Source organism: Enterobacter sp. BWH64, assembly GCF_001037645.1.
Taxonomy (GTDB): Bacteria; Pseudomonadota; Gammaproteobacteria; order Enterobacterales; family Enterobacteriaceae; genus Enterobacter; species Enterobacter hormaechei_C.
Window position 1 is genome coordinate 1047260 of record NZ_KQ089922.1, and the last position, 57671, is coordinate 1104930.

Annotated in this window: 47 protein-coding genes, 1 tRNA gene and 2 pseudogenes (1 of these 50 cut by a window edge); 25 read left to right on the forward strand and 25 right to left on the reverse strand. The window is 57.0% G+C overall.

Translation table 11 applies throughout. From position 1 onward, the window contains the following. Nucleotides 1-246: 246 nt before the first annotated feature. The 10 genes from SK50_RS05025 to SK50_RS05070 all read left to right on the forward strand — a co-directional run bounded on the left by SK50_RS05025 (nt 247) and on the right by SK50_RS05070 (nt 8911). Nucleotides 247-585: a PRD domain-containing protein gene (locus SK50_RS05025; RefSeq protein WP_026080657.1), complete on the forward strand. Its 339-nt coding sequence runs from the start codon at nt 247-249 to the stop codon at nt 583-585. A 10-nt stretch (nt 586-595) separates the two neighbouring features. Continuing rightward, complete coding sequence (locus SK50_RS05030; protein ID WP_006810339.1) at nt 596-958, forward strand: SFCGS family glycine-rich protein; 363 nt, start codon at nt 596-598, stop codon at nt 956-958. A gap of 2 nt (nt 959-960) precedes the next feature. Beyond that, nucleotides 961-1260: a DUF4312 family protein gene (locus SK50_RS05035; protein WP_006810338.1), complete on the forward strand. Its 300-nt coding sequence runs from the start codon at nt 961-963 to the stop codon at nt 1258-1260. A 22-nt stretch (nt 1261-1282) separates the two neighbouring features. After that, on the forward strand, nt 1283-2059 hold the full coding sequence (locus SK50_RS05040) for a DUF4311 domain-containing protein (RefSeq protein ID WP_006810337.1): 777 nt from the start codon (nt 1283-1285) through the stop codon (nt 2057-2059). 13 nt (nt 2060-2072) lie between these two features. Beyond that, nucleotides 2073-2714 (forward strand): DUF4310 family protein, encoded by a 642-nt coding sequence (locus SK50_RS05045; protein WP_015572508.1) that lies wholly within the window; start codon nt 2073-2075, stop codon nt 2712-2714. A 42-nt stretch (nt 2715-2756) separates the two neighbouring features. Then, nucleotides 2757-3890, forward strand: a complete 1134-nt coding sequence (locus SK50_RS05050; RefSeq protein WP_017383915.1) for an amidohydrolase/deacetylase family metallohydrolase — start codon at nt 2757-2759, stop codon at nt 3888-3890. Next, entirely contained in the window at nt 3874-4992 is a 1119-nt protein-coding gene (locus SK50_RS05055) for a DgaE family pyridoxal phosphate-dependent ammonia lyase (protein WP_045344391.1), read from the forward strand. Before SK50_RS05050 ends, SK50_RS05055 begins: the two co-directional genes overlap by 17 nt. Then, nucleotides 4989-5729 (forward strand): 2-dehydro-3-deoxy-phosphogluconate aldolase, encoded by a 741-nt coding sequence (locus tag SK50_RS05060; RefSeq protein WP_015572511.1) that lies wholly within the window; start codon nt 4989-4991, stop codon nt 5727-5729. The genes SK50_RS05055 and SK50_RS05060 overlap by 4 nt, the downstream gene beginning before the upstream one ends. A gap of 115 nt (nt 5730-5844) precedes the next feature. Continuing rightward, nucleotides 5845-6981 carry a lactonase family protein gene (locus tag SK50_RS05065; protein WP_032671490.1) on the forward strand — a complete coding sequence of 379 codons (1137 nt, stop codon included), beginning with the start codon at nt 5845-5847 and terminating at the stop codon, nt 6979-6981. 19 nt (nt 6982-7000) lie between these two features. Further along, complete coding sequence (locus SK50_RS05070) at nt 7001-8911, forward strand: BglG family transcription antiterminator (RefSeq protein ID WP_017383912.1); 1911 nt, start codon at nt 7001-7003, stop codon at nt 8909-8911. A 32-nt stretch (nt 8912-8943) separates the two neighbouring features. On the opposite strand, the gene nrdG is transcribed toward SK50_RS05070, so the two are convergent. From nrdG to SK50_RS05095, 5 genes are all read right to left on the reverse strand, one after another. Further along, a complete protein-coding gene (nrdG, locus tag SK50_RS05075) occupies nt 8944-9408 on the reverse strand; it encodes an anaerobic ribonucleoside-triphosphate reductase-activating protein (protein ID WP_048229139.1) in 465 nt (154 codons plus the stop codon). 105 nt (nt 9409-9513) lie between these two features. Next, nucleotides 9514-11652 (reverse strand): anaerobic ribonucleoside-triphosphate reductase, encoded by a 2139-nt coding sequence (nrdD, locus tag SK50_RS05080; protein ID WP_045344394.1) that lies wholly within the window; start codon nt 11650-11652, stop codon nt 9514-9516. 368 nt (nt 11653-12020) lie between these two features. Continuing rightward, a complete protein-coding gene (locus SK50_RS05085; protein ID WP_015572515.1) occupies nt 12021-12593 on the reverse strand; it encodes a PTS sugar transporter subunit IIA in 573 nt (190 codons plus the stop codon). Between the two features lies 1 nt (nt 12594). Further along, a complete protein-coding gene (locus SK50_RS05090; RefSeq protein WP_045344395.1) occupies nt 12595-15192 on the reverse strand; it encodes a glycoside hydrolase family 38 N-terminal domain-containing protein in 2598 nt (865 codons plus the stop codon). Between the two features lie 10 nt (nt 15193-15202). Beyond that, on the reverse strand, nt 15203-16600 hold the full coding sequence (locus SK50_RS05095; RefSeq protein WP_071842881.1) for a PTS fructose transporter subunit IIC: 1398 nt from the start codon (nt 16598-16600) through the stop codon (nt 15203-15205). A gap of 179 nt (nt 16601-16779) precedes the next feature. On the opposite strand from SK50_RS05095, the gene SK50_RS05100 reads away from it, so the two are divergent. Further along, the gene (locus SK50_RS05100; protein WP_015572516.1) at nt 16780-17439 is read left to right on the forward strand and encodes a MurR/RpiR family transcriptional regulator; all 660 of its coding nucleotides are present in this window, start codon (nt 16780-16782) and stop codon (nt 17437-17439) included. An 8-nt stretch (nt 17440-17447) separates the two neighbouring features. On the opposite strand, the gene SK50_RS05105 is transcribed toward SK50_RS05100, so the two are convergent. From SK50_RS05105 to treR, 4 genes are all read right to left on the reverse strand, one after another. Next, nucleotides 17448-18194 (reverse strand): oligogalacturonate-specific porin KdgM family protein, encoded by a 747-nt coding sequence (locus SK50_RS05105; protein ID WP_017694639.1) that lies wholly within the window; start codon nt 18192-18194, stop codon nt 17448-17450. 134 nt (nt 18195-18328) lie between these two features. Further along, on the reverse strand, nt 18329-19984 hold the full coding sequence (treC, locus tag SK50_RS05110; protein ID WP_048229141.1) for an alpha,alpha-phosphotrehalase: 1656 nt from the start codon (nt 19982-19984) through the stop codon (nt 18329-18331). Nucleotides 19985-20035: 51 nt separating this feature from the next. Next, nucleotides 20036-21454, reverse strand: coding sequence for a PTS trehalose transporter subunit IIBC (gene treB, locus SK50_RS05115; protein ID WP_020480548.1), 1419 nt, complete (start codon nt 21452-21454; stop codon nt 20036-20038). Nucleotides 21455-21581: 127 nt separating this feature from the next. Next, on the reverse strand, nt 21582-22529 hold the full coding sequence (treR, locus tag SK50_RS05120) for a trehalose operon repressor TreR (protein WP_017383908.1): 948 nt from the start codon (nt 22527-22529) through the stop codon (nt 21582-21584). A gap of 386 nt (nt 22530-22915) precedes the next feature. Here treR and mgtA point away from each other — a divergent pair, with 386 nt between their 5' ends. Both mgtA and SK50_RS05130 read left to right on the forward strand, forming a co-directional pair. Next, nucleotides 22916-25624: a magnesium-translocating P-type ATPase gene (mgtA, locus tag SK50_RS05125; RefSeq protein WP_048229142.1), complete on the forward strand. Its 2709-nt coding sequence runs from the start codon at nt 22916-22918 to the stop codon at nt 25622-25624. A 202-nt stretch (nt 25625-25826) separates the two neighbouring features. Further along, a complete protein-coding gene (locus SK50_RS05130; protein ID WP_045344397.1) occupies nt 25827-28211 on the forward strand; it encodes a beta-N-acetylhexosaminidase in 2385 nt (794 codons plus the stop codon). A gap of 80 nt (nt 28212-28291) precedes the next feature. Here the strand turns inward: SK50_RS05130 and gbpA are convergent. From gbpA to SK50_RS23065, 5 genes and pseudogenes are all read right to left on the reverse strand, one after another. Then, nucleotides 28292-29745: pseudogene (gene gbpA / locus SK50_RS05135) on the reverse strand (N-acetylglucosamine-binding protein GbpA). A 137-nt stretch (nt 29746-29882) separates the two neighbouring features. Beyond that, nucleotides 29883-30269: a 2-iminobutanoate/2-iminopropanoate deaminase gene (gene ridA / locus SK50_RS05140; RefSeq protein WP_003863373.1), complete on the reverse strand. Its 387-nt coding sequence runs from the start codon at nt 30267-30269 to the stop codon at nt 29883-29885. A 73-nt stretch (nt 30270-30342) separates the two neighbouring features. After that, on the reverse strand, nt 30343-30804 hold the full coding sequence (gene pyrI / locus SK50_RS05145; RefSeq protein WP_003863370.1) for an aspartate carbamoyltransferase regulatory subunit: 462 nt from the start codon (nt 30802-30804) through the stop codon (nt 30343-30345). Between the two features lie 12 nt (nt 30805-30816). Beyond that, nucleotides 30817-31749 (reverse strand): aspartate carbamoyltransferase, encoded by a 933-nt coding sequence (gene pyrB / locus SK50_RS05150; protein WP_048229143.1) that lies wholly within the window; start codon nt 31747-31749, stop codon nt 30817-30819. A 34-nt stretch (nt 31750-31783) separates the two neighbouring features. Beyond that, on the reverse strand, nt 31784-31888 hold the full coding sequence (locus SK50_RS23065) for a pyrBI operon leader peptide (RefSeq protein ID WP_071524139.1): 105 nt from the start codon (nt 31886-31888) through the stop codon (nt 31784-31786). Between SK50_RS23065 and SK50_RS23785 the strand changes: the two are divergent. After that, a pseudogene (locus SK50_RS23785) lies at nt 31868-31985 on the forward strand (hypothetical protein). The gene SK50_RS23065 and the pseudogene SK50_RS23785 overlap by 21 nt on opposite strands. Before the next feature lie 3 nt (nt 31986-31988). On the opposite strand, the gene SK50_RS05155 reads toward SK50_RS23785, so the two are convergent. From SK50_RS05155 to arcA, 5 genes are all read right to left on the reverse strand, one after another. Continuing rightward, nucleotides 31989-32468: an arginine repressor gene (locus tag SK50_RS05155; protein ID WP_003863366.1), complete on the reverse strand. Its 480-nt coding sequence runs from the start codon at nt 32466-32468 to the stop codon at nt 31989-31991. A gap of 80 nt (nt 32469-32548) precedes the next feature. Then, the gene (locus SK50_RS05160; RefSeq protein WP_045344399.1) at nt 32549-33952 is read right to left on the reverse strand and encodes a YfcC family protein; all 1404 of its coding nucleotides are present in this window, start codon (nt 33950-33952) and stop codon (nt 32549-32551) included. Between the two features lie 46 nt (nt 33953-33998). Beyond that, nucleotides 33999-35003: an ornithine carbamoyltransferase gene (gene argF / locus SK50_RS05165; protein ID WP_003863360.1), complete on the reverse strand. Its 1005-nt coding sequence runs from the start codon at nt 35001-35003 to the stop codon at nt 33999-34001. Nucleotides 35004-35122: 119 nt separating this feature from the next. After that, entirely contained in the window at nt 35123-36034 is a 912-nt protein-coding gene (arcC, locus tag SK50_RS05170; RefSeq protein WP_045344400.1) for a carbamate kinase, read from the reverse strand. 10 nt (nt 36035-36044) lie between these two features. Beyond that, nucleotides 36045-37265 (reverse strand): arginine deiminase, encoded by a 1221-nt coding sequence (arcA, locus tag SK50_RS05175; protein ID WP_048229144.1) that lies wholly within the window; start codon nt 37263-37265, stop codon nt 36045-36047. A 675-nt stretch (nt 37266-37940) separates the two neighbouring features. On the opposite strand from arcA, the gene SK50_RS05180 reads away from it, so the two are divergent. From SK50_RS05180 to SK50_RS05200, 5 genes are all read left to right on the forward strand, one after another. After that, complete coding sequence (locus SK50_RS05180) at nt 37941-38393, forward strand: YhcH/YjgK/YiaL family protein (protein WP_023295826.1); 453 nt, start codon at nt 37941-37943, stop codon at nt 38391-38393. 236 nt (nt 38394-38629) lie between these two features. Continuing rightward, nucleotides 38630-39538 carry a 2-keto-3-deoxygluconate aldolase gene (yagE, locus tag SK50_RS05185; protein ID WP_048229147.1) on the forward strand — a complete coding sequence of 303 codons (909 nt, stop codon included), beginning with the start codon at nt 38630-38632 and terminating at the stop codon, nt 39536-39538. A 14-nt stretch (nt 39539-39552) separates the two neighbouring features. Beyond that, a complete protein-coding gene (yagF, locus tag SK50_RS05190) occupies nt 39553-41520 on the forward strand; it encodes a xylonate dehydratase YagF (RefSeq protein ID WP_045344401.1) in 1968 nt (655 codons plus the stop codon). Nucleotides 41521-41746: 226 nt separating this feature from the next. After that, nucleotides 41747-43129: an MFS transporter gene (locus SK50_RS05195; protein WP_045344402.1), complete on the forward strand. Its 1383-nt coding sequence runs from the start codon at nt 41747-41749 to the stop codon at nt 43127-43129. Between the two features lie 11 nt (nt 43130-43140). Beyond that, nucleotides 43141-44751, forward strand: coding sequence for a glycoside hydrolase family 43 protein (locus SK50_RS05200; protein WP_045344404.1), 1611 nt, complete (start codon nt 43141-43143; stop codon nt 44749-44751). 4 nt (nt 44752-44755) lie between these two features. Here SK50_RS05200 and xynR read toward each other — a convergent pair whose 3' ends face one another. The 3 genes from xynR to SK50_RS24095 form a co-directional block, all read right to left on the reverse strand. After that, complete coding sequence (gene xynR, locus SK50_RS05205) at nt 44756-45514, reverse strand: DNA-binding transcriptional repressor XynR (RefSeq protein WP_032670692.1); 759 nt, start codon at nt 45512-45514, stop codon at nt 44756-44758. A gap of 213 nt (nt 45515-45727) precedes the next feature. Further along, complete coding sequence (gene argF, locus SK50_RS05210) at nt 45728-46732, reverse strand: ornithine carbamoyltransferase (RefSeq protein WP_045344406.1); 1005 nt, start codon at nt 46730-46732, stop codon at nt 45728-45730. Further along, entirely contained in the window at nt 46702-46797 is a 96-nt protein-coding gene (locus SK50_RS24095; protein WP_213083700.1) for a putative translational regulatory protein ArgL, read from the reverse strand. Before SK50_RS24095 ends, argF (SK50_RS05210) begins: the two co-directional genes overlap by 31 nt. Before the next feature lie 99 nt (nt 46798-46896). Between SK50_RS24095 and rraB the strand changes: the two genes are divergently transcribed. The 5 genes from rraB to SK50_RS05235 all read left to right on the forward strand — a co-directional run bounded on the left by rraB (nt 46897) and on the right by SK50_RS05235 (nt 50511). Next, complete coding sequence (gene rraB / locus SK50_RS05215) at nt 46897-47322, forward strand: ribonuclease E inhibitor RraB (RefSeq protein ID WP_045344408.1); 426 nt, start codon at nt 46897-46899, stop codon at nt 47320-47322. Between the two features lie 46 nt (nt 47323-47368). Then, complete coding sequence (gene miaE, locus SK50_RS05220) at nt 47369-48127, forward strand: tRNA isopentenyl-2-thiomethyl-A-37 hydroxylase MiaE (RefSeq protein ID WP_023295833.1); 759 nt, start codon at nt 47369-47371, stop codon at nt 48125-48127. 30 nt (nt 48128-48157) lie between these two features. Continuing rightward, on the forward strand, nt 48158-48880 hold the full coding sequence (locus SK50_RS05225) for a hypothetical protein (protein WP_045344410.1): 723 nt from the start codon (nt 48158-48160) through the stop codon (nt 48878-48880). Nucleotides 48881-48985: 105 nt separating this feature from the next. After that, nucleotides 48986-49070 (forward strand) — tRNA-Leu (locus SK50_RS05230). Between the two features lie 163 nt (nt 49071-49233). After that, nucleotides 49234-50511, forward strand: coding sequence for a tyrosine-type recombinase/integrase (locus tag SK50_RS05235; protein ID WP_048229148.1), 1278 nt, complete (start codon nt 49234-49236; stop codon nt 50509-50511). Between the two features lie 13 nt (nt 50512-50524). Here SK50_RS05235 and SK50_RS05240 read toward each other — a convergent pair whose 3' ends face one another. The 3 genes from SK50_RS05240 to SK50_RS05255 form a co-directional block, all read right to left on the reverse strand. Beyond that, on the reverse strand, nt 50525-52246 hold the full coding sequence (locus SK50_RS05240; RefSeq protein WP_048229150.1) for an ATP-binding protein: 1722 nt from the start codon (nt 52244-52246) through the stop codon (nt 50525-50527). Nucleotides 52247-52560: 314 nt separating this feature from the next. Continuing rightward, complete coding sequence (locus tag SK50_RS05245; RefSeq protein ID WP_255353944.1) at nt 52561-53535, reverse strand: SIR2 family protein; 975 nt, start codon at nt 53533-53535, stop codon at nt 52561-52563. Nucleotides 53536-53834: 299 nt separating this feature from the next. After that, the gene (locus tag SK50_RS05255) at nt 53835-54398 is read right to left on the reverse strand and encodes a phage polarity suppression protein (protein ID WP_048229153.1); all 564 of its coding nucleotides are present in this window, start codon (nt 54396-54398) and stop codon (nt 53835-53837) included. On the opposite strand from SK50_RS05255, the gene SK50_RS05260 reads away from it, so the two are divergent. Next, nucleotides 54391-57671, forward strand: the 5' portion of a protein-coding gene (locus tag SK50_RS05260; RefSeq protein ID WP_255353945.1) for a trifunctional serine/threonine-protein kinase/ATP-binding protein/sensor histidine kinase. The gene runs 2206 nt beyond the window's last position; only the first 3281 of its 5487 coding nucleotides appear in the window; it begins with the start codon at nt 54391-54393; the stop codon falls past the right edge of the window. The genes SK50_RS05255 and SK50_RS05260 overlap by 8 nt on opposite strands.

Genomic DNA, 57671 nt, shown 5'->3' on the forward strand with positions numbered 1-57671 from the left:
ACCTTATCCACGTCACATTTCTACGAGCCTGCTCGTAATCTTTTCCACTCCGCTTACCAGTCTAATGCCGCGTAATAGCGTGATATTCATCACGTAAATCCAGCGATTTATACAGATTCACCGCATTTATGTGGCACAGATCACTGCCGCTGCTCGCCTTTCCACTTCGAAGTGGAAAACAACTCGCTACAAACAATTCCCCCTCGACGTTAGTTTTATTCCAGAGCCATTAACGGGGTAAGACGAGTGATTAACGGAGCGGTAATGAACGACGTTGGGGAACAGGCGGTGCAAACAGAACAGCTCGCGAACACCATGCTTCAGCAGGTCTACGCCCTGCTGGCCCGGCACAACATCATTCCCAACGCGGTACAGGAGCAGATGCTGACCTCCCACGTACGCGCAATGGCGCACCGGTCCGTGACCGGCGAGCCGCTGCCAGAGGTTGAAGCAGAGCTGTTTGACGAAATTTCACCAGATTCAATGCAACTCGCCCGTGAAGTGGTAGCGCAGTTCGGCAACCTTCCTGATGAAGAGGCCTGGCTGCTCTCCGTTCACTTCGAAGTCGCGAAAGACAACCTTTAAGGAGCAACACATGGAACAGATTACAGTCGTGATTGGCGATCGCCTGGGTAAAGGTCAGAAAGTGGCTGCGGGTGTGGAAAAAGCCGGCGGACGCGCGGTTGTCGTACCGGGCATGGCAGCGGATATGAAGCTCGGTGACGTGATGAAAGCAGAAAACGCCACCTTCGGGATCTCCTTCTGCGGCAGCGGCGGCGCGGGCGCCATCACCGCTCAGACCAAATATGGCTACAAGGCCAAATACGGCATGCGCTCCGTGGATGAGGGGGTGACCGCCATCAACGAAGGCTGCAACGTGCTGGGCTTTGGCTTTATGGATAAAGAAGAGCTGGGCGAGCGTCTGGTACAGGCGTGGCAGAAGAAATACGGCGCGTAAGCATGAAAGAACAGTTCACAACCACGGTGAGAGTGAAGGGGAAGGGCGACGCCAAAGCGCGCGCCTTTGCCGACGCCCTCAACCACGTTCAGGCTGCGGTGATGAAAGCCTCACCGCATATCTTACTGCGTATTGAGCCACAGGATGTGCAGGTTGTTCAGGCGCAAGAAGCGGTGCGAAAAGAAGCGTTTCTGTTCTTCTTTTTGCGCCGGGAAAGACGCACCTACAGCGTGGAGCTGGATGTGACCGTCAACGTGACCGCCATCAATCTCGACCAGGTGGATTTCGTCACGCAACGCTGATTATTCATAAAAGGGCAGACTGATGTTCTTAATTATATTAATAAAATCGCTCATCATTGGCGGCCTGGTTGGCGTCGGTGTTGGCGCCGGGGCTGCACGCATGTTTCATGCGCCTACCACTCAGGGTATGGGCGCGTTTCGTACGTTGGGGGAACTGAACTCCTGCGAAGGGGATCCGGCGTCCCACTTCTCCTTTGGGTTAGGTTTCTTCTTTAACGCCTGGGCCTCTTCCGTGGCCGCAGGTGCCTTCACACAGGACGTTGACCACCGCATCATCCCCAACTGGGGTGCTGCTGCACTGATGATTAAAAACCGTAACGTCGGTGAAACGCTGCATGACCCGCGCAAAATGGCGATTGCCTGCGGCATCATCGGCATGATTGTCGTGACCTTCCTTAACCTGACCGCCTCCTCCGTTCCGGCAGCGCTTCAGGTGACCGCCGTGAAGGTGCTGGTACCGGCGGCGAACCTGCTGGTCAACACCGTGATGCCGGTGATCTTCTGGCTGGCGGCCATCGACGCGGGTAAAAAATCGGGCTTCTGGGCCACCATCTTTGGCGGCGCGGCACAGCTGATCATGGGTAACGCCGTACCGGGTCTGGTACTGGGTATTCTGATTGGTAAAGGTGTTGAAGAGAGTGGCTGGAACCACGTCACCAAAGTGATGATGGCGGCGATCGTTCTGCTCTTCGTGCTGAGCGGCTTCTTCCGCGGCTTCGACATGAAGATGATCGAATCCTTCCATCTGACCGTGCCGAACTGGCTCGACATGATCCACAACTCGCTCAGCGGTAAATAACAGGAGCCTCTAAATGGAACAGAATAAAGGTTTTTGGTATGCCGACTGGTCGTTCCCGATCTTCGTTGGCCTGCTCTCCTCCGGCGTCTTTGCCGGGACGCACATGTACTACCTCTACGGCATCGGCGCGTTTAACGAAGTGGCCTTCGTGGCGATGCTGAAAGCGGGAATCGATACCGGCGTCTACGGCGCGGTGGCGGCGTTCGGTGCTAGCTTCCTGTTCGCCCGTATTATCGAAGGCTCGCTGGTGGGTATTCTCGATATCGGCGGTGCGATCCAGACCGGCGTGGGCCTTGGCGTTCCGGCGCTGCTGCTGGGCGCGGGGATCATGTTCCCGGTGACCAACTTCATTGCCGCGCTGATTACCGGCCTGGTGATTGGCCTGGCGATTGGCTACGTCATCATCCTGGCGCGTAAGTTCACCATCAATCAGAGCAACTCCACCTACGGCGCAGACGTGATGATGGGCGCGGGTAACGCCTCCGGCCGCTTCCTCGGGCCGTTGATTATCCTCAGCGCCATGACCGCCTCCATTCCAATCGGCGTCGGTTCCCTGGTAGGCGCACTGCTGTTCTACATCTGGCAGAAGCCGATTACCGGTGGCGCCATCCTCGGCGCAATGATTTTGGGCTGGCTGTTCCCGGTCGCCCTTTAATACCCGCGGGCGCTTCGGTGCCCGCTTTATCAGGAGATCCTCATGTTTGATTTACTCCTGCGCCGTGCGCGCCTCGCCGACGATACCCTGACCGATATCGCCATCCAGGACGGGAAGATTGCCGCGACAGGCGACATTGACGCTCCCGCCCGCAAAACGGTTGAGCTGAACGGCGACGTGTTCGTCAGCGCGGGCTGGATTGACTCCCACGTCCACTGCTACCCGAACTCCCCGATTTACCACGACGAGCCGGACAGCGTGGGCATTGCCACCGGCGTCACCACCGTGGTGGACGCGGGCAGTACCGGCGCCGACGACGTGGACGATTTTTACGCCATCACTCGCAAAGCCTCCACCGAGGTGTTTGCCCTGCTGAACATCTCCCGCGTGGGGCTGATCGCCCAGAACGAGCTGGCCAACATGGCGAACATTGACGCCGATGCGGTGAAGCAGGCGGTGACGCGCCACCCGGATTTTATCGTTGGCCTGAAGGCGCGCATGAGCAGCAGCGTGGTCGGTGAAAACGGCATCACCCCGCTGGAGCGCGCGAAAGCGATTCAGAAAGAGAACGGCGACCTGCCGCTGATGGTGCACATCGGCAACAACCCGCCGAACCTCGATGAGATTGCCGAACTGCTGAGCTCCGGCGACATCATCACCCACTGCTACAACGGCAAGCCTAACCGCATTCTGACGCCCTCCGGCGAGCTACGCGCCTCCATTACGTCTGCGCTGAAGCGCGGCGTGCGCCTGGACGTCGGTCACGGCACGGCGAGCTTCAGCTTTGAAGTGGCGAAGCGCGCCATTGCGATGGGCATTCTGCCGCATACCATCAGCTCGGATATTTACTGCCGCAACCGCATCAACGGCCCGGTCGGCTCGCTGGCGAGCGTGATGTCGAAATTCCTCGCCATCGGCATGTCATTGCCGCAGGTGATTGACTGTGTCACGGCCAACGCCGCCGACGGCCTGCGCCTGACGCGCAAAGGCCGCATTCAGCCTGGCCTCGACGCCGATCTGACGCTGTTTACGCTCAAGCGCCAGCCGACGGTGCTGACGGATGCCGAAAACGACAGCCTACAGGCTGAACACATTCTGATGCCGCTTGCCGCGATCCGCGCGGGCAAGGGCTACATGACCGAACAAGGGAGCACGGAACATGCCTTCGATTTATGAGAAGTACAACTTAAAGCAGGTTATCAACACCTCTGGCCGCATGACGGCGCTGGGTGTCTCCACGCCGCGCCCGGAAGTGGTGCAGGCGGCGATGGACGGCATGAATCACTATTTCGAGATGAAGGATCTGGTCAATAAAACCGGGGAATACATCGCGAAGCTGCTGGAGGTGGAAGGGGCGACGGTGGTCTCCTGCGCGTCGGCGGGCATTGCCCAGTCCGTGGCGGCGGTGCTGGTGAAAGACAGCGACTGGCTGCTGGAAAACCTGCACGTCACACCGATTGAAAACAACGAAATCGTCCTGCCGAAAGGCCACAACGTGAACTTTGGCGCGCCGGTGGGCACCATGGTGGCGCTGGGCGGCGGCAAGCAGGTGGAGGCGGGCTACGCCAACGAATGCTCTGCCGATCAGCTGGCGGCGGCGATCACTCCGCGCACGGCGGCGATCCTCTACATCAAATCGCACCACTGCGTGCAGAAAAGCATGCTCAGCGTCGAGCAGGCGGCGGTCGTGGCGCGCAAGCACGATCTCCCGCTGATCGTCGATGCGGCGGCGGAAGAAGATCTGCACGCCTACTACCGCTCCGGTGCCGATCTGGTGATCTACAGCGGCGCGAAGGCGATCGAAGGGCCAACCAGCGGGCTGGTGATCGGCAAAACCCAGTACGTTGAGTGGGTGAAGCGCCAGACGGCGGGCATTGGTCGCGCGATGAAAGTGGGCAAAGAGGGTATCCTGGGCCTGACCTGCGCCATCGAACACTACCTGACGGCGACCAAAGAGAGCGGGGCCGAGATGGTGGCGAAGATGACGCCGTTTATCGACGCGTTGAACACCCTGAACGGCGTGACCGCGCGCGTGGTCTGGGACAGCGCCGGTCGCGATATCGCCCGTACCGAGATTAAGTTCGACGAAGCCGCTACGGGCGTCGGCACGGGCGATCTGGTGGCGAAGCTGAAACAGGGCGAATACGCCATTTACTTCCGTGGTTATAAGGCCAACGAAGGGATTATCGAGGCGGACGTGCGCAGCGTGAATGCTGACCAGCTGAACATCGTGTACCGCCGCATTAGCGAAGTATTAGGACAGGAGAAAAAAGCATGAAACTGACCCCCAACTTTTACCGTGACCGCGTCTGCCTGAACGTGCTGGCAGGCTCAAAGGCCAACGCCAGCGCCATTTACGAGGCGGCGGAAGGTCACGTGCTGGTGGGCGTGCTCTCCAAAAATTACCCGGACGTGGCGAGCGCGGTTGCGGACATGCGCGAATACGCCGCGCTGATTGATAATGCGCTCTCCGTGGGGCTGGGCGCGGGCGACCCGAACCAGTCGGCGATGGTGAGTGAAATCTCCCGCCAGGTGCAGCCGCAGCACGTTAACCAGGTCTTTACCGGCGTGGCCACCAGCCGCGCGCTGCTGGGGCAGAATGAGTCGGTGGTCAACGGTCTGGTCTCCCCGACCGGCACCGTCGGCATGGTGAAAATCTCCACCGGCCCGCTGAGCAGCGCAGCTATGGACGGCATAGTGCCGGTTGAAACCGCTATCGCCCTGCTGAAAGATTTCGGCGGCAGCTCCATCAAGTACTTCCCGATGGGCGGCCTGAAATGCCGTGACGAATACCAGGCGGTGGCGGAAGCCTGCGCCCGTCACGACTTCTGGCTGGAGCCGACCGGGGGAATCGATCTGGAGAACTTCGAGGCGATCTTGCAGATCGCCCTGGATGCGGGCGTGAGCAAAATCATCCCGCATATCTACAGCTCGATTATCGATAAAGCCAGCGGTGATACGCGTCCGGAAGATGTGCGTACGCTGCTGGCGATGACGAAGAAGCTGGTTAAGTAGAACCTGCCCCTCACCCTAACCCTCTCCCACCGGGAGAGGGAACCTTTACCCCCTCTCCCTTTGGGAGAGGGCTGGGGTGAGGGGAAACAAACCGCACACACCCGAAGGAGCCACCATGCACACCCGTACCCTGCTTGTCGCTTCACTCTCTTTACTTGCTACCTCTGCAATCGCTCAAACCCAGTACGCCTGGGTGGGTACCTATAATCCGAACGGTGAAGGGCTGTACCGCTTTACCGTCGATCCGCAAACCGGTGCGCTGAACGATAAAACACTGGTGAGCAAACTGCCGAACGCCGCGCAGTTAATCGTCTCACACGACGGCAAAACGCTGTATCTGGCAAGCGAAGTGGAGCAGGGCGTGGTGCAGGCGCTGCGCATCGGTGATAACGGCGCGCTGAGCGAGCTGAATCAGGTGTCCTCCGGCGGCGCGGGGCCGGTGTATCTTTCCCTGACGCCGAACGGCAAACATCTGCTGGTGGCAAACTACGTCAGCGGAACTGTCGCGGTGCTGCCCGTTAACGCAGACGGCAGCCTGGGCGATGCTACGGACACCCATCAGGACAAAGGCGAACCGGGCGCGGCGAAGCCGGAAGCTGCCGTCGAGGGCAGTTTCGCCATCAGCGATCATAACGGCCCACATGCGCACATGATCGCCGCCGATCCGGACGGGAAATACGTTTTTTCCACCGATCTGGGGCTGGATCGCATCTATCAGTACCGTTTTGACGATCAAACCGGGAAGCTGACTCCTAACGATCCGCCATTTATCAGCGCCTCCTCAAAAGGGGCCGGGCCGCGCCACTTCGTCTTTACGCCGAAAGGCGATGCCCTGTGGCTGATTAACGAAGAGGCGTCTACGCTCACCCATTATGCGCTGGACAGTAATGGCAGGCTGAAAGAGGGTAAAACGGTTTCAGCCCTGCCGGACGGTTATAAAGGCACCAGTTTTGCTGCCGGGCTGGCGCTAAGCGCCGACGGGAAACAGCTGTATGTCGCTAACCGTTTGCATAACAGCATCGGGCACTTTACCGTAACGGCGGAGGGTACGCTGACGCATCAGGATGATGTCTGGACGCGCGGCGACTATCCGCGCACCCTGACGCTCGATAAGCAGGGTCGCTGGCTGTACGTCATGAACCAGCGCAGCGACAACATTACCCGTTTCCGCGTGGCGCCGGACGGCAAGCTGAGCGCCGAGCCAGACTATACCCCGGTCGGCAGCCCATCCCAGATGGTCATTTCACCCTGAGCAGTAAGAGGACAACGACGTGCGATTTCCGAACCAACGTTTAGCGCAACTTTTCGATCTGTTGCAAAACGAGACGCTGCCACAGGACGAGCTGGCGCAGCGGCTGTCGGTCTCCACGCGAACCGTCCGGGCGGATATCACCGCCCTGAACGCGCTGCTGGCCAGCCACGGCGCGCAGTTCATTTTGAGCCGGGGCAACGGCTATCAGCTCAAAATTAATGATGTCGTGCGCTATCAACAATTGCAGGCGTCCCACCCGCGCGCGCTGCGTATTCCGCGAACCGGACCGGAGCGCGTGCACTATCTGGTGGTGCGTTTTCTGACGTCAGCCTTTTCCCTCAAGCTGGAGGATCTGGCCGATGAGTGGTTCGTCAGCCGGGCTACGTTGCAGAGCGACATGGTGGAAGTGCGCGAGTGGTTTCACCGTTATAACCTGACGCTGGAAACCCGCCCGCGCCACGGGATGAAGCTGTTTGGCAGCGAGATGGCGATCCGCGCCTGCCTGACCGACCTCCTGTGGGAGCTGGCGCAGCAGGACAGCCTGAACCCGCTGGTGACCGACGTGGCGCTGAATGCGGGGGTGGCGGAAAAGATGGTGCCGGTGCTGCACGATGCGCTGACGCGCCATCACATTCGCCTGACCGATGAAGGCGAGCTGTTCCTGCGCCTGTACTGCGCGGTGTCGGTGCGGCGCATCAGCGAGGGGTATCCGCTGCCGGAATTCCACGCGGAGGACGTGGAAGAGAACGTGCGTGAGGCGGCGAAAGATATCGCGGTGGCTATCCAGGAGCTGGCGGGCAAAGCGCTTTCGCCGTCAGAAGAGAGCTGGCTGTGTGTGCACATTGCGGCGCGGCAGATCCAGGAGATCGCCCCCAGCGCGATTAACGCCGACGACGACGAAGCCCTAGTCAACTACATTCTGCGCTACATCAACACCCACTATAACTACAACCTGCTGAGCGATGAGCAACTGCATGCAGATCTGCTCACGCACATCAAAACCATGATTACCCGCGTGCGGTATCAAATCATGATCCCCAATCCGCTGCTGGATAACATCAAGCAGCACTACCCGATGGCGTGGGATATGACCCTCGCGGCGGTGTCGAGCTGGGGCAAATACACCCCGTATGTGATCAGCGAAAACGAAATTGGTTTTCTGGTGCTGCATATCGGCGTCGGGCTGGAGCGCCATTACAATATCGGCTACCAGCGCCAGCCGCGGGTGCTGCTGGTGTGCGACGCCGGTAACGCGATGGTGCGCATGATCGAGGCGGTACTTCAGCGTAAATATCCGCAGATTGAGGTGACGCGCACGCTCACCCTTCGTGAGTACGAGCTTGCCGATGCCATTGGCGAAGACTTCGTGATCTCCACCGCCCGCGTGAGCGAAAAATCCAAACCGGTGGTGATGATCGCCCCGTTCCCGACCGATTATCAGTTAGAGCAGATCGGCAAGCTGGTGCTGGTGGATCGCACCCGCCCGTGGATGCTGGAAAAATACTTCGACGCGGCCCATTTCCGCATTCTCGACAAGCCTGTCGACCAGCAAACGCTGTTCCGCGAACTGTGCGGGCAGCTTGAAGGGGAAGGTTTTGTCGGCGCGGAGTTTCTGGAATCGGTTATCGAGCGTGAAGCCATCGTCAGCACCATGCTCGGCGACGGCATCGCGCTGCCGCACTCCCTCGGGCTGCTGGCGCAAAAAACGGTGGTCTACACCGTGCTGGCGCCGCAGGGCATTCAGTGGGGAGATGAAACCGCTCATGTCATCTTCCTGCTCGCCATCAGCAAAAGCGAGTACGAAGAGGCAATGGCGATTTACGACATCTTTGTCACCTTCCTGCGTGAACGCGCGATGGCGCGCCTGTGCCAGTGCGAGAATTTTGCGGCGTTTAAGGCTGAGGCGATGGAGAGTTTGAGTCGGTTTTGACGTTCAGGCGGACAGAGGATATCCGCCTTCATTCAACGCAGATGATGCACAACCTGGTTGCTGCTGCCGCGCCAGATAAGCATAGGATCTTTTAGATCCTGCACGAACTTGCCGTCGACCAGGACGTTAATCAGATCCACCACTTCCATCTGCTGCGCATTCAGTTCATCCAGCTTATAGCCCGTCCAGACCCAGATGTCTTTTCCTGCGCACTCGCGGCGGATGCGTTTTACCAGCTTCAGGATCTCCGGCACGTTTTGCGGATGGAGCGGGTCGCCGCCGGAGAGCGAGATCCCCTGGCGTTTGATGCGCATGTCGTTCAGGTCGTTGATGATGCGGTCTTCCATCTCAGCGGTAAACGGCATACCCGAGTTCAGGCGCCAGGTGCTTTTGTTGTAGCAGCCGGGGCACTCGTGAACGCAGCCTGATACAAACAGGGTACAGCGGGTGCCGGGGCCGTTGACGATGTCGACGGGGTAGTACTGGTGATAGTTCATCGCGAATAACCACGCCGGGTGGCGCTGCGCTTACCCGGCCTACAAAAGAGAGCGGTCCGTAGGCCCGGTAAGCGCAGCGCCACCGGGCATTAACGTGGCAGCGGATTACCCGATCTGCCCATTCCCCAGATGTTTCACCCTGCGCTTCACCTCTTCCTGCTTACCGGCGTTAAACGGACGGGCGTCCGGGCTGCCGAGGTAGCCGCACACGCGGCGGGTCACGGAAACGCGGGCTGCATCGTGGTTACCGCATTTCGGGCAGGTGAAGCCTTTGCTGGTGCATTCGAACTCACCGGTAAAGCCGCACTCGTAGCACTCGTCAATTGGCGTGTTGGTTCCGTAGTACGGCACGTGCTGATAGCTGTAATCCCACACGTCTTCCAGCGCCTTCAGGTTGTGCTGAATGTTCGGGTACTCGCCGTAGCAGATAAAACCGCCGTTCGCGATGGGCGGATAGGCCGCTTCAAAGTCGATCTTGTCGTACGGGTTCACCTTCTTCTCCACATCGAGGTGGAAGCTGTTGGTGTAGTAACCTTTGTCGGTCACGCCTTCCACTATGCCGAACTCGGCGGTGTCCAGACGGCAGAAGCGATCGCAGAGGTTTTCGCTCGGCGTGCTGTACAGGCTGAAACCGTAGCCAGTTTCCTCTTTCCACTGGTCTACCGCATCGCGCAGGCGCTGCACAATCGCGATACCTTTCTCACGCAGGGCGTCGTTGTCATAGATGTGCTTGTCGCCAAACAGCGCGTTAATCGTTTCGTGAACGCCGATATAGCCAAGAGAGATCGACGCGCGACCGTTTTTGAAGATCTCCGACACATCATCGTCCGCCTTCAGGCGAACGCCGCAGGCTCCTTCCATATAGAGAATTGGCGCGACGCGGGCTTTCACCCCTTCAAGACGGGCGATGCGGGTCATCAGCGCCTTACGTGCCAGCTGTAAACGTTCATCCAGCAGCGTCCAGAAGGCCGCTTCATTCCCTTTAGCTTCCAGCGCGATGCGCGGCAGGTTCAGGCTGATGACGCCCAGGTTGTTGCGCCCGTCGTGGATCTGCTCGCCGTTCTCATCTTCGTACACGCCGAGGAAGCTGCGGCAGCCCATTGGCGTTTTAAACGAACCGGTGACTTTCACAACCTGATCGTAGTTGAGGATGTCCGGGTACATACGCTTGCTCGCGCACTCCAGCGCCAGCTGCTTGATGTCATAGTTCGGATCGCCAAACTTGTGGTTCAGGCCGTCGCGAATGGCGAACACCAGTTTCGGGAACACCGCCGTTTTACGGTTTTTACCGAGGCCGGAGATGCGGTTGCGCAGAATAGACTGCTGGATGAGGCGTGATTCCCAGCTGGTGCCGAGGCCAAACCCGAAGGTCACAAACGGCGTCTGGCCGTTGGCGGTGTGCAGCGTATTTACCTCATATTCCAGCGACTGGAACGCGTCGTAGCACTCTTTCTCGGTGCGGGAACGGGCGTAACCGTCGGCATCCGGGATCTGCCACTCTTCCGCCGTTTTACGGTGTTTGTTGAAGCTCTCGGCCACGAACGGGGCCAGTACTTCATCGATGCGGTTAATGGTGGTGCCGCCATAGATGTGGCTCGCCACCTGGGCGATGATCTGCGCCGTGACCGCCGTCGCGGTGGAGATGGATTTCGGCGGCTCAATCTCGGCGTTACCCATTTTAAAACCGTGGGTCAGCATGCCTTTCAGGTCGATCAGCATGCAGTTAAACATCGGGAAGAACGGCGAGTAGTCGAGATCGTGATAGTGGATCTCACCGCGCTCGTGCGCAGACACCACGTCGCGCGGCAGCAGGTGCTGGCGGGCATAGTGCTTGGCGACGATACCGGCCAGCAGGTCGCGCTGGGTTGGGATCACTTTGCTGTCTTTGTTGGCATTTTCATTGAGCAGCGACGAGTTGGTTTGCTCTACCAGGCCGCGGATCTCCTGGTTCAGGCGACCGCGTTTCTCACGTTGGACGTCACGGTCGTGACGATACTCAATGTAGGCGCGCGCCAGCTGCTTGTACGGACCAGACATCAGCTGGTTTTCAACCGCGGTCTGGATCTCGTTGATATCCACCTGGCTGCGTTCATGCATCTGGCTGCTAACGACTTCTGCGACGGTGGCGCAGTAATCTGCGTCATCGACTCCCGCTGCTTTAGCTGCACGCAGAATGGCTTCTTTGATGCGCTCTGATTTAAACGGCACTTTACAGCCATCACGTTTCATCACATGCGGTGTCATGATCACTCCATTTTAAAAACAGGTTATCCACAAAGGTGGAGAAGTATTCACCGGACGTATTCCTCGCCGCGGCAAAGACTTCCCGCGTGCCCAGCTCGTGTTATCCACAATTCCGGCCAGCGTTCGCGCCGTCTTGTTGTTGGAATAGTAGACGATAAATACAAGATGTTGGGTCGGCGTGCATTTTAAGTGCTACATATAGTGATTTGCATCAAACAAGTTTGCGATTTTTTTGATGCAGAACAAAGTAAAAAGACGAGAGTACAAACGGCGGGCGCTGGGGCAATTGTAAAGACTCGAAGGAAAAATCTGATTAATTATTCAACAAAAACAAGCGCTCAGCAGAGCCTGTGCTGAGCGCTGCTCGATTAACTCACCCCGCAGGCCCAGCTCAACCCTGCCTGCAAAAAGGCTACGGTAACGATGCAGCCCAGTACCAACGGGATGAGAAGAGAGCTTTCGGGGGCATCGTCCTGTTTTTGAGAACCTTCATTACTCAGCGCAGACATCGCCTCTTCCCGCGTACGCGCCGCCAGCAATTGCTCACGCACCCGCTCATCCGTGAGTCTGCTGGTCAGCGTCGTCAGCAGGTGCATATGCGTACTGCCTGCTTCCGCTGGCGGAATGGCGAGCAGGAAAACCATCCTCACCTCTTCATCACCCTCCAGCCCCGGCCAGCATATCGGATCGTCAAAGAGCGCCAGACAAAATGCCGCCTGTTGCACCGCCTCGGTTTTACCGTGCGGGACAGCGAGCGCTTCACCCAGCGCGGTAGGGCCTTCACTTTCACGTTGTAAAACGCTTTCGATAAATGCCTCTCGATCGTTGATGACCTTCCGCCTGGCGAGCGGCTCGGTGAGCCAACGGATCACTGCTTCCGGCGTACGTTGGGGCGGGTTGATAAACACCAGATCGGGATGCGTCAATGCCAGCAAGTTCATATTAAGCCTCAATCAAAAAATCGCAGGTTGCGGAGGGGAGGATCGCCGTTACCGGTTGCATCGGCTCTTCCAGATAGTTGATCTGCCGTAACACTGCCAGACTTTCCGGGACGAGAGCCGGTTGTGTCCCGGCGTTAAATACGCGTAAGACGGTGCCATGCAGCAGCTGCGCATGGGGCAGAGCGGAAAGGATGAGCGGCTCCGGCACGGTCAGTAGCGAGAACTCTGCCGGAAGCCTGCGCTCGGGCAGACGCAACGAAAAGCGCTCAAGACGGTGATCGAGCGTGTGTAGCGTTTGCCGTTGGTAGGTGAAGGGCTGTCCAGCCGCCTGATTTTCCAGCTGGCGCAGCGTGAGGTGGTCGGCGTTGTCGGCCAGCGCGACGGTGAATGAAAAGCGCAACGGTTTCAGCAACTGGGCATCAGGAGTCTCAACCACCGTATTATTGATGCCGGAGGCCCGACCCGGTCGCCATTCGAGATCGCTGCGTCCGAGCACGCCCGTCGATTTAAACATCGTCAGGGCAATAGCAGCGGGTTCGCTGCCGATAATCTGAAATTCTTTCATGCCACGGCTAGTCACAACCAGCGCTTTACCCGGTTCCGTGACAGCGATAATGCCCTCGCTGGTTTCGATATCCACGGGCTTCTCGCGATAGCGTTCTTGCCAGTGTTCACCGTCATATCCCGTTTCGCGCTGGATGATTGCGAAGGGCTGTGAGGCGATAGCGTGACGGGTGTGAACATCGCTGCCGATCAGTAAACGTAGCCGGTGATCGCAGTGGCTGTTTTCCAGCGAAGCCTCGACATACAGATTCGGATCGTCGTGGCGTAATTCGCAGACCAGACGAATGGATAACGGCGTTCGGGCCGTATCCTGACGGCTGGCGAGATCCTGCGGAAGACGCATTGTGGCCTCGACGGTCAGCTTTTCGACAAGCGGCGTTTTTACGCCGTCGACGAGCGTAAAATTCGAACAGCGCGTCGGCGCGTCGCCCGCAAGCGGTGAGAAATCGTAGCTGTCGCCCGCGTCCGCGCAGTCTTCAAAGGTAAAGAAAGAGGGGATACGTCTGCCGCTGCGTTTGTCATGCAGGGTAAGCGTTCCGGCATCCAGCGACAGTCGATAATGCGCATTCTCAATCTCGCTGCCCTTTATCTTTTCAGACGCCAGGAAAGGCGCAGGGTCTTCTTCAACGTTAACGGTGAGATAGCCGATCGGCGGCAGAACCGGTGTCTTTACCGCAACGTGCCAGCGGTAATAAGGGAGAAGGGGCGTCTCGCACTCGCCCTCGGCGGTAAGGGAGATCGCCGTTCCGCCGGGCAGAATGTCTCTTTCCAGGACGTCGAAAGGGATGGGCTGCCCCTGATGTGTCAGGGCGATATTATCCGCCCGGCTATACAGGGTGGTTATCACCACGCGCTGCGTTGGGGTAGCTAGCGGGTTAAAGATCAGCAGGTCGCCATCCTGAACGCAGGCGGCGGCCAGGGTTTTCACCACCAGATTCCACAGGCTATGGCACAGCTGTTCGGTTTGTTCCAGTCGATGCAGAATGTCGCGGTTGGTGGCATCGCTATTACAGCCGCCAATGGAATCGTGGGCATGGTTTCGCAACAGCTTTTTCCAGAGGGTGTCGACTACCGCGAGGTTGACCGGAATCCCCTGGTGACGCGCCATTGCGATTGTCGGCTCCAGCTGTCGCAGGATGAACTGTTCAACCTCATCGTTTTTCTTTTTGATGTCGTAGCGCACGGAGCCGATCGTTTTATGGATGCGGGTGTAGCGCGGCGATTTCAGCTCTCCTTCCAGGAGCTCAAACTGTTCACGCTGCGCGCGAAGGGTTTCTACATAACGCTCCAGAGAGCTGATGAAGTAACGGTCCTGATCCGGGGACTGTGCGCTGGCGACCTCCAGGATTTTCGGCAGCGCCGGGTCGATGCTGACCTGATCGCCGCCGCAGGGCAGGAGCAGGTCGTTTAGACCGGCCCGTGAACGCAAAAGTGTGGTCATCGGGTAGATTTTTCCCCGGAGATGGGAGGCTTCCGAACGCATGTTTTTAGCCGCGCCATAACCGAGCGCCATCGCACAGGCGATGACGGTCGCACCTGAGGGTGCGCGCCAGAGGAACTGGCTGCTTTTGGCGTGCCTGTCGTGATCGATACCGCGCCAGAAGACGATATTGTCGATATTGCAGCCCTGCAAGATCGTGGGCATTTGCGCATTGTGGCCAAAGGTATCCGGAAGATACCCAACCTGCATCGCATGCCCCAGCGTCCGGGCAGAAAAAATGCCGTACTTCAGGTTGCGGATAATCGATTCGCCATGCACGTTGTAGGTGTCCGTCTGGGTATACCATGGCCCTACGAAGATCCTTTTTTCTCTGACCAGCTTTTCCAGCCTGGCGCGATAATCAGGATTGATGGCGAGAAAGTCCTCCACTACCGCCATCTGTCCGTCAAGGTGATAGCAGGTGTAAGCGGAGTCCTGCTCCAGCGTGTTGATGACGTCCGCAAAATTATATGACGCCAGCACCATGCTGTCCTGACGGGTGAAATACCACTCCTGATCCCAGTGCGTATGGGCAATGACGTGGATCTGATTCATGACGTTCCCCTTATCTGGCGTTCTTTGGGCTGACATAGAGCACGCCCAGGGCGCAAATCAGTGCGCCAATAAAGACGCTCGCCAGGTAGCCCGCTACATTAGTCGCCAGCGGCCAGCCCCAGACGGCTGGCAGAGGCAGCGTCTGCTTCACGCCAAGGGTAATGGCGACCAGCGCGCCGGCGACGGCACCGGTCATGAATACCGGGATCAGACGTGGGTTTTTCAGGATGAACGGGATCGCGCCTTCGGAGATCCCAATCACGCCCAGCAACAACGAGGTGCTACCGACGGTTTTCTCTTCCTGGCTAAAGACATCCGGTAATCCAAAGCGGCCGTTGAGGAACGCAGCAAAGCCGACGCCAATGGAGGGGATCACGATGGAGAGTTCGCGGGCGGTTAAATCAAACGTCTCGCTCATGCCGTTCAGGCCGAGCGCGACCGAGCCTGCCGCCTTGTTGACCGGACCGCCCAGGTCGAACGCGGTGCCCGCGGCAATCATCGCGGAATAGAACCCGCGCCCGGTGTCACCTGCCGAGGTAAAAAAGACCACCATCAGCTGGTTAAGCGAGCCAAAAATCGGGTTAATCAAATATTCCATGACCATCACCAGCGTAATGCCGGTGATCAGCGGGACGAGCAGCATGGTTTTAATGGTGGTGAGCTGCTGGCGGACGTGAATCGAATCATTGAGCCAGCGCACCAGATAGCCCACAAAAAAGCCGATACCAATGGCGCCGAAAAAGCCGGATGGCATAAAGCCTTCGATATCAAAGAAGCGCTTATAGACTTCGTCTGACATGATGCCGCCAATAAGACCGGGGATGAGTGCCGGTTTACCGGCAATGGAAAACGCCAGATACATCGCAAAAACGGGATACATGAACTTAATGGTCATAAAGCCCACTTTATCCAGCACGCTGAACGGCGAATGTTCGATGTTAATAAACTGCCCGGTTATTTTGGCCGTCGCCATCATCAGCCCGCCCATCACCACCACCGGCAGCATATAGCTGATGGCCGCCATAATATGGCCAATAAAAATCTGGTAAGCCGAACGCTGAAGATCGTCTTCTTGTGCGACAGTGGTGACGTTTTTTTCCTTTGCCAGCGCCTGACGCAGATAGCGATCGGTATGTTTGATCAGCTCTTGTGTGCGGGTTTGAAGGTGAGGAATGTTTTCAAAACGCTCGGCATCCTGAATGGGAACGTCGGTTGCCAGAATAATGGCCGTGGCGGAGGCGATATCCTGTTTTGTTAAGCGGTTTTTAACGCCGTCGCTGCCCTGCGTTTCGACCTTTACCTCGATATTGTGCTCGTTAGCCCATGCAATAATTTTATTCGCCGCCATAAAGGTGTGTGCGATACCTGTCGGGCAGGCCGTTACCGCGACAACTTTTTGTTTCGTCATTGTCATAATTCCCTGGATGTGAAAACAGGGGAAGTATAAAGAGAACCTAAAACAGTTTTTAATGTTTGCTAATACTAATTACGTATCGTGATACGCGTAAATGCAATGTGTGAAGCGCCTTCCAGAGACTATTTCTCTGTTGTGTTAATATCATCTCGGGATTAAACGGGGCGTAATAGATGAATTCATTCCAGGGAAGTGAACGTTTGATATTTGAATACATTCAGCATCATGCGTGTAATATTTCTAATATATCGGCAAAAGAGATTGCCCGTGATACCTTTACCACGACAACATCCGTTAATCGTGTATGTAAAAAAATGGGCTATAAAAGCTATACCGAGCTTCGGTACCGTTTTTTACGCGACCATTTTACACCTGCACCTGCTACACCCGATGTGGGGCCGCAGCCGGATGATATTGTGACAGACGTGTCCAGGTTGCTTACGCATTCCAGCCATATCTATCTTTACGCACGGGGAGCCTCGCTCACCAGCCTCAACTACCTGTCGCGCTTTTTGTCGCTGGCGAGCCTGCCGCACCTTATTTTGAATGACATGCACCAGTTGACACGCGTATCGAAGGGGACGCTGGTGTTGATCAGTAAATCCGGGGAGACGCAGTCGCTGATTGAAATGGCGCGTAACGCGCTGCGCAAAGGGTTGAAGATTATTGCGATTACCCGTCAGGGGTCGACACTGGCGTCGATCTCAACGCTATGCTGGCCGTTACCAATCGACATTAACGCGGTTTCGCTGTATCAGCGGGAAGGGCAGCTTGAACTGTTAAGCGCCGTGGACCGTATCGGCTGTAGGCTGCTACAGCACGATACGGTGTAGTCAGGCCGTCAGAGCTGCTTCACTATTCCCAGACGTACGGCATAATCATTTTCATGGTTGCCGTCATTATTGATGTACGTTTTATCCAGTGAAACCAGTTCGACGTATGGCGTCCAGCCATCGTCGAGCTTGTAGTTGAACGCGACGGTATGCTCCCAGTAGGTGTCATCCCCGGTTCCCTGATCGACGTTATCCTGCCAGCGGAAGCGCGGGTTATAGGACATACCGAATTTGCCGATGTTATACGCGAACCAAATGTCGAACTGGTGTGACTGGCGGCGAGTATAACCGCTGCCGTCGAGTTCTTTATCGCTGTGCGCGTCATTGACGGTGTTATAGCGGTAACGTGCGGAGAGATTCAGACCGTTATCGAAGGCTTTCCAGCCCTGAATGAAGGGGCGGTAATGCGTATTGCTGGCGGTGAAAACCGTCACCATGCCAGGCGCAACGGCGAAACCATTTCCCAGATCAAAACGCCAGCGCGTTTCGATTTCCTGTGCCGCTTCCGTTAACCCCTTGTCGTCGGGATTATATCTGTCGGTATCACCAAAAAACGTATCATTATGGTTTTGTGCGGCTTCAACGGAGAAGTAAAAACCGTTATTCGCCTGATGCATGACCTTAATGCGTGAATCATTTACGTCTGAGCGCGTATTATGACCAAAGCGAAGGTCGACGGACGTATTCCCGCACCATCCCTGTGTGCTCAATAATAATGCGCTAATACACGTTGCTTTAATAATTATCTTTTTCATAATATCCTGCCGAGGTTATTTAATTGGCAGGCTATTTTTATTTTGAGTGCGCCATATTGTAAAAGTTATCGTCGTACATTTAGCGTATCGCTAAACATAAAAAAAGAGATACAGCATGCTGTATCTCCTGAGGTTTATTCCTGCACCCACCAGATAGCTTCAAACGGGCGCAATAGCAACGTATCGGGTCGGAAGGGAACCTCTTCATAGTTGCTGAGTGCCACCCGCCATGCTCCCTCTACGGGGACGGGCTGCCACTGCTGGCGCGCGTGGCTCAGGTTAGCCACCACCATCAGCGTTTGTCCCTGCCACTGGCGGCGGTAGCACCACAGGGAAGGGTGGTCAGGCAGGAGATCCTCATAATCCCCCCACGTCAGTACCGACAGGGTTTTGCGCAGGCGAATCAGCGACTGATAGGTGTAAAACACCGAATTGGGGTCGTCCAGCGCCGCGCGGGCGTTCACGGTTTCGTAGTTGTCGCAGACGCCAATCCACGGCTCGGCCTCGGTAAAGCCCGCATTATGCGAGGCGTCCCACTGCATCGGCGTGCGGCCATTATCGCGTGACTTACTCGCCAGAATCGCCAGTAGTTCATCCGTATCGCGACCGTTAGCCCGCTGTTCGGCGAACATGTTCAGGCTTTCCACGTCGCGGTAGTCGGTGATACGGCTGAAATGCGGGTTGGTCATACCCAGCTCTTCACCCTGGTAGATATACGGCGTGCCCTGCATCCCGTGCAGCACCATGCCGAGCATTTTCGCCGCCGCCACGCGGTGTTCCCCTTCGTCACCAAAGCGCGACACGATGCGCGGCTGGTCATGGTTACACCAGAACAGCGCGTTCCAGGCTTTGTTGTGCATCCCCTGCTGCCAGTGGCGGAAAAGGGTTTTTAGCGCCACGAAGTCCGGCTTCGCCTTCGTCCATTTTTCGCCGCCGGGGTAGTCTACCTTGAGGTGGTGGAAGTTGAAGGTCATCGACAGCTCGCGGCCGTCAAGAGACGCGTACTGTTGGCAGTTCTCCAGCGAGGTGGAGGACATCTCGCCCACCGTCATCAGATTACGCGGCGTAAAGACGTCGCGGCTCATCTCCTGGAGATATTCGTGGATGCGCGGCCCGTCAGTGTAGAAGCGGCGACCGTCGCCGAGGGTATCGTCCGGGAAATGCTGATCTTTTGAAATCAGGTTAATCACGTCCAGACGCAAGCCGTCCACGCCGCGATCGGCCCAGAACTCGCACACTTTTTTCAGCTCGGCGCGCACCGCCGGGTTTTCCCAGTTGAGATCCGCCTGCTCCGGTGCGAACAGGTGCAGATAATACTGCTCGCTTTCGGCGTGCCAGCGCCAGGCGTTGCCGCCAAATTTGGAGCGCCAGTTGTTGGGAAGCGTATCCGGCGTACCGTCGCGCCAGATATAGAACTGGCGGTACGGACTCGCTTTATCCAGCGACTCACGGAACCAGGCGTGCTGCGTGGACGTGTGGTTAAAGACCATATCCAGCACGATGCGGATGCCGCGTTCATGCGCCCGGGCAACCAGCTCGTCAAAGTCGTCCAGCGTGCCGTAGGTCGGATCGATGGCAGTGTAGTTCGCCACGTCGTAACCGTTATCCACCTGCGGGGAGATATAAAACGGCGTCAGCCAGATGGCGTCAATGCCGAGGGTTTTCAGGTAGTCCAGGCGCTGCGTCACGCCGCGCAGATCGCCCGTGCCGCTGCCGGTGGTGTCCTGGAAACTCTTTGGGTAAATCTGATAGATGACGCCGTTCTGCCACCAGTGAGGAAGGGTATTCATAGTACGTTCCTGCAAATGCGAAGGGGCGCAACTGCGCCCCGAAAGAGAGAATTAAACAATCTGCAACGTGCCCTGACGGAACTTACGCTGGTAAACCACAGTAGTCAGCGCCATTGGGATGATAATCGCCACCGCCATCGCCAGCGCAAATACCTGCCAGAACGCGGGCTGAATGGAGAGGATACCCGGCAGGCCGCCGACGCCAATCCCGTTCGCCATCACGCTGTTCAGGCCGCACAGCAAGCCCGCCAGACCGGAGCCGATCATCGCGCAGAGCATCGGGAAGCGGTATTTCAGGTTGATACCGTACATCGCCGGTTCAGTGACGCCGAGGTAAGCGGAGATGGCAGCCGGAACGGAGATCTCTCGCTCGTTGTGCTTACGGCTGACGATGATGATGCCGGTTACCGCCGAGGCCTGCGCAATGTTAGACAGGGCGATGATCGGCCAGACAGGCGTACCGCCGAGGCTCTGGATCATCTGCATATCAATCGCCAGCGTGGTCTGATGCACGCCGGTGATCACCAGCGGAGCGTACAGGAAGCCAAACAGCGCGGCACCGATTGGCGCGAAGCTGCCAGTCATCAGGTGACGGACCGCGAAGGCCACGCCGTCGCCAATCATGCGGCCAAACGGACCGATAAAGGCATGCGCCAGGAACACCGCCAGGATCAGCGAGCAGACCGGGACCACCACCAGATAGAGGTAATCCGGCACGATGCGCTTCAGGCGCGTCTCAATAAAGCCCAGCGCCAGACCCGCCAGCAAGGCCGGGATCACCTGTGCCTGATAGCCCACTTTGGCGATGGTAAACAGGCCGAAGTTCCACACCTCTGGCGTTTGCTGACCAAGTAAGTAAGCGTTCATTAACTGCGGAGAGACCAGCGTCACGCCGAGCACGATACCGAGAATTGGCGTTCCGCCCATTTTGCGCACCGCGGACCAGCAGATCCCGACCGGCAGATAGAAGAAGATCGCTTCGCCAATCAGCCACAGGAAGTCATAGATGCTTTGCAGCGCCGGGTACATCTGCGCCAGGGTTTTGCCGTCGCTCATTGGCACATCGCCGATGACGTTACGGAAGCCCAGAATTAAGCCCCCGCTGATCAGCGCTGGCAGCAGCGGGAAGAAGATCTCCGCAAAATGGGAAATCAGCTGCTCATGCCATTTCATATTCTGGCGCGCGGCCTTCTTCGCCTGCTCTTTATCGGCGGAAGAGTGCCCGGTAGTCGCCAGCAGAGCCTGATAGTAATCGCCCACTTCGGTACCAATCACCACCTGAAACTGCCCGGCGTTGGTGAAACAGCCTTTAACCATAGAAAGCTCTTCAATGGCCTTCGGGTTGGCTTTGGCCGGATCGTTAAGCACGAAGCGCAGGCGGGTAATGCAATGGCTGACGGTGGCGATGTTATCGCGTCCGCCGACCAGGACGATCAGCTGATCGATATCTGTTTGTTTGACTTTACTCATCATGAAACCTCATGACAGATGGTGATAGGGGTTATGACCTGTGCGCAAGCCTACTCCTTCAACGTGACGGCGAAAATGGGAACGTTCCCGAAATCGGGCGAAGATCACAATAATCTATTCAAAAGAATTATGAGAGATGGGCTGGAATAACGATCTGACGGGGCTCGGTACGCCCGGTAATCTGCTCGATCAGCTGCGCGGCAGCCTGCCGGCCAGACTCGGCGTAACCCGGATCAACGCTGATAATCTCCGGGTGTAAGAACTTCATCAGCGGCGTGCTTCCCACGCTCGCTAATTGCAGTTCCCCGATGCGCTGCTCCTGCAAATATTTGCTCGCACCCAATGCAAGGGTATCCGTGGCGCATACCAGGGCGGTGGTTTGTGACGTCAGCACGCTGGCGACCTGTTCATATCCCTGTTTCATACCCAGACCGGGCAGCGCGGCCACGGCGGGAAGATTGTGTTTTTTACAAAACGCCAGGTACGCTTCGTGGCGACGCTTGCCGGTGGTGATGTCAGCATGCGGCACGCCGAGATAGCTAATATGCCGATGGCCCTGTTCATACAGGCGCTGCATCAGGATCACGATCGCCCCTTCGTCATCGTAACAGACAGAGGCAAACCCGCTGGCGTCGCGCGCCAGCAGCACCAGTGACGGCTGCCAGGGTTTAAGCACGTCCTCTTTTAGGCCGGTAAATCCGAACAGCACCACCCCATCAATATTACGGCGCTGAAGCATGCCGAGATGCTCCTCCACCATTTGCGCGGAGAACTTGCTCTCCATCATGATCGGATCGTAGCCCTGCTCGTAGAACGCGGGCAGCATCGTCTGTACGGCGAGGTTTTCGGAGAGGGAATCCAGACGCGAGACAATAATGGCGACCACTTTATCGCTCTGCCCGCGCATGGCGCGCGCGGAGCGGGAAGGGGAAAAACCGTGCTGATTCATCACCGCCTCGACGCGCTCGCGTGTGCGCTCGCTGACACCGCTTTCGTTGTTCAGCACGCGTGAGACAGTCGATTTCCCCACGCCGCTTAAACGCGCGATATCTTTAATCGTAAGGCGGTTCTGCATGCTGTATTCCCTGTAACAACGATAAAATAATCAATTGAGCCTAATGCTATCCTGCGAATTCGCTATGGGCAAAGTCTGGTTTACGTTCGGTTTATTTGCAGGGCGTTATAATACCGCCCGATTAGTCACAAACGGTATGGATAAATCACTATACTGCGTGCCGATACCCAACTTTTTACTTACCGGAGGCCACATGGATCCCGATCCCACACCTCTCCTGACCAGGAGAAAACCTTCTTTCCGGTAAGCCAGCCTTTTGCTGTCTCACCGGCGTGAGGCAGCAACGTTCATACGTTCCTGCTTGATAAATTAAGTGCCTGACAGGTACGGCTTTGCCACGCCTGCGGGAAAACTGCGTCCGCCTTTGCGGATGCGGGGGAATGACTATGCTGAAGAATATCACCCGGCAGCTGCAAGCGCTGCTGAGCCGTCACCTGCCACATCGCCTGATTGCGCGCGATCCGCTGCCAAATGCCAACACCATGGCGGGAGCGGCAATCCCCGCTTCCCTGACCGAGCGCTGCCTGAACGTGGCGGCGATGGATGAAAACGAAGTCTGGCGCGCTTTTGGCGGCCACCCGGAAGGGCTGAACGCGCAAGAAGTGTCAAAAATCCGCGCGGAACATGGCGATAACCAGATCCCGGCGCAGAAACCCTCTCCCTGGTGGGTCCACCTGTGGCTCTGCTACCGCAATCCGTTCAACCTGCTGTTGACGGTGCTCGGGATTATCTCTTACGCCACTGAAGATCTGTTTGCCGCAGGCGTGATTGCCCTGATGGTGGGGATCTCCACGCTGCTGAACTTTATTCAGGAAGCGCGCTCCACCAAAGCGGCGGACGCCCTGAAAGCGATGGTCAGCAACACCGCCACCGTGTCGCGCGTGATTAACGACCTCGGCGAAAACGCCTGGATTGAGCTTCCCATTGACCAGCTGGTGCCGGGCGATCTGGTGAAGCTGGCGGCGGGGGACATGATCCCGGCGGATTTACGCGTCATCCAGGCGCGGGATCTGTTCGTCGCGCAGGCGTCACTCACCGGTGAGTCCCTGCCCGTAGAGAAGGTAGCGCGGACCCGCGATCCGCAGCAGATGAACCCGCTGGAGTGCGACACCCTGTGCTTTATGGGCACCACGGTGGTTAGCGGCACCGCGCAGGCGATTGTCACCGCCACCGGCGGCAATACCTGGTTTGGACAGCTTGCCGGACGCGTCAGCGAGCAGGAGAGCGAGCCGAATGCATTCCAGAAAGGCATTGGCCGCGTCAGCATGCTGCTGATCCGCTTTATGATGGTCATGACGCCGATTGTCCTGCTGATCAACGGCTACACCAAAGGCGACTGGTGGGAAGCGGCGCTGTTCGCGCTCTCCGTGGCCGTTGGCTTAACGCCGGAAATGCTGCCGATGATTGTCACCTCCACGCTGGCGCGCGGGGCGGTCAAACTCTCTAAACAAAAGGTGATCGTTAAACACCTCGACGCCATCCAGAACTTTGGCGCGATGGACATCCTTTGCACCGATAAAACCGGCACCCTGACGCAGGACAAAATCGTGCTGGAGAACCACACCGACATCGCCGGAAAAACCAGCGAGCGCGTGCTCCACAGCGCCTGGCTGAACAGCCACTATCAGACCGGGCTGAAAAACCTGCTCGACGTGGCGGTGCTGGAAGGGGTGGACGAGGAGTCTGCCCGCACGCTCTCCGGTCGCTGGCGGAAGGTGGACGAAATCCCGTTCGACTTCGAGCGCCGCCGCATGTCGGTGGTGGTCAGCGAGCAGGCGGACGTACATCAGCTGATCTGCAAAGGAGCATTGCAGGAGATCCTGAATGTTTCCACGCAGGTGCGCCATAACGGCGAGATCGTGCCGTTGGATGAGACCATGCTGCGCCGCATCAAACGCGTCACCGATAACCTGAACCGTCAGGGGCTGCGCGTGGTGGCAGTAGCCAGCAAGTTCCTGCCTGCGCGGGAAGGTGACTACCAGCGTATCGATGAATCCGATTTGATCCTCGAAGGTTACATCGCATTCCTCGATCCGCCGAAAGAGACCACCGCGCCGGCGCTAAAAGCGCTGAAAGCGAGCGGTATCACCGTCAAAATCCTCACCGGCGACAGCGAGCTGGTGGCGGCCAAAGTGTGCCACGAAGTCGGCCTGGACGCGGGCGACGTCGTCGTGGGGAGCGACATTGAGCACCTGTCCGACGATGAGCTGGCCGAGCTTGCCCAACGCACCACGCTGTTTGCCCGCCTGACGCCGATGCATAAAGAGCGCATCGTTACCCTGCTGCGTCGTGAAGGGCACGTGGTCGGCTTTATGGGCGATGGCATCAACGACGCGCCCGCGCTGCGTGCGGCGGACATTGGTATCTCCGTGGACGGCGCGGTGGATATTGCTCGCGAGGCGGCGGATATCATCCTGCTGGAAAAGAGCCTGATGGTGCTGGAGGAGGGCGTCATCGAAGGGCGTCGCACCTTCGCCAATATGCTCAAATACATCAAAATGACCGCCAGCTCCAACTTCGGCAACGTCTTCAGCGTGCTGGTGGCGAGCGCGTTTCTGCCGTTCCTGCCGATGCTGCCGCTGCATCTGCTGATCCAGAACCTGATGTACGATGTCTCTCAGGTAGCGATCCCGTTTGATAACGTGGACGACGAGCAGATCCAGAAGCCGCAGCGCTGGAACCCCGCCGATCTGGGGCGCTTTATGCTGTTCTTTGGGCCGATCAGCTCTATCTTCGACATTCTGACCTTCTGCCTGATGTGGTTTGTGTTCCATGCGAATACGCCAGAACACCAGACGCTGTTCCAGTCCGGCTGGTTCGTGGTGGGACTGCTGTCTCAGACGCTGATTGTGCACATGATCCGCACCCGTCGTATTCCGTTCATCCAGAGCCGTGCCGCGTGGCCGCTGATTGTGATGACGGGGATTGTGATGGCGCTCGGGATCGCGCTGCCGTTCTCGCCGCTGGCAAGCTACCTGCAACTTCAGGCGCTGCCGCTGAGCTACTTCCCGTGGCTGGTGGCGATCCTCGCGGGCTACATGGTGCTGACGCAGATGGTGAAAGGGTTCTATAGTCGTCGGTATGGGTGGCAGTAAATTATGTTTGCCGGGTGGCGGCTTCGCCTTACCCGGCCTACTCCCGAAACGTAGGCCCGGTAAGCGCAGCGCCACCGGGCAATAGCTTTCCTCCCAAATTCAACAACCTGTGATCTCCGTCGGCGCATTCGCTTGACGACAATTTGAGCGCATGTTAACAGAATGTTTTGCCTGTATTTGGCCCGTCAGATAAGGAACATTCATGTTACGGTACAGCCTCTTAACCGCCGGGCTCATGCTCGGCGCCTCCGCCTTTGCCGCCCCGGCAGGTGACCTTCCCTTAATGCCCTGGCCTGCGAAGGTTGAACGTCCGACCACTCAGGGCGCGCTGGTGCTTAACAATCAACTCTCTGTGAGCGTCAGCGGCGACGATCTGGGGGATGCGGTCAACCGCCTGCGCCAGCGCATTGCGCTGCAAACCGGCTGGACGCTACAGCCGCAGGCCGAAAAACCTGACAAGCCGACCATCCGCATCGCCATCGCCAAAAAGGTGAAGCCGCAGCCGCTGCCGGACAGCGATGAGAGCTATAAACTCACGGTGGACGCCAACGGCGTAAATATCTCTGCCAACACCCGCTTTGGCGCGCTGCGCGCCATGGAAACCTTGCTTCAGCTGATGCAGAACGGCGCCGAAAACACCTCGATCCCGTGGGTGACCATTGAAGATTCGCCGCGCTTCCCGTGGCGCGGGCTGCTGCTCGATTCGGCGCGCCACTTCCTCCCGATTCCGGATATTAAACGCCAGATCGACGGCATGGCCGCGGCAAAGCTCAACGTCCTGCACTGGCATTTGACGGACGATCAGGGCTGGCGCTTTACCTCGAAGCGTTATCCAAAATTAACCCAGCTTGCCAGCGATGGGCTGTTCTACACCCCGGAGCAGATGCGCGAGATTGTGCGTTACGCTGCCGAGCGCGGCATACGCGTGGTGCCGGAAATTGATATGCCTGGCCACGCCTCGGCGATTGCCGTCGCCTACCCGGAGCTGATGAGCGCGCCGGGGCCTTACGCCATGGAGCGCCACTGGGGCGTGCTGAAGCCGGTGCTGGATCCAACCAAAGCGGCAACTTATACCTTTGCCGACGCGATGGTCAGCGAACTGGCGGCGATCTTCCCGGATCCGTATCTGCATATTGGCGGCGATGAGGTTGACGATAGCCAGTGGAAAGCGAACGCTGCGATCCAGACGTTTATGCGCGACAACAAACTGGCGGACAGCCACGCGTTGCAGGCGTATTTCAACCGCAAGCTGGAGACGATCCTTGAGAAGCACCACCGGCAGATGGTTGGCTGGGATGAGATCTACCATCCCGATCTGCCGAAAAGCATTCTGATCCAGTCCTGGCAGGGACAGGACGCGCTGGGGCAGGTGGCGCAGAACGGCTATAAGGGTATTCTCTCAACCGGTTTCTACCTCGATCAGCCGCAATCCACCGCCTACCACTACCGCAATGAAATTGTGCCGCAGGGGCTGAACGGCGTGGATGTGATAGCGGACACCGACAGCGTCCAGAGCTGGGCTTTCTCCATGCCGCGTCTGAAAGGCAAGCCGGTGGAAGGCAGCTTTACGCTGGTGAAAGGCGATGCCGGGTGGCGTGGATTTATTGATTTTGCCGGAAAATCGCGTCGGGCGGTGGATAACATTCAGTGGCGGGACGACAACCAGGTAACGTTTACCGTTGATACCTGGATGGGTGAAACGCGTCCGGTCGTTTCTGTTGAGAACGATAAGCTCAGCGGCTATTTCCTGGTGGGTAACGCCCGCTACCCGATCGACGGCACGCGTCTGGACGCGGTGCCAAAAGGCATACCGCCGGTGGTGCCGGACCCGGCGAACGAGGCTAATCTGCTCGGCGGTGAAGCCGCGCTGTGGGCGGAAAACGTGGTCGCGCCGGTGCTGGATATCCGTCTGTGGCCGCGCGCCTTTGCGGTGGCGGAGCGGCTATGGTCGGCAAAGGACGTCAACGACATCGACAACATGTATACCCGGCTCCAGGCGATGGACAGTTGGTCCACGGTGTCGGCTGGACTACAGCAGCATACCCAGCAGCAGGTGCAGTTCACGCGCCTCGCCAACAATGCGGATACCCTTCCGCTGCAAATTCTCGCCCAGGCGCTTGAACCGGCGCAGTATTACACCCGCCAGCATCTTAAGTTCCAGGCCGGAAACTATCATCAGTTTGAGCCGCTCAACCGGCTCGCTGACGCGCTAAACGCGGAAAGTGCGACCGTGCGTCAGATGAATAAATGGGCGGACCGCCTGGTGAGCGACGCGGAAGACACGGAAAGCGCCGACGCGCTGCGCCACGTCTTTAACCGCTGGCAGAACAACACCAGCGATGCGCTGGCCTTGAGTGAAAACAGCTATCAGCTGAAGGCCATTAAGCCGTTGATCCAGGAGGTGGATAAACTGGCCTCGATTGGCCTGAGGCTGACGGATCTGGTGGCGCGTCAGGGCACGCTGGACGACAACGAGATCGCGTCGATCCAGAGCGAACTGGATAACGCGGCGACGATCCAGGACGAGGTGGTGATTGCGGCGGTGTACCCGCTGGAGACGCTGCTTAGGGCGACGCGGAATCAGTAACAAATATCCCCTCACCCCAACCCCTCTCCCCATAGACGTGTAGGCCCGGCAAACGAAGTGCCGCCGGGCGTGAAGGCAACTCAGTTCTTCAGCACCCACGCCTCTCTCCAGTGCGCGCCCACGCCTGGCTCAAACTGGTTTGCGGTTGGGCTGTACTGCACGCAGTAGCCGCTATACGGGAACGGTTTACACTCGTAGGTCTTACCGTTTTTAGGCTGTAACACCACGGTGCCCGCTTTGTAAGAGGCAATGCTGTCCGGGAAGATAAAGTCATGCGGGCCGCTGCTGTCCGCCGCGTCGCTTTCCAGCATCAGGTTTAGCACGTCCTGCGCGAACAGGGTGCCGTCTTTGTTGGTGGCGTAGTATTTCAGCATATGGTGGCCCGCCGTGACGTCAGTCAGCGTCATGGTCACGTTTTGATTGACGTTATTCATATCCTGCTTCAGGTAACCTTTTTCGGCACCGTGGTGGTTCATCACGTGCGCTTCAAAATTAACGTCACCCTGCGTGTTCACATGTAAGGTTACAATCACATTGCCATGTTCGATTTTGCTGTATTGCAGATCGGAAACGGCGATGGTCTCGCTCACCTGCGCTTTTTGCTCTTCATAAGAGATGGCAACGGATTTCAGCGTGCTGCCGTCTTTCACGAATACGCTGTTGGCGCCGTGAACCGGACTAATTTCACCGGCTTCATCTTTCACACCGACGCGGACATCGCTATGAGCGGTGTTGATCTTCTGCGCCAGATCGTAGGACCACTGGTTAGCGTCGCGTCGCCTTGTTCTGAAGAGCCGATGGTCATTTCAGTACGCAGGGCGGCAACTTCCCCGTTGGCGTCGAAGAAGCGTGCAATCACTTTATCGCCCACGTTCAGGTTATTCCCGGCAATCTGTCCGCTCAGGGTTTTACTCCACTGGGATATTACCGCTGGGGTATCGTCCGGCGTGACGTTGCCGCCGTTACCGAAATCAACGTCAATGGCCTGATAGAAACTGTTTGTGGTATCCGCAATTTCCCACACGCCATAAATAACCTGGTAGCCCGTACGTTCCGGGACATTACAGGTCTTGGATTTTGTCATGGACGGTGCCTGACCATTCCCGTTAATAGTACAGAACGGCGTTAATTCGAACTGGTCACGGGTCAGCGGTTTATTGGGGTCCCAGTTTTGTTTGGTAATGTAATAACGCCAGTTGGTGGTTTTATGCGGCGCGGTATGGTGCCAGACAAATTCATGCGGGCCTGCCGTCATGGGGCTTTTGGTCCAGGCGTTCAGGCTCTGCTTATCAAGCTGGGAGTAGCTGACAATACCGGCGCTGGCAAGCTGGCCGTCAGGCGGCATTGCGCCCGTCGGGAAGCCGGAGGTCCTTTCTACGCTCTGCGGTTCATATTGTACAGAGCCACAGTCAATATTCTGGCCGAGCTTACACATATAAGCGCGGCTGGCGGGGGATTCTATATATCCGTGTGCAAGTGCGGAAGACGCAACCGCTAATGTGGCAACGGCCAGCGCGATCTTAGAGAGTTTCATTCTTCATCCATTAATTAGAATATAACAAGGCAGCGTCAGTCTATTAATGGAGTGGGGGATGCGTCATTGCCTGGAGAGAGTAAAAATGGTCGCAATAAAAAAGGCAGCCTGAGCTGCCTTCTCTTTATTGAAATAAATTAGCGACGTACGGCAATCGCTTCAATTTCAATTTTTACGTCTTTTGGCAGACGCGCCACTTCCACACAGGAGCGCGCCGGGAAGGTGGCGTTGTGCTCGGTGAAGAACGCTTCATAAGTGGCGTTAACGGTGGCGAAATCGTTCAGATCTTTCACGAACACGGTGGTTTTGACGATATCGCCCACTTTCAGGCCGGCAGATTCGACGATCGCCTGCACGTTTTCCAGCGACTGACGCGCCTGCGCCGCTACGTCGGCTGGCACTTCACCGGTTTTTGGGTTCACCGGGATCTGACCAGAAGTGATGATCATGCTGCCCAGATCAACGCCCTGAACGTATGGGCCGATAGCCGCTGGTGCATTTTCCGTCGCGAGTACTTTGCTCATTTTTTCTCCAGAATTACAGCGTTAAGAATGTTCCCGGCCATTATAACAGCCGGGATTTCATTACCAACCTCAATTAGTTGGCCAGCACCACATAATGAGAAAACTCTTTTTCGCAGTATTTGCATTTGAGTGCAATGTCATTGGCGCGTTTTTTCACTGCGAAACTGGAGGAAACCGGCTCAGCATGACTGATGCAGTTGCTGTTCGGGCAGACCAGCACGCTTTCGATGCGATCCGGCAGGCTTGGGCGGGATTTGCCCACCACGTCGTAATCGTCGATGCGGTTAACCGTGGCGTCCGGCGCGTACAGAGACAGCTGGTTGACCTGCTCGTCGGTCAGGAAGGTATTCTCGATTTTGATCAGGTCTTTACGGCCCATTTCGCCCGACGGCAGGTTCAGGCCGATGGTGATGCGCTGGTCGGTTTCAGTCAGTTTGAACAGCGTCAGCAGCTTAAAGCCCACCTGCGCAGGGATGTGGTCAATCACGGTGCCACGCTTGATGGCTTCAACCTGGAGTTTGTTATCGTGTGTCATGGTCGTCTCCCCTTACAGAGCTAATTCGCGATTCAGAACCAGTGCCAGTAACGCCTGGCGGGCGAAGATGCCGTTTCCGGCCTGCTGGAAGTACCAGGCGTGCGGCGTTTTATCCACGTCTGTGGTGATCTCATCGATGCGCGGCAGCGGGTGCAGCACCTTCATGTTGTCGCGCGCGCCCTCGAGGTCGCTGGCGCGCAGTACGAACTGCGCCTTCACGTTGGCGTACTCGGATGGGTCAAGACGCTCTTTCTGCACGCGGGTCATGTAGAGAATATCCACGTTGCCCATCACTTCTTCTATGCTGGCGTGCAGGCTCCACGCGATGCCTTTTTCGTCCAGCATATCGAGAATGTACTGCGGCATCGCCAGCGCGTCCGGCGCGATGAAGAAGAAGCGGTTGCCGTTAAATTTCGCCAGCGCCTGGGTCAGGGAATGGACGGTGCGGCCATATTTCAGGTCGCCGACCATGGCGATGTTCAGGTTCTCAAGCGTGCCCTGCGTCTCCTGAATGGTGAACAGATCCAGCAGGGTCTGCGTCGGGTGCTGGTTGGCACCGTCACCGGCGTTCAGCACCGGAATACCGCCGGAAAACTCGGTCGCCAGACGCGCCGCGCCCTCCTGCGGGTGGCGCATCACAATCGCGTCCACGTAGGTGCTGATGACTGAAATGGTATCCGCCAGGGTCTCGCCTTTTTTGCCCAGCGACGTGTTGCTGCTGTCCGAGAAGCCCACCACGCTCGCCCCGAGGCGGTGCATGGAGGTTTCGAAGGAGAGGCGGGTGCGGGTCGAGGCTTCGAAGAAGCAGCTCGCAACCACCTTGTGCTTCAGCAGCTCCGGTTGCGGATTGGCCTTCAGTTTTGCCGCGGTTTCCAGAACCAGTTCCAGCTCTTCGCGGCTGAGGTCGTTTATGGAAATGATGTGTTTTTGATAAAGCGGATTCATGTTTATCTCCTGACGCCGGGCAAAAAAAAGCCCCTCAAATGAGGGGCTCTGGGAATAGGTTTAGCAACGGGAAGAAAAACGGCAGGCCAGCGTCTGATTTCAGACGCGGTAAGACAATATGTCGTACACGCTTGACCATGCTTCCTCCCGGCAAATTGTCGGGCATTATACGCAGCTCGCTTTTGGGATCAAGCGATTTAATGCACGCTTTACTCAATGCAAACGGTTCTTTATGAATATTAATGCGTTCTGAGTAAATAATTAATTTGCTTATGCACCAGCGCGGTGCGCTTCACCACGCGGGGGGCGACCCAGACAATACTGCTTCCGGCCACCACGCCTAAAATTTCCGGTAACTGGTGATAATCCAGAATACGCGCCACCGCGCGGCCATATCCGGCGACGGTATGGATAAGGATAAATTCGCTGTTGTGCTCCACGCTCACCACCATTTCAGAGACGGTACGCGCCGCGTCGGGGGCCGGGCGCAGCTGGGGATTCAGCGAATAAATCTTTAGCCCTTTGGCATTGCGAATTTTTATGACACCGAGCAACTTGAGCAGACGTGAAACGGTGGACTGGCTGATGGTCTCAAAACCCCGCTCCTGTAAGTCGCGGCGGATCTCCTCCTGGGAGAGATAGCTCTTTTCCGCGATCAGACGCTGGCAGACCGTTAGCTGTAGTTGCTCTTTGGGAGAGTACTCTTCGTAATCCATCATAGTTCCCATATCAGTTCCCGAAATAATCGGTGGCACCGCACCGATCCGTAGGCCGGATAAGCGCAGCGCCATCCGGCAAATTACAACAGGGCGCCCAGGCTTAACGCCACCATAATCACCACCGTTAAAATCCCCAGCAGCGGCGCGACCCATTTCAGATAGCGCACGTAGGGCACGCGGGCGATAGCCAGCCCGCCCATCACGACGGCAGAGGTGGGAGTGATCAGGTTAACGATGCCGGACGCCGACTGGTAAGCCGTAACCACCAGGTCGCGGTTGACGTTAGCGAAATCGGCAAGGGGCGCCATGATCGGCATCGTCAGAACGGCCAGGCCGGACGAAGAAGGCACAAGAAACGACAGCACCACTTCCAGCCAGTACATCACGTTGATGAACGCCACCGTCGACAATCCGGTGACCATTCCCTCGGCGCTGTGCAAAATGGTGTGGGTAATCATGCCCTTATCCATGATCACTACGATACCGCGCGCGATGCCGATAATCAGCGCGACGCCCAGCAAATCTCGCGCGCCGTTGATAAAGGTTGAGGTCAGCTCCTCTTCGCTCATGCGGGCGATCAGCCCGACGATAATCGCGCTGGCGAGGAACACCGCCGAGATCTCCGCCATCCACCAGCCCAGCACCGCCACGCCGTAGATCATCACCGCGAAGGCGAGGGCGAAGATCACCAGGATGAGTTTGCGCACCGGGGTAAATTCCAGCGACTGCTCGCCCTTGTTGCCGAGGAAGTGGGCGAGATTCTCTTCCTGCTTATCCGCCACGATCGACAGCGACGGATCCTTGCGCACCTTGCGGGCATAGCGCATTACCCACGCCACGCAGATGATCCAGCCGATCACCAGCAGCGCCAGGCGCAGAGCGATGCCGTTAGTGAAGGGGATCCCGGCGGCGTTGGCGGCGATCACCGTGGCGAACGGGTTGATGGTGGAGCCGAGGGTGCCGATCCCCGCGCCGAGCAGCACGGTGGATGCAGCAACCACCGGATCGAACCGCGCCGCCAGCATCACCGGCACCAGTAAGGTATAGAAGGGCAGCGACTCTTCTGCCATGCCGTAAATCGTGCCGCCTGCGGCAAACAGCGCCATCAGGATCGGGATCATCCACTCTTCGCGTCCGCGCAGCCGGGTGGTGACGCGCTCGATCCCGGCGTCTATCGCTCCGGTTTTAGTGACGATCCCGAGGAATCCCCCGATGATCAGAATAAACAGCGCCACGTCGATGGCCCCGGCCTGGCCGGACTCCGGATCGTACAGCCCGGCAATCGGCGCCATCAGCACCGAAACCAGCCCCTGCGGATGTGATGCCACCTGTGCATAGGTACCGGCAACCGGCACTTCTTTGCCGAGCGCCTCGTTCATCGCCATATGGTACTGCCCGGCCGGAACAATCCACGTCAGCACGGCAACCACGGCAATCAGAAAAAAGAGAATGGTGTAAGCGGAGGGAAACTTGAACTTGCCCATGATGTTCTCCTGAACCCGGCGCACCCCGCGGCGCGCCGGGCGGTGATTAGTCGCCGAGTGTCGCCACCATGACCGCTTTAATGGTGTGCATGCGGTTCTCTGCTTCGTCGAAAACGATGGAGTTCGGTGATTCAAAGACCTCTTCCGTCACCTCCAGCCCCTTCAGGCCGTACGCCATTTCGATTTCGCGGCCCACTTTGGTGTGCTCGTTGTGGAACGCCGGCAGGCAGTGCATGAACTTGACGTTCGGGTTACCGGTGGCCTTCATCACGTCCGCGTTAATCTGATATGGCTTCATCAGGCTGACGCGCTCGGCCCAGGCCTCCTTCGGCTCGCCCATGGAAACCCACACGTCGGTGTAGAGGAAATCGGTGCCCTGCACGCCTTCCTCCACGTCGTCGGTGAGGGTGATGCGCGCGCCGGTCTCTTTGGCGATGGCGCGGCACTGCTCAACCAGGCCCGCCTCCGGCCAGAAGGATTTCGGCGCCACAAGGCGGATATCCATCCCCATTTTGGCCGCGCCGACCATCAGGGAGTTACCCATGTTGTTCCGCGCGTCGCCGAGATAAGCAAAGCTCAGCTCCGGCAGGGTTTTGCCCGGAGAGTGCTCCAGCATGGTCATCAGGTCGGCGAGAATTTGGGTGGGGTGGAACTCGTCGGTCAGGCCGTTCCACACCGGCACGCCCGCGTACTCGCCCAGCTCTTCAACGATGGCCTGGCCGTAGCCACGGTACTCGATGCCGTCATACATGCGGCCCAGCACGCGGGCGGTGTCCTTCATCGACTCTTTGTGGCCAATCTGCGAACCGCTTGGGCCGAGGTAGGTGACCTGCGCGCCCTGGTCGAACGCACCCACTTCGAAGGCGCAGCGGGTGCGGGTGGAGGTTTTTTCAAAGATCAGGGCGATGTTTTTCCCGACCAGGGTTTGTTTTTCGCGTCCGGCTTTTTTGGCGGCCTTCAGCTCGATGGCGAGATCGATCAGGTACTGGATCTCCGCCGGGGTGTAGTCCAGCAGTTTCAGGAAGTTGCGGTTTTTCAGGTTAATGGTCATGGGGAAATCCTTTTTAAAATTTAGCTGTCTGATGCCCTCACCCCGGCCCTCTCCCACAGGGAGAGGGGGCGTACATTCCCTCTCCCTTTGGGAGAGGGTTAGGGTGAGGGGAAAACGACTCAGTTACGAATCAACGTGCCTTTCTCGCCCGCCAGGATCTCCGCGCCGTCATTCAGCGCGCCGATCCCGGCTATCCCATTGCAGGCTTCAACGAACTCGCGGCAGGCGGCCACTTTCGGCCCCATCGATCCGGCGTCGAACTGCATGCCTCTGAGCAGCTCCGGCGTCACCTGCGCCAGCGGACGCTGGGTTGGCTTGCCCCAGTCGAGGTACACCGCGTCGGCATCGGTGAGGATCAGCAGGGCATCGGCCTCGATCTGGCGCGCCAGCAGGGCGGCGGAGAGGTCTTTGTCGATCACCGCCTCAATGCCGCGATAGCCGTTGGCGTTTTCCACCACCGGCACGCCGCCGCCGCCGTTGCAGATCACCAGGTGGTCGCGCTGAATCAGCGCCGTGATGGCGTCACTCTCGACGATGCGCTTCGGCTGCGGCGACGGCACCACGCGGCGGAAGTAGCTGCCGTCGGCCTTAAACACCCAGCCTTTTTCCGCGGCCAGCGCTTTAGCCAGGGCTTCGCTGTAGACCGGGCCGATGTACTTGGTCGGGTTGCTGAACGCCGGGTCGGCGGCGTCCACTTCCACCTGCGTGAGCAGGACGCTGACCTCGCGCTGGGGCAGATTGTTTTTCAGCGCCTGCTGGAGCATGTAGCCGATCATTCCCTGGCTTTCGGCGCCAAGAACGTCCAGCGGGTAGGGAGTGACTTTGTCGTAGGCGCTGTTTTGCAGCGCCAGCAGTCCGACCTGCGGGCCGTTGCCGTGCACCAGCACCACGCGCCACTGTTCCGTTAAGCCGGCGATGGTGCGGGCGGCCTGCTCGATGTTCTGGCGCTGGATCTCCGCTTCCAGCGGCTCGCCGCGCTTGAGCAGCGCGTTGCCGCCAAGGGCCACAACCAGAGTGGGTTTTCGTTCCATGATGGCTCCTTTAAATTCCGTCGCGTTCCAGTGGGCAGCTCATGCAGCGCGCGCCGCCGCGACCGCGTCCCAGCTCGTCGCCCGGGATCGGCAGCACGGTGATGCCCGCTTTGTCGTACTTCTCGTTGGTCCAGACGTTGCGCTCGTAGCCGATCACCACGCCCGGGCGGAGGGTCAGGACGTTGTTAGCGTCGTTCCACTGCTCGCGTTCGGCTTCAAAGGCGTCGCCGCCGGTGGTGATCAGGCGGACGTGGTTAATGCCGAGGGCTTTCTCGATGGCGTGCAGCAGGTCGGTTTCCTGGGTGCGCAGCAGGCCGCCGCGTCCGTCCGGGGTGAGCGTCCAGCACTGGGCGTCCTTGCGCACCACTTCCGGGTAAACGGAGAAGGTGGCTACGTCGATGTGGGTCATCACGGTGTCGAGGTGCATGCAGGAGCGGTGTTTCGGCAGCTCAACGGCAATCACGCGCTCGGCCTGGCGATGTTTAAACAGGCTGTTGGCGAGGAACTCCACGCCCTGCGGCGTCGTGCGCTCGGACATGCCGATCAGTACCGCCCCGCGACCAATCACTAATACGTCGCCGCCTTCTAAGGTGGCGTGGTCGTAATTAATATTCTCGTCGCCGAAATACTTAATAAACTCGCCGTCGGCAAATGCGGGGTGCCAGCGATATATTGCCCGCAGGTTATTGGTTTCACGCTGGCGGGCGGGTTTCGCCATCGGATTAATGGAGACGCCGTTATATATCCAGCAGGAGGTATCGCGGGTAAATAAGTGGTTCGGTAGCGGCTTCATAATAAAATCATTCGCCGTGTGGGTATCGACCACCATATTTTTAATGGCCGCCGGAATTTCACCGTAGGTTAATCCGCCGCTTAATCTGCGCGCCAGTTCGCGGTGCGGCATATCCGCCAGCCAGCCGCGCACGTCGGCGGCAAAGGTTGGTCCCAGGCGATAGTCGGAGATTTGTGTTTCAAGAAGCCAGGCTTTTGCTTCAGCAATATCAAGCGTTTGCGTAAGAAGGTCGGTCAACAGCAGGACTTCCACACCCTGCTCGCGCAGCGTGTTTGCGAAGATGTCATGCTCTTCACCCGCCCGTTCAACCGAGAGCACGTCATCAAATAGCAGCTCCTGACAGTTTGAGGGGGTTAACCGTTTCAGACTTAAATTAGGACGGTGCAGCATAACGCTACGCAATTGACCAATTTCAGAACCGACGTAATGCTTTTCCATAATTATTCCTTTAACTTTTTTTCAGAATAAAAAGGGCATGCGCCATGTGATGTGTTTAATTTCATGGCGGCTAAGCTCAATTGATTTCGTGATTTATAGTAGGCGCTTAAATAATGGTTATTGTGACATTGCTCACGCGAAAACCGATATTGAGCAGTTTATTTTCAATTGCATGATTCGTATCAGATAATGATTAATTTCATATTATTAAGGGATGAATAGCTAAGCAGGAACGGGTGGCAATATTTGAAGTTGTTATTATTTTGTAGAATCACACGCTTTGAAATATTTATTTATGTTGTTGATTTTAATAGATAAAATGTTGTCACGGGAATAGCTATGCAATAATGACAGTTAACTATTTTTCACTTAAGATAAATCAATAAATAATTATGGATTTTTAAAGGAAATAACCAAAGTGATAAAGTGTGATACACCAACAGGTTTTGTGAGTTATGCTTTAAATTCAGTGAGTTAGATCCTATGTGCAAAGTGCATGAAATGAGGTTATGCATAACCACTGCATAAATGCCTGTGTGCAATTAACAGTGGATTAACACATTTCCCGATAAACATGCGCTGACGCAAATCTTGTCAAAAAAGGGCTGGTATGGAAGAGGCAATTCTCGTATAAAACATAAAAATGAAACAATGTTTTAATCTGAGGGTTGTATCATGATTATTGGCAATATTCATCATCTCCAGTCCTGGCTGCCAGAAGAGCTGCGCCAGGCCATTGAGCACGTTAAGGCCCACGTCACCGACGCAACGCCGACCGGTAAGCACGACATCAATGGCAACAGCCTGTTTTATCTGGTTTCGGAGGACATGACCCAGCCGTTCGCCGAGCGTCGCGCTGAATACCATGCACGCTATCTGGATATTCAGATTGTGCTAAAAGGTCAGGAAGGGATGACCTTCAGTACCCTGCCGCACGGTACGCCGGACACCGACTGGCTGGCGGAAAAAGACATCGCGTTCCTGCCGGAAGGCGAGCAGGAGAAAACCGTGGTGCTGAGCGAAGGGGATTTTGTGGTGTTCTGGCCGGGCGAAGTGCATAAGCCGCTGTGCGCGGCGGGAGCGCCGGCGCAGGTGCGTAAGGTTGTGGTGAAGATGCTGGTAGAGTAACCCCTCACCCCGGCCCTCTCCCACGGGGAGAGGGTGTAAAAGTTCCCTCTCCCTGTGGGAGAGGGTTAGGGTGAGGGCACCAGACCGCACCCACGCATAATGTGATCCAGCTTAAACTTCCCGCACTCCCTCATCCCTTCCCATTTACCTGCGCTTTTTCTGCGTCATAGTATGATCGTTAAATTAATGAACGCCGTTCTATAATGTAGAACAAAATGTTTCAACAAGGAGATCTCATGCCGCAGTCCGCGTTGTTCACGGGTATCATTCCCCCTGTCTCCACCATTTTTGCCGCCGATGGCCAGCTCGATAAACCGGGTACCGCCGCGCTGATCGACGATCTGATTGCTGCGGGCGTCGACGGCCTGTTCTTCCTGGGCAGCGGCGGCGAGTTCTCCCAGCTCAGCGCCGAAGAGCGTAAAACCATTGCCCGGTTTGCGATCGATCATGTCGATCGTCGCGTGCCGGTTCTGATCGGCACCGGCGGCACCAACGCCCGGGAAACCATTGAGCTGAGCCAGCACGCGCAGCAGGCGGGCGCGGACGGCATCGTGGTGATCAACCCTTACTACTGGAAAGTGTCGGAAGCGAACCTGATCCGCTATTTCGAGCAGGTGGCCGACAGCGTCACGCTGCCGGTGATGCTCTATAACTTCCCGGCGCTGACCGGGCAGGATCTGACCCCGGCACTGGTGAAAACCCTCGCCGACTCGCGCAGTAACATCGTCGGCATTAAAGACACCATCGACTCCGTCGCTCACCTGCGCAGCATGATCCACACCGTTAAAGGCGCCCATCCTCATTTCACGGTGCTGTGCGGCTACGACGATCATCTGTTTAATACCCTGCTGCTAGGCGGCGACGGGGCGATCTCGGCCAGCGGCAACTTTGCCCCACAGGTGTCGGTAAATCTTCTGAAAGCCTGGCGGGATAACGACGTGGCGAAAGCGGCTGAGTATCATCAGACCCTGCTGCAAATCCCGCAGATGTATCAGCTGGATACGCCGTTTGTGAACGTCATTAAAGAGGCGATCGTGCTCTGCGGCCGCCCGATTTCTACGCACGTCCTGCCGCCAGCCTCGCCGCTGGACGAGCCGCGCAAGGCGCAGCTGAAAACCCTGTTACAACAGCTCAAACTCTGCTGAGCCGGACGATAACGATGACCATTGAGAAAATTTTCACCCCACAGGACGATGCGTTTTATGCGGTGATCACCCACGCGGCGGGGCCGCAGGGCACGCTGCCGCTGACACCGCAGATGCTGATGGAATCCCCCAGCGGCAACCTGTTCGGTATGACGCAGAACGCCGGGATGGGCTGGGATGCCAACAAGCTCACCGGCAAAGAGGTGCTGATCATCGGCACCCAGGGCGGCATCCGCGCCGGAGACGGACGCCCGGTCGCGCTGGGCTACCACACCGGGCACTGGGAGATCGGCATGCAGATGCAGGCGGCGGCGAAGGAGATCACCCGCAACGGCGGGATCCCGTTCGCCGCCTTCGTCAGCGATCCGTGCGACGGTCGCTCGCAGGGCACGCACGGCATGTTCGACTCCCTGCCGTACCGCAACGACGCGGCGATCGTGTTTCGCCGCCTGATCCGCTCCCTGCCGACGCGCCGGGCGGTGATCGGCGTGGCAACCTGCGATAAAGGGCTGCCCGCCACCATGATTGCGCTGGCTTCCATGCACGATCTGCCGACCATTCTGGTGCCGGGCGGGGCGACGCTGCCGCCCACCGTGGGGGAAGATGCGGGCAAAGTGCAGACCATCGGCGCGCGCTTCGCCAACCATGAGCTCTCCTTGCAGGAGGCCGCCGAGCTGGGCTGTCGCGCCTGCGCGTCGCCGGGCGGCGGGTGTCAGTTCCTCGGTACGGCGGGCACCTCGCAGGTAGTGGCGGAGGCGCTGGGTCTGGCGCTGCCGCACTCTGCACTGGCGCCGTCCGGGCAGGCGGTGTGGCTGGAGATCGCCCGCCAGTCGGCACGCGCGGTCAGTGAACTGGATAACCGTGGCATCACCACGCGCGATATCCTCACCGACAAAGCCATCGAAAACGCGATGGTGATCCACGCGGCGTTCGGCGGCTCCACTAATTTACTGCTGCACATTCCAGCCATCGCCCACGCGGCGGGCTGCACGATCCCGGACGTTGAACACTGGACGCGCGTCAACCGCAGGGTGCCTCGCCTGGTAAGCGTGCTGCCCAACGGCCCGGACTATCACCCGACCGTGCGCGCCTTCCTCGCGGGCGGCGTGCCGGAGGTGATGCTCCACCTGCGCGATCTCGGCCTGTTGCATCTGGACGCCATGACCGTCACTGGCCAGACAGTGGGCGAGAACCTCGACTGGTGGCAGAGCTCGGAGCGCCGTAAGCGCTTCCGCCAGTGCCTGCGCGAGCAGGACGGCGTGGAGCCGGATGACGTGATCCTGCCGCCGGAGAAGGCAAAAGCGAAAGGGCTGACCTCGACGGTCTGCTTCCCGACGGGCAACATCGCGCCGGAAGGATCGGTGATCAAGGCCACGGCGATCGACCCGTCGGTGGTGGATGACGATGGCGTTTACCGCCACACTGGCCGGGTACGGGTGTTTGTCTCGGAAGCGCAGGCCATCAAGGCCATAAAGCGGGAAGAGATTGCGCAGGGCGATATCATGGTGGTGATCGGCGGCGGGCCGTCCGGCACCGGTATGGAAGAGACCTACCAGCTTACCTCCGCGCTGAAGCATATCTCGTGGGGCAAGACGGTGTCGTTAATCACCGATGCGCGCTTCTCGGGCGTGTCGACGGGGGCCTGCTTCGGCCACGTATCGCCGGAGGCGCTGGCGGGAGGGCCGATTGGTAAGCTGCGCGATAACGACATCATTGAGATTGCCGTGGACCGCCTGACTCTGACCGGTAGCGTGAACTTCATCGGTACCGCGGACAACCCGCTAACGCCGGAAGAGGGGGCGCGCGAGCTGGCGCGGCGGCAGACGCACCCGGACCTGCACGCTCACGACTTTTTGCCGGACGATACCCGGCTGTGGGCGGCATTACAGTCCGTGAGTGGCGGCACCTGGAAAGGCTGTATTTATGACACCGATAAAATCATTGAGGTAATTAACGCCGGTAAAAAAGCACTCGGCCTTTAATTATTTTTTGAGAGAAAGTCGCCTGCGGAAAATATTCCGCGGGTGGTTTTTACTTGTCTTTAATTTACTAATTTAAACAATGACTTATGATATATCGTTGGCGTCACAAAAGCGAAATAACGTAATTCAGAAATAAGATATGACCATTGCTGGTTAATTGAGCAGCTCATTACACTCCAGTAACACAATGTTGTAATTCAGCACACTACATAAGGGTGTAATTCTGATGACGCAATTAACCATGAAAGACAAAATTGGCTACGGGCTGGGTGATACCGCCTGCGGCTTCGTCTGGCAGGCCACGATGTTCCTGCTGGCCTATTTCTACACCGACGTGTTCGGTCTCTCCGCGGGCATAATGGGGACGCTGTTTTTAGTTTCCCGCGTGCTCGACGCCGTGACCGATCCGCTGATGGGGCTGCTGGTAGACCGCACCCGCACGCGGCACGGCCAGTTCCGCCCGTTCCTGCTGTGGGGCGCCATCCCGTTCGGCATCGTCTGCATGCTGACCTTCTACACGCCGGACTTCTCCGCGCAGGGCAAAATCATCTACGCCTGCGTGACCTACATTCTCCTGACCCTGGTCTATACCTTCGTTAACGTGCCGTACTGCGCCATGCCGGGCGTCATTACCGCCGACCCGAAAGAGCGTCACGCCCTGCAGTCCTGGCGCTTCTTCCTGGCCGCGGCAGGCTCGCTCGCCATCAGCGGCATCGCGCTGCCGCTGGTGAGCATTATCGGCAAAGGGGACGAGCAGGTGGGCTATTTCGGCGCCATGTGCGTGCTGGGGCTGAGCGGCGTGGTGCTGCTCTACGTCTGCTTCTTCACCACCAAAGAGCGCTACACCTTTGAGGTACAGCCGGGCTCGTCGGTGGCGAAAGACCTTAAGCTGCTGCTGGGCAACAGCCAGTGGCGGATCATGTGCGCGTTCAAGATGATGGCGACCTGCTCTAACGTGGTGCGCGGCGGGGCGACGCTCTACTTCGTGAAATACGTGATGGATCACCCGGAGATGGCGACCCAGTTTTTACTTTACGGCAGCCTCGCCACCATGTTCGGCTCGCTCTGCTCGTCTCGTCTGCTGGGCCGCTTCGACCGCGTTACCGCCTTTAAGTGGATCATTGTCGCTTACTCTCTGATTAGCCTGCTGATCTTCTTCACGCCGGCGGAGCATATTGCCCTGATTTTCGCCCTCAACATCCTGTTCCTGTTCGTCTTTAACACCACCACGCCGCTGCAATGGCTGATGGCCTCTGACGTGGTGGATTACGAGGAGAGCCGCAGCGGACGTCGCCTCGACGGGCTGGTGTTCTCCACCTACCTGTTCAGCCTGAAGATTGGCCTGGCGATTGGCGGGGCGGTGGTGGGCTGGATCCTGGCCTGGGTGAACTACTCCGCCAGCAGCAGCGTGCAGCCGGTCGAGGTGCTGACCACCATCAAAATTCTGTTCTGCGTGGTGCCGGTGGTGCTCTACGCGGGCATGTTCATCATGCTGTCGTTCTACAAGCTCACCGACGCCCGCGTGGAGGCCATCAGCCAGCAGTTGATCAAGCACCGCGCGGCGCAGGGCGAGGCCGTTCCCGACGCCGCGACAGCCGCATCCCATTAACCGGAGGCAACATGGAAATCACTAACCCAATACTCACCGGCTTCAACCCGGACCCGTCCCTGTGCCGCCAGGGCGAGGACTACTACATCGCCACCTCGACCTTCGAGTGGTTCCCGGGCGTGCGCATCTATCACTCCCGCGACCTGAAAAACTGGACGCTGGTCAGCACGCCGCTGGACCGCGTGTCGATGCTGGACATGAAGGGCAACCCGGACTCCGGCGGTATCTGGGCGCCGTGCCTGAGCTACGCCGACGGCAAATTCTGGCTGCTCTATACCGACGTGAAGATTGTCGATTCGCCGTGGAAAAATGGCCGCAACTTCCTCGTCACCGCGCCGTCCATTGAGGGGCCATGGAGCGAGCCGGTCCCGATGGGCAACGGCGGGTTCGATCCGTCCCTGTTCCACGACGACGATGGCCGCAAATACTACCTCTACCGCCCGTGGGGGCCGCGCCATCACAGCAACCCGCACAACACCATCGTGATGCAGGAGTTTGACCCGCAGACCGGCACCCTCTCGCCGGAGCGCAAAACGCTGTTTACCGGCACGCCGCTCTGCTACACCGAAGGGGCGCATCTTTATCGGCACGCGGGATGGTACTACCTGATGGTTGCCGAAGGCGGCACCAGCTACGAGCACGCCGTCGTGGTGCTGCGTGCAAAAACCATCGACGGGCCGTACGAGCTTCACCCGGATGTGACGATGATGACCAGCTGGCACCTGCCGGAGAACCCGCTGCAAAAGAGCGGCCACGGCTCGCTGCTGCAAACCCACACCGGGGAGTGGTATATGGCCTACCTTACCAGCCGCCCGCTGCGCCTGCCCGGCGTGCCGCTGCTGGCCTCAGGCGGACGCGGTTACTGTCCGCTGGGGCGCGAGACCGGCATCGCCCGCATTGAATGGCGCGATGGCTGGCCGTACGTGGAGGGCGGTAAGCACGCGCAGCTGACCGTGAAAGGCCCGCAGGTGGCGGAGCAGCCCGCCGCCGTTCAGGGTAGCTGGCGGGATGATTTCGACGGCAGCACGCTTGACCCTGAATTGCAGACTCTGCGCATTCCGTTCGACGACACCCTCGGCTCGCTCACCGCGCGCTCCGGCTATTTACGGTTATACGGCAACGACTCGCTCAACTCGACCTTTACCCAGTCGACCGTGGCGCGCCGCTGGCAGCACTTCACCTTCCGGGCCGAGACGCGGATGCAGTTCTCGCCGGTGCACTTCCAGCAGAGCGCGGGGCTGACCTGCTACTACAACAGCAAAAACTGGAGCTACTGCTTTGTGGACTACGAGGAGGGGCAGGGCAGAACGATTAAGGTTATTCAGCTCGACCACAACGTGCCGTCGTGGCCGCTGCACGAGCAGCCCATTCCCGTGCCGGAGAGTGCGAAGAGCGTCTGGCTAAGGGTGGATGTGGATGCGCTGGTCTACCGCTACAGCTACTCGTTCGACGGCGAGACGTGGCACACCGTGCCGGTGACGTATGAGGCGTGGAAGCTGTCGGATGACTATATCGGCGGGCGCGGCTTCTTCACCGGCGCGTTTGTGGGACTGCACTGCGAGGACATCAGCGGCGACGGCTGCCACGCTGACTTCGACTACTTCACCTACGAGCCGGTCTGACGGCTCAGGCCGGGTAGCCCAGCGCGCGTGAGAGCTGGAGCCCGGCCTGCTGAAGCTGCTCGCGGAAATCAGCCAGCTCGGCGTCGTCCACGCGGGAGGTCAGCGTCGACAGGCTCAGGGCGGCGATGACGCGGGACTCGTGGTTCCACACCGGCACCGCCACGCAGCGCACGCCCTGCTCGTTCTCTTCGCTATCCAGGGCATAGCCCTGCTCGCGGGTCTGCGCCAGGGCACTCATTAAGGCTTCGCGAGAGGCAAGGGTAGAAGGGGTATAGGTGGTGTACTGATAGCCCTCCAGCAGGGCGTTCAGCTCGGCCTCGCCCAGCCAGGCAATCAACACCTTGCCGATGGCGGTGGCGTGAACCGGCAGGCGGCGGCCGATGCGCGAATAGGCGATGGCAGCGAGCTTGCCTTCAATCTTCTCGATATAGACCCCTTCACGCCCGTCCAGGATCCCCAGATGGGTAGTCTGCCCGGTTCGCCGGGACAGCTCCGTCAGCCAGCCTTTCGCCTTCTGCCGAATATCCATCGAGCCCACGACAAAATGCCCGCGCTCGACCAGCTTCATGCCGAGGCGATACTTACCGTTCTCCGGGTTCTGATCGATATAGCCGTGAAGCTGGAGGGTTTTCAGCAGCGAGTGGAGGGTACTCTTGCTCAGCCCCATCAGTTTGCTGATGTCGGTGATCTTAAGCTCGGTGGCCTGCTCGTTGAACAGGTCGAGGATCTGCAACGCACGTTCAACAGACTGAATAATCGGCATAATGCTGGTATGTCCACGCTGGAATTAAGGCGAAAACGTACCTTTTTCGGGGTGAAAAATCAATTGAGTAGAGCGGGTTGTGGGAGAAAGGGCATCAGCCGCATCGTCGCCTGATTTGCCCGGCGGCGCTGCGCTTGCACGGGCCTACGGGCTGGGTTTTCTCCCTCTCCCTGTGGGAGAGGGCCGGGGTGAGGGCACCAACGCGCAGAGGACTCAACCCCCAAGCGTCGCCACCATCACCGCCTTAATCGTATGCATCCGGTTTTCCGCCTGGTCAAACACGATGCTCGCCGGCGACTCAAACACCTCGTCCGTCACTTCCATCCCGCCGTGCAGATCGAACTCTTTCGCCATCTGCTTGCCGAGCGTGGTCTGGTCGTCATGGAACGCCGGCAGACAGTGCAGGAACTTCACGTCCGGGTTGCCGGTGAGCGCCATCATCTGCGCGTTCACCTGATACCCGCGCAGCAGCGCAATCCGCTCCGCCCACTTCTCTTTGGCTTCGCCCATCGACACCCACACGTCGGTATAGATAAAGTCCGCGCCCTTCACGCCCGCCGCCACGTCTTCCGTCAGGGTGATCTTCCCGCCGTGCTTTTCCGCTAGCGCGCTGCACTCCGCCACCAGGCTCTCTTCCGGCCAGCAGGCTTTCGGGGCCACCAGGCGCAGATCCAGCCCGGTCAGCGCCGCCGCTTCCAGCATCGAGTTGCCCATGTTGTTGCGTGCGTCGCCCGCGTAGACCAGCGTCATCTTGTTAAACGCCTTGCCCGGCAGGTGCTCCTGCATGGTCAGCAGGTCCGCCAGCAGCTGCGTCGGGTGGAACTCGTTAGTCAGCCCGTTCCACACCGGCACGCCCGCATACTGCGCCAGCGTTTCGACGACTTCCTGGCCGTGCCCGCGATACTGAATGCCGTCGTACATCCGCCCGAGCACCCGTGCGGTATCCTTAATTGACTCTTTATGCCCAATCTGGCTGCCGCTCGGCCCTAAATAGGTAACGCGCGCGCCCTGGTCAAATGCGGCAACTTCGAAAGAGCAACGTGTACGGGTCGAGTCTTTTTCGAAGATGAGCGCGATGTTTTTGCCAGTAAGCTTTTGTACTTCCTTGCCATTTTTTTTATCGGCTTTGAGCTGTGCGGCAAGGGTCAGCAGAGAAGTGAACTGTGCAGGGGTAAAGTCGAGCAATTTCAGAAAGTGTTTCTTGTACAGATCAGACATTTTATCCTCGCATGGCGAACGCCACTTATTGAATTAAAATTCACTTTATATGTGTAATTATTCATTTGCAACCCCGTTTCACAAATCTTTCCAACAAAGGTGGAGGCAAACCCGTCCGTGTGTGAAAATAGAAGTATCTGCCGCACTTTAAAGAGGATTGAGCCATGGCAAACCCGGAATTACTGGAAGAGCAACGCGAAGAGACGCGTCTGATTATTGAAGAACTGCTGGAAGACGGTAGCGATCCGGACGCGCTGTACACCATCGAACACCATTTCTCTGCGGATGATTTCGACGCGCTGGAAAAAATGGCCGTGGAAGCCTTCAAGCTGGGTTACGAAGTGACCGAGCCGGAAGAGCTGGAAGTGGAAGAGGGCGACACCGTCATCTGCTGCGACATCCTGAGCGAAGGCGCGCTGAAGGCGGAGCTGATCGACGCGCAGGTAGAACAGCTGATGAACCTGGCCGAGAAGTTTGACGTGGTATACGACGGCTGGGGAACCTACTTCGAAGATCCGAACGGTGAAGACGGCGAAGAAGGCGACGACGAAGATTACGTCGACGAAGACGACGACGGCGTGCGTCACTAAGCGTTCCAGGCGGTGGCCCGCGCCACCGCTTTTTCAAGGCAGAACCATGGATTACCCGCAGATACTCGCCCCCGTACTCAACTTCCTCCAGTGCCCGACCCCGCAAGCATGGATTGATAAAGCCCGCGACCCGGCGAACCTGCCGCTGCTGCTCACCGACCACATGGTGTGCGAGCTCAAGGCCGCCCAGACCGCGCTGCTGCTGGTGCGTAAATACGTCGCCGACGAAAGCGGTGCCGACGCGCTGCTCGACTGGCTCAAACCTTACGAACAGTTCACCTTTCGCGACGGCCCGGAGCCGGACTTCATCGCCCTGCACAAGCAGATTGGCAAAAGCGTGATGCCCAAAACCGACGACCCGTGGGGCCAGGCGCTCATCGACAGCATGGTGCTGCTGATTAAAGAGGAGCTGCACCACTTCTGGCAGGTGCGCGAGGCGATGCTAGCCCGCGACATTCCGTACGTCAAAATCACCGCCAGCCGCTACGCCAAAGGGATGCTGAAGGAAGTGCGCACCCACGAACCGCTGACGCTAATCGACAAGCTCATCTGCGGCGCCTACATCGAAGCCCGCTCCTGCGAACGCTTCGCCGCGCTGGCCCCGTTCCTCGACGATGACTTACAGAAGTTCTATCTCTCGCTGCTGCGCTCGGAAGCGCGCCATTATCAGGACTACCTGACGCTGGCCCAGCAGGTGAGCGACGACGATATCTCACCGCGCATACAGCTTTTTGGCGAAATTGAAGCCACACTTATCTCGACACCGGACCACGAGTTTCGCTTCCACAGCGGCGTGCCGGTGTAAACCGGCACAACTCAAGGATAAGGATGCGAGATGAAAAAAACGTGGATCAGTACGGTCGTTGTTATTGTCGCGGCCGCCGCCGTGGCGTTCTGGGTGTTCTTTGACAGGCAACGCGCTCCGGAAGCGCAGATTGATACCACCCTCAACGCGATGCCTGCCTGGCAGGTGATTAAGGAGCAGGAGCCCGCGCTGCATCAGCGCATCCTCGACCAGATGGCAGCCCTGCAAAAAGCGGGCGAGCCGGAGCAGCAGATTATCGACACCATCCAGCCGCAGATCCTGCATTTGCAGATGTCGCGCCTGCAAAACGCCCCGGACGCCAACGTGGTGAACTACATGACCATCAACATGGAGCAGACCGCCGCCATCCAGAAGGTGAGCGACGACGCCTGCTTCCGCTTCCTCTACCCGATGGTGAAGGGCGGCGTGAATCCGATGCGCATGCTGGATAAAGACCTGATGACGCGGCGAATGCAGGCCGACGCCGACATGATGCGCGCGGCCTACGGCAAAAACCGCCACACCGTGACGCAGGCCGAACGTGAGGCGGCTGCCGAGGATGTCCGGCCGGTTATGAAGGCGCTTGCCGATAAGTACGGCGAGGACATCCAGCTGTTGCAGATGCCGGAGAAGGCGGTGGGCAAGGAGAAGCTCTCCTGCGATATGGTGCAGGAGATGTGGGCGAAGGTGCTGGCGCTGCCGGAGCAGAAGGCGGCAGGGGTGATTCGTCTTGCAGTGTCTGAGCTGGAGTAACCAGGGCGCTGGTTTTTTGGGCACTTAGCGCGGGTTTAGCGCGTCGTCGCTTGCATGGCGGCGCGCGACAGGTATAATCCACAATGTTTCCGCATCCCCTTCAGTGCCGAAGTGGCGAAATCGGTAGACGCAGTTGATTCAAAATCAACCGTAGAAATACGTGCCGGTTCGAGTCCGGCCTTCGGCACCATTAGTACTTCCAAGACCATCCGAGAAAGTCCACCAAACCCTTTAAAATCAATGCTTGTAGCGGTTTTTCCGTCCTGAGTTGTCCGAGGTAGTCCGTTGAAATCCGGATGTCATTGGGGGCATAATTGGGGGCATCTTAACTTCGATTAGAAATGTGCCCCCAAATGAAGCTCAACGCCAGACAGGTCGAGACCGCAAAGCCAAAAGACAAAAACTACAAAATGGCCGATGGCGGTGGTTTGTATCTCGAGGTCTCGGCCAAGGGTTCTAAATACTGGCGCATGAAATACAGACGCCCCTCTGACAAAAAAGAGGATCGCCTTGCCTTTGGTGTTTGGCCTACAGTGACGCTTGCTCAGGCAAGAGCAAAGCGTGATGAGGCTAAAAAGCTCTTAGTGCAGGGAATTGACCCTAAAGCCGAACAGAAAGAAACTCAGGCTGAGAATTCGGGGGCATATACTTTCGAAACTATCGCTCGTGAATGGCATGCCAGTAACAAGCGCTGGAGTGAAGACCATAGATCGCGCGTTCTTCGCTATCTTGAGCTTTATATCTTCCCTCATATCGGTTCGTCTGACATTCGCCTGCTCAAAACCAGCCACCTGTTATCCCCGATTAAAAAAGTTGATGCCACTGGTAAACATGACGTTGCTCAGCGCCTACAACAGCGCGTCACGGCCATAATGCGTTACGCCGTACAGAACGATTACATCGACTCTAATCCAGCCAGTGATATGGCAGGTGCGTTATCGACAACCAAAGCACGACACTATCCAGCTTTACCTTCTAGCCGCTTCCCTGAGTTTCTTGCTCGTCTTGCTGCATATCGCGGCCGTGTAATGACACGGATCGCGGTCGAGCTTTCCTTACTGACTTTTGTGCGTTCTAGTGAGTTACGTTTCGCGCGTTGGGATGAGTTCGACTTCGATAAAGCCCTTTGGCGCGTACCTGCAAAACGAGAGGAAATTAAGGGTGTGCGTTACTCGTATCGTGGCATGAAGATGAAAGAGGAGCATATCGTTCCGCTTAGTCGGCAGGCGATGGCATTGCTAGAACAGCTCAAACAGATCAGTGGTGATAAAGAACTCCTATTCCCGGGGGATCATGATTCAACAAAGGTTATGAGTGAAAATACCGTAAACAGCGCATTGCGTGCGATGGGCTATGACACGAAAACCGAGGTCTGCGGACATGGGTTTAGGACGATGGCTCGCGGTGCGTTGGGAGAGTCGGGGCTCTGGAGCGATGATGCTATTGAGCGCCAGTTGAGTCACTCTGAAAGAAATAATGTCCGCGCTGCATATATTCATACTTCTGAGCATTTGGATGAGCGTCGCTTAATGGTGCAGTGGTGGGCCGATTATTTAATGTCTAACATTGGAAAGCATATTACGCCATTCGAGTTTGCTAAACTGAATGCTCAAATAAAAAAAAGGGTCTAAAAGACCCTATTTTTTATTTTTTCCAAACGTTACGGTAACCTGGAGAATCGGACTCTGGTGGATAAGTCGGCTGTGCTATTTGAATTGTCATAGGGATGGGGAAATCTACTCCTACAAGCGCAACTTCACCTTGCTTTAAGCTTGGTAAAAATGAAGCCGCTGATTTATCTATTTCACCACATGCTCTTTCCACTACATCTCGATCTCTATCGTTTGTTAATCTATGTACTAGTAACGTACCAATTTGGCTTAATACACCCTCGGTTATATCTCTAGGCCTTTGAGTTGTTAGGCAAATATTTAGGCCATATTTTCTTCCTTCCTTTGCAATCATCTCGAAGGCATCAAGCTTAATAGAATGGTCTTCTGATCCAACCCTTTTACCCAAGAAGTTATGAGCCTCGTCAACGATGACTAGAAGTGGCTTTTCTCTGAATTTTTCAAGCCTAGCAAGAGTTAATAGTTTTCTACCAATTACATTGGCTAATATTTCTCTTGCAAAAAATTCATAGCTAACATCGCTTAGACATAAACGAAGAACTCTTTTATTTGAACTTAAAAAGTCTTCTAATATATCTCCCAGTTTTGCGACGTTTTCATCTCCATGAAAAACCGCTTTCAGTGAGCTTGCATATGTTACGGCTTGTATCCTGGTTAAAAGAGAAGAACAATAGCTCAAATCTTGCGTGGCTGCATTACCCCATGAGTCTTCACCATTATCAAAACAGCACTCCTGAACTATCTGAGAAATTAATTTAGTGATATCAAATGGTTGAGAGGGATTATCAACTAGTTTTGAATTATCACCAGTATTCATTGAGCGACGATAATCAGTTTTAGGTTGTTTTATTTTCTTTAGAATACCATTGGTTGCAATAGTAGGGTCGATCGCAACTAATCTTAAACTTTTAATCGCTTCCTTCAGTTTTGGTCCCTGAACTTTACCTGAAGGATCAAACATAGCGATAAAATCTGATTCCATGAAATCAGTTGGGGGGATTCTAAATTCTATAGAACCATTGGCTTGATTAATAGGTGAACCTAAATGATAATGATAACAGTCCTCAGAGTTAAAGGATCTATATTCGCTTGTGGCATCGAGAATTATAGTCTTTGAATTATTATAATTTGCACATTCTTCTAATATTTTTGCAGTTGTCCAGCTTTTCCCACCACCTGTAGCTCCTAGTATTGCGCAGTGGCGGCCAAATAGTTTGTCTGGCTCAACAGTAACAATGCTTGTTGAACCTCCTGATATATTTCCTAACACTATACCTATTCGGTTTTCACCGTCATCACTTAAGCTTCTGTTTATTAGCTCGGGTATTAATGAAATGAAATCTAACGGTGCAGAATATACTCTATCACCTAATCGAGGGTAACATTTTATCCCCGAGTCGACACGAAAACTCGAGGCATCAATTGTGCCAAGAAGCTGTATAGTTCCAATTGCATCAACTTTTCTATTTCCCTGAGACTCTACTGATATCTCTCCTCTTTCGCGTTCAGGTAATTTGACCTCAATCAGTCTGCCTAAAACGATAGATTGTTGTCCTTCAATTAATAAAATCTCTCCGACTTCTCCTTTCCCATAACGATTTCCATCAATGTAGGCACCGCTAACTTCACCAGCATATACTAAATTAACTCTTGCCATTTGAGCAAAAATAGATGAAATAACTCCAACTTTCAAAGCGCTTCTTAAAATACCGTTTTGTAAAAGCGAACTATTCATTTTAGTTGTTTCCTCCCACTTGCTTGATAGCTTTTGCTAACTGTTCTGCAGGTGTCAGTGCTCTTAAGTTGGGTATTAAATTAACGAAATCTTTGAAAGAGGCATTCAAAAAATGAATATCATAGCCCGATAATGAAAGTTCTTTAAGTAACCCCCAATATTTGCTAGACCCATTCTCACCCTTGTTGTTTATATGTGTGACGCATTTAAAATCCACCACAATTAATCTCATGCTAGGATTGGATTTTATCGCAGAATAAATAGGTTCTGAAAGATGGTCATCATTAAATCCAAAGCCAGAAATAATAAGACAGCTATTCTTTTTTTCTGAGGAAATCAAGAAGTCTGGAAAGTAATTCAAGATGAGGTTGAATAAAAGCTTGTTGATATTTACCTTTCGCTGGATAGATCAAACAGGCATTTGTTGCTGTTGGGTTTTGATTTTCATATATTTGTCCGTTTTTTCGTATCCAGCTAACAGAACCATGTAATTTGAATAAATTGAATACTCCATCTATGAATTCATGTTCATTTTCATCTCTATGAACTACATCATAATTAAAATATTTACCATCGAACCTTCTAACGCCTGTATAGGAAAGTCCATCTACAACCATCATACCTAATTCTGATGCGGCAGTCTCAAATGTTAAATCATAATTAGTTGTGAATACTTTTAGCCTTGGATCTCTTACTCTCCGCCTCCCCATTTTTTGGAGAAGACTTACATATGAGGATAGATCGCTACTTCCATTTTCAAGGAAATCTCTACACTTATTTAATATTATTGTTTTAACTTCATTTAAAAATGCAAGCACTTCACCGTCATGGTGGAATGCCAGAAAAGCTTCGCAATTTGAAAGGAAATGCTCAATGTTAGGATATTCAATGTCTTGATATTTAACTTTTTCACATACACTTAATGCAATTGGTTTTAGTTTGCCCTCTTCGTCTGTTGTTGGATCTATCCACATAGCACACTTCCATAGATCCCACATACTTGGCCCACCAACATCACCTAGAGAAGTACCGCTGCCTGCGAAAAATGATAAGTTAGGGAATTGTAATGATTTTAGCAAAAATTCATTTATATATGCTTGGTTTTCTTTTAAGTCTTTTTTTTCCACTTCAGATAATGGTAGCGCAGGAGGAATAGGAGCTCCTGCATCCTGTATAACTTTATTGGCCTGAAGGTCTCGCCAATAAAGATATGAGTCGTCGTTTAGTGCTTTCCATTTATTGCTGCTTGGTTTTAAATATGAAACATACCCATCCGGTGTAGTAGGCATAGTCAGGATCCCTTGAAGATGTAGTGGTTTTGTAATCATAAATTTACTACACAGGATGCCCCAAAAAAAAGGCGTCGATGTAAATGTTTTTATTGGCATCGCGCGCAATGCTCTCCCCGCCACGCCTGCCCGCTTAAGGGGGCGCTTTTAATGCAGGTGCATGAACGGCCTCAGGGCCCGCCAGTGCTGGCGCTGGCGGGCGATTCAGTGTCGGTAAAACGCATGCAAAACCATGCACCTTATGAATGCATGGCTTTTATACGTAAAAATAAAGGGATTTTCGTGGATTTTTAAGCGGACTACTGCACGGCCAGTTCTGCACGGCGGCGGGTGTAATTCAGGTTCTGTGCAGGTGTGAATTTTTCACGATTATCATCGCGCGAAGCCGCTTCAGGCCTGAATCCGATGGCCGTTAAAATGTCATTGTCCTGCGCCGAATAATTAATTTTTTCACCGGCGGCCAGCCAGACCTGTAGCGCCTCACGCAGACAGTCGAGTGAGTGCTGCATGGCGCAGCGCTGAATGGCGGGGTGTTGCCTGGGATAATTCATCAGCTCCGGGGCGAGGGCGGCGGTCAGCTCCGCGCCGTGCGCCTGCATAAAATCATTTAATCGGTCGCGGATGCTGATGCGCTGCACCTCCTCATGCGAGCGGATGTAGCGACCGGCAGCCTGATTAATTTCCCACTTTTTCACGTCGATAATCTCACTCAGCGTTTGCAGGCTCCGGCCGCTGTGCCCGCTGCCGGCAAGCTGTTCGCGGTATGCCTGTTCGGCCTGCGTCAGTTCTTCCCTGCGTTGCAGCCAGGCGGTTTTGTTTGCCTGACAGGTCTCAAAGGCTTTCTGTAGCGTCAGTGTGGTCACGTATGTTTCTCCTGATGACTGGCCGTGCTTACGCACCGGCACGGTTAACGGTGGCCGCCGGTGCGGGTACAGCGATGAAGAAGAGGAGCGGGCAACGCGGCTGCTGAAAAACGAGTTTGCCCTGCGCGACCGGCTTCATGACGGCTGGGCTATCCGGCCCGTCGCTTCAACCCAGTACCGCGGACGTTTTGCGCTGGTCTACGCGCCGTTCTGCTTTGAACTGCTGGCGTGCCGGGCAGGTAAGGCAATTTCCGGGATCGCCCGCTTTATCGAAATGGCGATCCGCATCTGCGGTCCCCTGCGCCAGATGCATCTGCACAACCTGATCCACGGCGATATCAAACCCGGGGCGTTCTTCGTTCATCACGACGCCACCTGCCGTCTTTGCAGCTTCGGTCTTTCCTGCGGCACCTCCGACGCGTTCTCCCAGTCCCGGCTTGCCGCGTCTGGCGGCACGCCCGCCTACATGTCACCGGAACACACCACGCGTACCCGGCGCGCCGTCGACAGCCGGAGCGATCTCTACAGTCTGGGTATCGTGCTTTATGAACTTCTGACCGGGCGATTGCCGTTTGAACTGAGCGCTGATGAACAGACCAACTGGGCGCATTACCACATTGCCTCTGAGCCGCTTGCGCCGGGGCGGGTGCGCCCGGACGTACCCGGCATGCTGTCGACCATTATCCTTAAGCTGCTGGAGAAGAATCCGGAGAATCGCTATCAGACCGTCGACGGGCTGATTGCCGACCTCAGGCGCTGCCAGGCGGCGCTGACCGCCGAAGGTGAGATCGTCGACTTTATTCCCGGCCAGCAGGATCGCTCTCCGGCGATCCATCTTGCCGATTCGCTTTTCTCTGCACATCCGCAGGCCAGCGACGTCATCGCCGCGTTTGAGCGGGTCAGCCAGAGCGGTGCGCCGGAACTGGTGACGATTGGGGGGCCTTCGGGGATCGGCAAATCTTCCGTGATCGCCACCACGCTGAAATCGCTGCAACAGCGCAAGGTGCTGCTGGCGGTGGGCAAGGTCGATCAATATTCTCCCACGCTGCCCTACGGCGTGCTGAGTTCGGCGTTTCGGACGCTCACGCTGCACCTGCTCGGGCTGCCAGCCGGGGAGGTAGCGACGTGGAAAATCCGCCTGTCGCGGGCGCTGGAAGGCTTCGAGGAGCTGGCCGTTAGCCTGGTGCCGGAGCTGAATTTACTCCTTGAGAACAAACCGCGTTTCTCTGCGGATACCTTTTCCATCGACGCGCGGGCGCGCTTCAGCCATATGGTGCTGGCGCTGGTGAAAACCTTCGCCACCCAGGGCGCGCCGCTGGTGCTGCTGCTGGATAATGTGCAGTGGATCGACGCCGCCAGCCTGCAAACGCTCGATCACCTGCTGCGCGCCTGCGGCGCCATCCCGCTGCTGGTGGTGGTGGCGCACCGCGATCTCAGTTCGCTTTCTGAGCCCACCTTGCAGACCGCGCTGGCGAGCCTGCCGGAGGCGGCGCAACACGCCACGACGATCGTGCCGCAGCCGCTGTCGGTGAAGGCCGTGGCGCGCTGGCTCGGGGGGATTTTTCATGCCCGCAGTACCGGTACCGCCGATCTTGCCACGCTGATCCATGAAAAAACCGGCGGCAACCCGCTGTTCGTGCAGGAATTTTTCCGCCGCATCGTCGATGACGGACTGGTGGTGCACAACAAATATCAGGGGAAATGGCATTACGATCTCCAGGCCATCCGCGCCCGGCACTACACCGAGAACGTGGTGACGCTGGTGCTTGAACAGCTCAAGGAGATGCCCGACGAGACGCGCCGCCTGCTGGGCAGCATCGCCTGCCTCGGCTGCACGGGCGAGCTGGAGATGCTGTGCCGCGTGGTGGGGCGGTCGGCGGCGGAAATCCGCTACGCGCTTCATCCGGCGGTGACCGCTCAGCTGATTGTGCTGACGGAGAAAGAGTACGCTTTTACCCACGATCGGGTGCAGGAAGCCGCCTTTGCCCTGCTGGATGAGGGCGAGAAAAGCCATCTGCACCTGACCACCGCCAGCCTGCTGGCGGATGCCGCGCGGCAGACGGCGGGCAACGAATTGCTGTTCCGCGCGGTTCACCACGTCAGCGCTGCGCTGGACTGCATCCAGCCTGCACCCCAGCGGCAGCGATTCCGGGAGCTGAGCCTTCAGGCCGCGCGGCGTGCGAAGCGTACCGGCGATTACCTTTCCGCCTTGAGCTATATCCAGACCGCCAGAGCGCTGGGGAATGCGGGCCCGGTCTCGGACTTTATGCTGGATATCGAAGAGGCGGGCTGTGAGTTTGCGCTCGGACACCTGGAGCGCACGCGTGCGCTGTGCGATGCGATCCTCGGTTCACCGGGCGGGCTGACGGAGAAAGCGCTGGCCGCCAACCTGCTGGCGGAAGTTTATATGCGCCAGTCGGAGATCCGCCTGGCGCTGGAGGCGTCGTTTTGCTGGCTGGGCGTGTTCGGGATCCAGATCAGCCGCTACCCGGAAAATGCCGAATGTGACGAGGCCTGGCAGCAGTTCTGTCAACGCACCGCCGACGCGCCGCAGAACCCGTTTTCTCAGCTTAAGCTGATGGAGAACGCAGAGACCGAAGCGGTGATGAACCTGCTTTACAGCGCCAGTATTTTCGCCAGCTTTACCTGCCCGCGCCTGCACTTTTTACTCCTGTGCCGGATGATGCACCTCACGCTCGATCACGGCATAACCGGTGCTTCCACCACGGCGATGGCCTGGTTTGGCGTGCTGATTGGCCACCGCTACGCCGAATACCGTCTCGGGTTTGAGTACGGCACGCTGGCTCGTGAGCTGGTGAACCGCCACGGCTATGATGCCTATGAAGCTAAAACTCTGCTGCCGCTCGACCAGCTCAGCGTCTGGACCCAGACGCTGTCGTACACTATCGAGTGCGCCAAGGCCTGCTTTACCTCAGCGGTGACCCACGGCGACATGACGATGGCCTGCTTCGCGGCCTGTCATCAGATCATTAACTTCCTCTCCCGGGGCGATCATCTGGATGGCGTGCTGACCAGCATCGATCGCGGTCTGGCCTTTGTGCGCAAAACGGATTACCAGGACATTGAAACCGTTCTGCACATTCAGCGCCGCTACGTGGAGTTTTTACGCACGCCGGTGACGGGCCCATGGAGCGCCGCCCAGGCGCTGCCTGACGATCTGCTGCCCGCGCCGCCGGAGCAGGCGCCCGAGCAGACCTCGACCATGCTCTTCTGGTACTGGCTCTATCGCGGGATGGCGCACTTTTCCTGCGG

Coding starts and splice junctions, on each gene's coding strand:
- yagE (WP_048229147.1), top strand. CDS start 38,630: ATGCCGCAGTCCGCGTTGTTCACGGGTATCATTCCCCCTGTCTCCACC.
- SK50_RS05090 (WP_045344395.1), bottom strand. CDS start 15,192: ATGAATCAGATCCACGTCATTGCCCATACGCACTGGGATCAGGAGTGG.
- nrdG (WP_048229139.1), bottom strand. CDS start 9,408: ATGAACTATCACCAGTACTACCCCGTCGACATCGTCAACGGCCCCGGC.
- SK50_RS05040 (WP_006810337.1), top strand. CDS start 1,283: ATGTTCTTAATTATATTAATAAAATCGCTCATCATTGGCGGCCTGGTT.
- SK50_RS05180 (WP_023295826.1), top strand. CDS start 37,941: ATGATTATTGGCAATATTCATCATCTCCAGTCCTGGCTGCCAGAAGAG.
- treB (WP_020480548.1), bottom strand. CDS start 21,454: ATGAGTAAAGTCAAACAAACAGATATCGATCAGCTGATCGTCCTGGTC.
- SK50_RS05160 (WP_045344399.1), bottom strand. CDS start 33,952: ATGGGCAAGTTCAAGTTTCCCTCCGCTTACACCATTCTCTTTTTTCTG.
- SK50_RS05240 (WP_048229150.1), bottom strand. CDS start 52,246: ATGAATAGTTCGCTTTTACAAAACGGTATTTTAAGAAGCGCTTTGAAA.
- SK50_RS05100 (WP_015572516.1), top strand. CDS start 16,780: ATGAATTCATTCCAGGGAAGTGAACGTTTGATATTTGAATACATTCAG.
- SK50_RS05155 (WP_003863366.1), bottom strand. CDS start 32,468: ATGATGGATTACGAAGAGTACTCTCCCAAAGAGCAACTACAGCTAACG.
- nrdD (WP_045344394.1), bottom strand. CDS start 11,652: ATGACACCGCATGTGATGAAACGTGATGGCTGTAAAGTGCCGTTTAAA.
- SK50_RS05055 (WP_045344391.1), top strand. CDS start 3,874: ATGCCTTCGATTTATGAGAAGTACAACTTAAAGCAGGTTATCAACACC.
- ridA (WP_003863373.1), bottom strand. CDS start 30,269: ATGAGCAAAGTACTCGCGACGGAAAATGCACCAGCGGCTATCGGCCCA.
- SK50_RS05095 (WP_071842881.1), bottom strand. CDS start 16,600: ATGACGAAACAAAAAGTTGTCGCGGTAACGGCCTGCCCGACAGGTATC.
- SK50_RS24095 (WP_213083700.1), bottom strand. CDS start 46,797: ATGAATAATTACACATATAAAGTGAATTTTAATTCAATAAGTGGCGTT.
- SK50_RS05030 (WP_006810339.1), top strand. CDS start 596: ATGGAACAGATTACAGTCGTGATTGGCGATCGCCTGGGTAAAGGTCAG.
- xynR (WP_032670692.1), bottom strand. CDS start 45,514: ATGCCGATTATTCAGTCTGTTGAACGTGCGTTGCAGATCCTCGACCTG.
- SK50_RS23065 (WP_071524139.1), bottom strand. CDS start 31,888: ATGGTCAAGCGTGTACGACATATTGTCTTACCGCGTCTGAAATCAGAC.
- SK50_RS05195 (WP_045344402.1), top strand. CDS start 41,747: ATGACGCAATTAACCATGAAAGACAAAATTGGCTACGGGCTGGGTGAT.
- arcA (WP_048229144.1), bottom strand. CDS start 37,265: ATGGAAAAGCATTACGTCGGTTCTGAAATTGGTCAATTGCGTAGCGTT.
- SK50_RS05245 (WP_255353944.1), bottom strand. CDS start 53,535: ATGCCTACTACACCGGATGGGTATGTTTCATATTTAAAACCAAGCAGC.
- miaE (WP_023295833.1), top strand. CDS start 47,369: ATGGATTACCCGCAGATACTCGCCCCCGTACTCAACTTCCTCCAGTGC.
- treC (WP_048229141.1), bottom strand. CDS start 19,984: ATGAATACCCTTCCTCACTGGTGGCAGAACGGCGTCATCTATCAGATT.
- SK50_RS05130 (WP_045344397.1), top strand. CDS start 25,827: ATGTTACGGTACAGCCTCTTAACCGCCGGGCTCATGCTCGGCGCCTCC.
- pyrI (WP_003863370.1), bottom strand. CDS start 30,804: ATGACACACGATAACAAACTCCAGGTTGAAGCCATCAAGCGTGGCACC.
- SK50_RS05035 (WP_006810338.1), top strand. CDS start 961: ATGAAAGAACAGTTCACAACCACGGTGAGAGTGAAGGGGAAGGGCGAC.
- yagF (WP_045344401.1), top strand. CDS start 39,553: ATGACCATTGAGAAAATTTTCACCCCACAGGACGATGCGTTTTATGCG.
- arcC (WP_045344400.1), bottom strand. CDS start 36,034: ATGGAACGAAAACCCACTCTGGTTGTGGCCCTTGGCGGCAACGCGCTG.
- SK50_RS05085 (WP_015572515.1), bottom strand. CDS start 12,593: ATGAACTTGCTGGCATTGACGCATCCCGATCTGGTGTTTATCAACCCG.
- argF (WP_003863360.1), bottom strand. CDS start 35,003: ATGACCATTAACCTGAAAAACCGCAACTTCCTGAAACTGCTGGACTAC.
- rraB (WP_045344408.1), top strand. CDS start 46,897: ATGGCAAACCCGGAATTACTGGAAGAGCAACGCGAAGAGACGCGTCTG.
- SK50_RS05060 (WP_015572511.1), top strand. CDS start 4,989: ATGAAACTGACCCCCAACTTTTACCGTGACCGCGTCTGCCTGAACGTG.
- argF (WP_045344406.1), bottom strand. CDS start 46,732: ATGTCTGATCTGTACAAGAAACACTTTCTGAAATTGCTCGACTTTACC.
- SK50_RS05045 (WP_015572508.1), top strand. CDS start 2,073: ATGGAACAGAATAAAGGTTTTTGGTATGCCGACTGGTCGTTCCCGATC.
- SK50_RS05200 (WP_045344404.1), top strand. CDS start 43,141: ATGGAAATCACTAACCCAATACTCACCGGCTTCAACCCGGACCCGTCC.
- SK50_RS05050 (WP_017383915.1), top strand. CDS start 2,757: ATGTTTGATTTACTCCTGCGCCGTGCGCGCCTCGCCGACGATACCCTG.
- SK50_RS05235 (WP_048229148.1), top strand. CDS start 49,234: ATGAAGCTCAACGCCAGACAGGTCGAGACCGCAAAGCCAAAAGACAAA.
- SK50_RS05105 (WP_017694639.1), bottom strand. CDS start 18,194: ATGAAAAAGATAATTATTAAAGCAACGTGTATTAGCGCATTATTATTG.
- mgtA (WP_048229142.1), top strand. CDS start 22,916: ATGCTGAAGAATATCACCCGGCAGCTGCAAGCGCTGCTGAGCCGTCAC.
- treR (WP_017383908.1), bottom strand. CDS start 22,529: ATGCAGAACCGCCTTACGATTAAAGATATCGCGCGTTTAAGCGGCGTG.
- SK50_RS05065 (WP_032671490.1), top strand. CDS start 5,845: ATGCACACCCGTACCCTGCTTGTCGCTTCACTCTCTTTACTTGCTACC.
- pyrB (WP_048229143.1), bottom strand. CDS start 31,749: ATGAATCCGCTTTATCAAAAACACATCATTTCCATAAACGACCTCAGC.
- SK50_RS05225 (WP_045344410.1), top strand. CDS start 48,158: ATGAAAAAAACGTGGATCAGTACGGTCGTTGTTATTGTCGCGGCCGCC.